This is a genomic window from Dolichospermum sp. FACHB-1250, assembly GCF_014696335.1.
GTDB classification, from domain to species: Bacteria; Cyanobacteriota; Cyanobacteriia; order Cyanobacteriales; family Nostocaceae; genus Dolichospermum; species Dolichospermum planctonicum.
Window position 1 is genome coordinate 57,672 of the sequence record NZ_JACJPZ010000005.1, and the last position, 57,671, is coordinate 115,342.

Annotated in this window: 53 protein-coding genes, 3 pseudogenes and 1 riboswitch (1 of these 57 only partly in view); of the genes and pseudogenes, 38 read left to right on the forward strand and 18 right to left on the reverse strand. The window is 37.2% G+C overall.

The annotated features are described in order from the left end of the window. The 3 genes from glgB to glp all read left to right on the forward strand — a co-directional run. Positions 1–1,055: the 3' end of a 1,4-alpha-glucan branching enzyme gene (gene glgB, locus H6F39_RS02940; RefSeq protein ID WP_190372045.1), read on the forward strand. It extends 1,237 nt beyond the left edge of the window; the window shows 1,055 of its 2,292 coding nt (coding positions 1,238–2,292); the start codon falls outside the window, past its left edge; its stop codon occupies positions 1,053–1,055. A gap of 145 nt (positions 1,056–1,200) precedes the next feature. Beyond that, positions 1,201–2,127 (forward strand): phosphodiester glycosidase family protein, encoded by a 927-nt coding sequence (locus H6F39_RS02945; protein WP_190396186.1) that lies wholly within the window; start codon positions 1,201–1,203, stop codon positions 2,125–2,127. Between the two features lie 22 nt (positions 2,128–2,149). Further along, on the forward strand, positions 2,150–3,376 hold the full coding sequence (glp, locus tag H6F39_RS02950; protein ID WP_190396187.1) for a gephyrin-like molybdotransferase Glp: 1,227 nt from the start codon (positions 2,150–2,152) through the stop codon (positions 3,374–3,376). Positions 3,377–3,412: 36 nt separating this feature from the next. Here glp and H6F39_RS02955 read toward each other — a convergent pair whose 3' ends face one another. The 17 genes from H6F39_RS02955 to H6F39_RS03035 all read right to left on the reverse strand — a co-directional run bounded on the left by H6F39_RS02955 (position 3,413) and on the right by H6F39_RS03035 (position 24,819). Then, on the reverse strand, positions 3,413–4,105 hold the full coding sequence (locus H6F39_RS02955) for a DUF4276 family protein (protein ID WP_190372048.1): 693 nt from the start codon (positions 4,103–4,105) through the stop codon (positions 3,413–3,415). Next, entirely contained in the window at positions 4,102–5,298 is a 1,197-nt protein-coding gene (locus H6F39_RS02960; RefSeq protein ID WP_190396188.1) for an AAA family ATPase, read from the reverse strand. The genes H6F39_RS02955 and H6F39_RS02960 overlap by 4 nt, the downstream gene beginning before the upstream one ends. A 281-nt stretch (positions 5,299–5,579) precedes the next feature. Next, on the reverse strand, positions 5,580–7,424 hold the full coding sequence (ftsH3, locus tag H6F39_RS02965; protein WP_028090468.1) for an ATP-dependent zinc metalloprotease FtsH3: 1,845 nt from the start codon (positions 7,422–7,424) through the stop codon (positions 5,580–5,582). Positions 7,425–7,724: 300 nt separating this feature from the next. Continuing rightward, positions 7,725–8,936, reverse strand: a complete 1,212-nt coding sequence (locus H6F39_RS02970) for an acetate kinase (protein ID WP_190372049.1) — start codon at positions 8,934–8,936, stop codon at positions 7,725–7,727. Positions 8,937–9,179: 243 nt separating this feature from the next. Next, the gene (locus tag H6F39_RS02975) at positions 9,180–9,824 is read right to left on the reverse strand and encodes a universal stress protein (RefSeq protein WP_137908386.1); all 645 of its coding nucleotides are present in this window, start codon (positions 9,822–9,824) and stop codon (positions 9,180–9,182) included. 158 nt (positions 9,825–9,982) lie between these two features. After that, a riboswitch (cyclic di-AMP (ydaO/yuaA leader) is annotated at positions 9,983–10,095 on the reverse strand. Positions 10,096–10,392: 297 nt separating this feature from the next. Continuing rightward, positions 10,393–13,497: a HEAT repeat domain-containing protein gene (locus H6F39_RS02980; protein ID WP_190396189.1), complete on the reverse strand. Its 3,105-nt coding sequence runs from the start codon at positions 13,495–13,497 to the stop codon at positions 10,393–10,395. Positions 13,498–13,702: 205 nt separating this feature from the next. Then, positions 13,703–14,704 carry a transaldolase gene (locus H6F39_RS02985; protein WP_190372051.1) on the reverse strand — a complete coding sequence of 334 codons (1,002 nt, stop codon included), beginning with the start codon at positions 14,702–14,704 and terminating at the stop codon, positions 13,703–13,705. A 132-nt stretch (positions 14,705–14,836) separates the two neighbouring features. Further along, the gene (gene pyk / locus H6F39_RS02990; RefSeq protein ID WP_137908362.1) at positions 14,837–16,267 is read right to left on the reverse strand and encodes a pyruvate kinase; all 1,431 of its coding nucleotides are present in this window, start codon (positions 16,265–16,267) and stop codon (positions 14,837–14,839) included. Between the two features lie 118 nt (positions 16,268–16,385). After that, positions 16,386–17,411 (reverse strand): type I glyceraldehyde-3-phosphate dehydrogenase, encoded by a 1,026-nt coding sequence (gap, locus tag H6F39_RS02995; protein ID WP_137908361.1) that lies wholly within the window; start codon positions 17,409–17,411, stop codon positions 16,386–16,388. A gap of 400 nt (positions 17,412–17,811) precedes the next feature. Then, positions 17,812–18,330: a DUF29 family protein gene (locus H6F39_RS03000; RefSeq protein ID WP_190396190.1), complete on the reverse strand. Its 519-nt coding sequence runs from the start codon at positions 18,328–18,330 to the stop codon at positions 17,812–17,814. 5 nt (positions 18,331–18,335) lie between these two features. After that, a complete protein-coding gene (locus H6F39_RS03005) occupies positions 18,336–18,854 on the reverse strand; it encodes a DUF29 family protein (protein WP_190396191.1) in 519 nt (172 codons plus the stop codon). Positions 18,855–18,859: 5 nt separating this feature from the next. Beyond that, positions 18,860–19,378: a DUF29 family protein gene (locus tag H6F39_RS03010; RefSeq protein ID WP_137908359.1), complete on the reverse strand. Its 519-nt coding sequence runs from the start codon at positions 19,376–19,378 to the stop codon at positions 18,860–18,862. A 68-nt stretch (positions 19,379–19,446) separates the two neighbouring features. Continuing rightward, positions 19,447–19,620, reverse strand: a complete 174-nt coding sequence (locus tag H6F39_RS03015) for a type II toxin-antitoxin system HicB family antitoxin (protein WP_190396192.1) — start codon at positions 19,618–19,620, stop codon at positions 19,447–19,449. Between the two features lie 74 nt (positions 19,621–19,694). Continuing rightward, positions 19,695–20,024: a helix-turn-helix domain-containing protein gene (locus tag H6F39_RS03020; protein WP_190372055.1), complete on the reverse strand. Its 330-nt coding sequence runs from the start codon at positions 20,022–20,024 to the stop codon at positions 19,695–19,697. A gap of 163 nt (positions 20,025–20,187) precedes the next feature. After that, entirely contained in the window at positions 20,188–22,569 is a 2,382-nt protein-coding gene (locus tag H6F39_RS03025; protein ID WP_190372056.1) for a phosphoketolase, read from the reverse strand. Positions 22,570–22,819: 250 nt separating this feature from the next. After that, complete coding sequence (gene dnaN / locus H6F39_RS03030) at positions 22,820–23,971, reverse strand: DNA polymerase III subunit beta (protein ID WP_137908356.1); 1,152 nt, start codon at positions 23,969–23,971, stop codon at positions 22,820–22,822. An 86-nt stretch (positions 23,972–24,057) separates the two neighbouring features. Next, entirely contained in the window at positions 24,058–24,819 is a 762-nt protein-coding gene (locus tag H6F39_RS03035; RefSeq protein WP_137908355.1) for a DUF1995 family protein, read from the reverse strand. A gap of 195 nt (positions 24,820–25,014) precedes the next feature. Between H6F39_RS03035 and H6F39_RS03040 the strand changes: the two genes are divergently transcribed. Next, entirely contained in the window at positions 25,015–26,349 is a 1,335-nt protein-coding gene (locus H6F39_RS03040) for a DEAD/DEAH box helicase (RefSeq protein ID WP_190372057.1), read from the forward strand. A gap of 94 nt (positions 26,350–26,443) precedes the next feature. Here the strand turns inward: H6F39_RS03040 and H6F39_RS03045 are convergent, their stop codons facing one another. Further along, positions 26,444–27,586, reverse strand: coding sequence for a cysteine desulfurase family protein (locus tag H6F39_RS03045; protein WP_190396193.1), 1,143 nt, complete (start codon positions 27,584–27,586; stop codon positions 26,444–26,446). Between the two features lie 141 nt (positions 27,587–27,727). Between H6F39_RS03045 and H6F39_RS03050 the strand changes: the two genes are divergently transcribed. From H6F39_RS03050 to H6F39_RS03215, 34 genes and pseudogenes are all read left to right on the forward strand, one after another. After that, entirely contained in the window at positions 27,728–29,359 is a 1,632-nt protein-coding gene (locus H6F39_RS03050; RefSeq protein WP_190396194.1) for a DUF655 domain-containing protein, read from the forward strand. 798 nt (positions 29,360–30,157) lie between these two features. Further along, positions 30,158–31,393 (forward strand): glycosyltransferase family 4 protein, encoded by a 1,236-nt coding sequence (locus H6F39_RS03060; RefSeq protein WP_370539360.1) that lies wholly within the window; start codon positions 30,158–30,160, stop codon positions 31,391–31,393. Between the two features lie 163 nt (positions 31,394–31,556). Further along, positions 31,557–31,982: a hypothetical protein gene (locus H6F39_RS03065; protein ID WP_190396196.1), complete on the forward strand. Its 426-nt coding sequence runs from the start codon at positions 31,557–31,559 to the stop codon at positions 31,980–31,982. Positions 31,983–32,075: 93 nt separating this feature from the next. Further along, positions 32,076–32,912, forward strand: a complete 837-nt coding sequence (locus H6F39_RS03070) for an ABC transporter permease (RefSeq protein WP_190396197.1) — start codon at positions 32,076–32,078, stop codon at positions 32,910–32,912. 62 nt (positions 32,913–32,974) lie between these two features. Continuing rightward, positions 32,975–33,121: a hypothetical protein gene (locus H6F39_RS03075; protein ID WP_190396198.1), complete on the forward strand. Its 147-nt coding sequence runs from the start codon at positions 32,975–32,977 to the stop codon at positions 33,119–33,121. A 2-nt stretch (positions 33,122–33,123) separates the two neighbouring features. Further along, positions 33,124–33,894, forward strand: a complete 771-nt coding sequence (locus tag H6F39_RS03080; protein WP_137908349.1) for a Uma2 family endonuclease — start codon at positions 33,124–33,126, stop codon at positions 33,892–33,894. A 21-nt stretch (positions 33,895–33,915) separates the two neighbouring features. Then, the gene (locus H6F39_RS03085) at positions 33,916–34,554 is read left to right on the forward strand and encodes a hypothetical protein (RefSeq protein WP_190372061.1); all 639 of its coding nucleotides are present in this window, start codon (positions 33,916–33,918) and stop codon (positions 34,552–34,554) included. 91 nt (positions 34,555–34,645) lie between these two features. Beyond that, the gene (locus H6F39_RS03090; protein WP_137908347.1) at positions 34,646–35,098 is read left to right on the forward strand and encodes a DUF29 domain-containing protein; all 453 of its coding nucleotides are present in this window, start codon (positions 34,646–34,648) and stop codon (positions 35,096–35,098) included. A gap of 25 nt (positions 35,099–35,123) precedes the next feature. Then, positions 35,124–35,591 carry a DUF29 domain-containing protein gene (locus H6F39_RS03095; protein ID WP_137908346.1) on the forward strand — a complete coding sequence of 156 codons (468 nt, stop codon included), beginning with the start codon at positions 35,124–35,126 and terminating at the stop codon, positions 35,589–35,591. A gap of 100 nt (positions 35,592–35,691) precedes the next feature. Further along, complete coding sequence (locus H6F39_RS03100) at positions 35,692–36,303, forward strand: hypothetical protein (RefSeq protein WP_242028600.1); 612 nt, start codon at positions 35,692–35,694, stop codon at positions 36,301–36,303. 82 nt (positions 36,304–36,385) lie between these two features. Continuing rightward, positions 36,386–36,599 (forward strand): annotated as a pseudogene (locus H6F39_RS03105) (ATP-binding cassette domain-containing protein); the annotation flags it as partial. 12 nt (positions 36,600–36,611) lie between these two features. Continuing rightward, positions 36,612–36,926, forward strand: a complete 315-nt coding sequence (locus H6F39_RS03110) for a DUF2281 domain-containing protein (protein ID WP_190396199.1) — start codon at positions 36,612–36,614, stop codon at positions 36,924–36,926. Then, complete coding sequence (locus H6F39_RS03115) at positions 36,907–37,518, forward strand: retropepsin-like aspartic protease (protein WP_137908344.1); 612 nt, start codon at positions 36,907–36,909, stop codon at positions 37,516–37,518. Before H6F39_RS03110 ends, H6F39_RS03115 begins: the two co-directional genes overlap by 20 nt. A gap of 158 nt (positions 37,519–37,676) precedes the next feature. Then, positions 37,677–38,933: an ABC transporter ATP-binding protein gene (locus H6F39_RS03120; RefSeq protein WP_190396200.1), complete on the forward strand. Its 1,257-nt coding sequence runs from the start codon at positions 37,677–37,679 to the stop codon at positions 38,931–38,933. 215 nt (positions 38,934–39,148) lie between these two features. Beyond that, a pseudogene (locus tag H6F39_RS21075) lies at positions 39,149–39,514 on the forward strand (hypothetical protein); the annotation flags it as partial. A 135-nt stretch (positions 39,515–39,649) separates the two neighbouring features. Further along, positions 39,650–39,799 (forward strand): annotated as a pseudogene (locus H6F39_RS21080) (DapH/DapD/GlmU-related protein); the annotation flags it as partial. Between the two features lie 10 nt (positions 39,800–39,809). Further along, on the forward strand, positions 39,810–40,712 hold the full coding sequence (locus tag H6F39_RS03130) for a methyltransferase domain-containing protein (RefSeq protein ID WP_190396202.1): 903 nt from the start codon (positions 39,810–39,812) through the stop codon (positions 40,710–40,712). Between the two features lie 21 nt (positions 40,713–40,733). Further along, positions 40,734–41,585, forward strand: a complete 852-nt coding sequence (locus tag H6F39_RS03135; RefSeq protein ID WP_190396203.1) for a class I SAM-dependent methyltransferase — start codon at positions 40,734–40,736, stop codon at positions 41,583–41,585. Beyond that, entirely contained in the window at positions 41,582–42,514 is a 933-nt protein-coding gene (locus H6F39_RS03140; protein ID WP_190396204.1) for an NAD(P)-dependent oxidoreductase, read from the forward strand. Before H6F39_RS03135 ends, H6F39_RS03140 begins: the two co-directional genes overlap by 4 nt. Further along, positions 42,511–43,707: a glycosyltransferase gene (locus H6F39_RS03145; protein WP_190396205.1), complete on the forward strand. Its 1,197-nt coding sequence runs from the start codon at positions 42,511–42,513 to the stop codon at positions 43,705–43,707. The genes H6F39_RS03140 and H6F39_RS03145 overlap by 4 nt, the downstream gene beginning before the upstream one ends. Positions 43,708–44,358: 651 nt before the next feature. Next, entirely contained in the window at positions 44,359–45,513 is a 1,155-nt protein-coding gene (locus H6F39_RS03150) for a hypothetical protein (RefSeq protein ID WP_190396206.1), read from the forward strand. Between the two features lie 69 nt (positions 45,514–45,582). Then, positions 45,583–46,929, forward strand: coding sequence for a glycosyltransferase family 4 protein (locus H6F39_RS03155; RefSeq protein ID WP_190396207.1), 1,347 nt, complete (start codon positions 45,583–45,585; stop codon positions 46,927–46,929). Beyond that, positions 46,926–47,897 carry a glycosyltransferase family A protein gene (locus tag H6F39_RS03160; protein WP_190396208.1) on the forward strand — a complete coding sequence of 324 codons (972 nt, stop codon included), beginning with the start codon at positions 46,926–46,928 and terminating at the stop codon, positions 47,895–47,897. Before H6F39_RS03155 ends, H6F39_RS03160 begins: the two co-directional genes overlap by 4 nt. A gap of 7 nt (positions 47,898–47,904) precedes the next feature. Further along, positions 47,905–48,864 (forward strand): glycosyltransferase family A protein, encoded by a 960-nt coding sequence (locus tag H6F39_RS03165; protein WP_190396209.1) that lies wholly within the window; start codon positions 47,905–47,907, stop codon positions 48,862–48,864. Positions 48,865–49,113: 249 nt separating this feature from the next. Then, the gene (locus H6F39_RS03170; protein WP_190396210.1) at positions 49,114–50,091 is read left to right on the forward strand and encodes a glycosyltransferase; all 978 of its coding nucleotides are present in this window, start codon (positions 49,114–49,116) and stop codon (positions 50,089–50,091) included. 47 nt (positions 50,092–50,138) lie between these two features. Beyond that, complete coding sequence (locus tag H6F39_RS03175; RefSeq protein WP_190396211.1) at positions 50,139–50,378, forward strand: AbrB/MazE/SpoVT family DNA-binding domain-containing protein; 240 nt, start codon at positions 50,139–50,141, stop codon at positions 50,376–50,378. A 131-nt stretch (positions 50,379–50,509) separates the two neighbouring features. After that, positions 50,510–51,739, forward strand: a complete 1,230-nt coding sequence (locus H6F39_RS03180) for a glycosyltransferase (protein ID WP_190396212.1) — start codon at positions 50,510–50,512, stop codon at positions 51,737–51,739. A gap of 225 nt (positions 51,740–51,964) precedes the next feature. Beyond that, positions 51,965–52,843, forward strand: a complete 879-nt coding sequence (locus H6F39_RS03185) for an Rpn family recombination-promoting nuclease/putative transposase (RefSeq protein ID WP_190372074.1) — start codon at positions 51,965–51,967, stop codon at positions 52,841–52,843. Between the two features lie 183 nt (positions 52,844–53,026). Beyond that, positions 53,027–53,560, forward strand: coding sequence for a glycosyltransferase (locus H6F39_RS03190; RefSeq protein ID WP_190396213.1), 534 nt, complete (start codon positions 53,027–53,029; stop codon positions 53,558–53,560). 178 nt (positions 53,561–53,738) lie between these two features. Beyond that, the gene (locus H6F39_RS03195) at positions 53,739–54,653 is read left to right on the forward strand and encodes a DUF4351 domain-containing protein (RefSeq protein ID WP_190396214.1); all 915 of its coding nucleotides are present in this window, start codon (positions 53,739–53,741) and stop codon (positions 54,651–54,653) included. Positions 54,654–54,706: 53 nt separating this feature from the next. After that, positions 54,707–55,417: an FkbM family methyltransferase gene (locus H6F39_RS03200; RefSeq protein WP_190396215.1), complete on the forward strand. Its 711-nt coding sequence runs from the start codon at positions 54,707–54,709 to the stop codon at positions 55,415–55,417. Between the two features lie 37 nt (positions 55,418–55,454). Continuing rightward, positions 55,455–55,631 (forward strand): hypothetical protein, encoded by a 177-nt coding sequence (locus H6F39_RS03205; RefSeq protein WP_190396216.1) that lies wholly within the window; start codon positions 55,455–55,457, stop codon positions 55,629–55,631. After that, positions 55,628–56,527 (forward strand): acyltransferase, encoded by a 900-nt coding sequence (locus H6F39_RS03210; RefSeq protein WP_190396217.1) that lies wholly within the window; start codon positions 55,628–55,630, stop codon positions 56,525–56,527. Before H6F39_RS03205 ends, H6F39_RS03210 begins: the two co-directional genes overlap by 4 nt. After that, positions 56,524–57,552 carry a glycosyltransferase gene (locus tag H6F39_RS03215; RefSeq protein WP_137909500.1) on the forward strand — a complete coding sequence of 343 codons (1,029 nt, stop codon included), beginning with the start codon at positions 56,524–56,526 and terminating at the stop codon, positions 57,550–57,552. The genes H6F39_RS03210 and H6F39_RS03215 overlap by 4 nt, the downstream gene beginning before the upstream one ends. Positions 57,553–57,671: the final 119 nt, after the last annotated feature.

Sequence of the window (57,671 nt, forward strand, 5' to 3'; positions counted from 1 at the left end):
ATTTCTTGGTGGCCAATGCCCTATTCTGGTTTGATAAATACCACATTGACGGCATTCGCGTTGATGCTGTTGCTTCCATGCTCTACCTTGATTATTGCCGGAAAGCAGGGGAATGGTTGCCCAACGAATACGGTGGTAGAGAAAATTTAGAAGCTGCGGATTTTTTACGTCAAGTTAATCACCTGCTGTTTAGTTATTATCCTGGTGTACTGTCCATTGCAGAAGAATCCACATCTTGGCCAATGGTATCCTGGCCTACCTATACAGGGGGATTGGGTTTTAACTTAAAGTGGAATATGGGCTGGATGCACGATATGCTGGATTACTTCAGTATGGACCCGTGGTTTCGTCAGTTCCATCAAAACAACATTACCTTTAGTATGTGGTATAACCACAGTGAGAATTTCATGTTAGCTCTGTCCCACGATGAAATCGTCCATGGCAAGAGTAATATGATCGGTAAAATGCCGGGTGATCAATGGCAAAAGTTAGCTAATATCCGTTGTTTATTTACTTATATGTTTGCTCACCCTGGTAAGAAAACCATGTTTATGAGCATGGAATTTGCACAATGGAGTGAGTGGAATGTTTGGGCTGATTTAGAGTGGCATTTATTACAGTATGAACCACACCGACAGTTAAAAGATTTTTTCCAGTCTCTTAACTATTTTTACCGTTCTGAACCTGCTTTATACAGTCAAGATTTTGACCAAGCAGGGTTCGAGTGGATTGACTGTACTGATAACAGCCATAGTGTAGTTTCTTTTATCCGTCGTGACAAAAATTCCAGTGATTTTATCATTGTGGTTTGTAATTTTACTCCCCAACCCCATTCCCACTATCGCATAGGTGTTCCAGAACAGGGTTTTTATACCGAGTTGTTCAATAGTGATGCCCGTCAGTATGGCGGTAGTAACATGGGTAACTTAGGTGGTAAGTGGACTGATGATTGGTCTTTGCATAATCGTCCTTATTCCTTAGATTTGTGTTTACCTCCTTTGGGTGTGTTGATGCTCAAGTTGGATAAACAGAATTCAGCACAAGTGATAGGCTAGTTGTTTAGGGTGGGCATTGCTCACCCTATGTGTTTATTAGCGGTTATATTAATGCTTTATCTGATTTAAAAGAAGAATACTTTCACTGTATTTCCAAAAAGCGATCGCTTATGATTAGATAATAACTAAATTATCTAGAGTTAATATGAACACAAATAAATTATTTTTAATATCTATTGCGACAATAACAGCGGCTTTAATATCAGGTTCAGAGGGTGTCATAGCTAATTCAAAAGCGAAAAAGTCTGTTAACTGTCCTGGTAAAAATCCTCAATTTGGTATTGAGTTTTTTCAGACTAATAATAATGGAGAAAGATATAAAAAAGGGATTAATCATGTAATTATTTTTAATCCTCAATCTCCCAAGTTAGATTTTAAAGTCAATGTCGGTTTAGATCATCAGATTTATGCTAAGGATTCTAGGGGAAGATTTCGCAGAGAATATGTACCAAAACAGTTTCGAGAAATTATCACTGATAGTAATTCTAAATTAAATGGTAAATCACCAATTGCAGCCATTAATGCTGACTATATAGATCCAAAAAATCAACCTCAAGGTTTAAATATTTCTCGCGGTGTTGAATATTCAGGAGTATTTAAAAATAGACGTTCTTCCTTTGGAATATCATCAGGAAATCCTCAACAACGTCAAGCCACCATGGGAACTGGAAGAAGAGGAACAAATATTCTCAATTATAATATAGTGGGGGGTAATGGGAGATTTTATAATCAAGGAAAATTCAAAGATATTTGTCAAGCTTTAGGAAAATTTGCTTGTCAAGGTGCTACTAATCGTTCTTTAGTTGCGATTACCAGTAAAGGTTTTGTAATTTTCCTAGTCAATGATGTGAAAGCTAATTCTATTATTCAAGTTTCTGCTAACAATCAAGAATTACTACCCAATCAATTTGATAATGTTTTAACAGGAATTGCTAGAAATAACTGTTTAGGGACAATTCAGGAAGGAATGTTATTTGATGGGGGAATGTCTCCAGGATTGTTTTATAATAATAAAATATATGTCGAGAATTTAGGTCCTATTGGTTCGGTATTTTTAATTTATCAAAAGTAATCAAATAACAGATTTATTTACTATGTTATCAGTCAAAGATGCAGAAACGATTATTTTCAATCATGTCCAACCTTTAAATCAAGAAAATGATCTGGAAGTTGTGGATTTATTGACAGCATTTCACCGAATTTTAGCAACTCCTGTAATTAGTTCTTTAGATTTTCCTCATTGGGACAATTCCGCAATGGATGGTTTTGCTGTACGTTATGAAGATGTGAAACATTCCACTTCTGAAAATCCCACAATTTTGGAAATTGTCGAAGAGATTCCCGCAGGATATCAACCTCAAAATACTATTAAACCAGGACAAGCAGCCAGAATTTTCACTGGTGCAATAATCCCAAAAGGTGCAGATACTGTAATTATGCAGGAAAAAACTAATTTACAGGAGAATCAAGTTTTTATTTTTGCTAGACCTCAACCCCAAGAATTTGTCAGAAAACAAGGAGACTTTTATCAAGCAGGAACAGAACTTTTACCAGCGGGAATTACCCTCAATGCAGCGGAAATTGCGATTTTAGCCGCAGCACAATTACCAAAAATCAGTGTTTTCCGTCGTCCACGGGTGGCGATTTTTTCTAGCGGTGATGAGTTAGTAACACCAAAACAAACTCTAAAACCCGGACAAATAGTAGATTCTAATCAATATGCTTTAGCAGCTTTAGTACGTAATTTGGGTGCAGAAGTGTTAACATTAGGAATTATTAAGGATAATCCTAGCGCGTTGACAGAGACTATCAATTATGCAATTAATAATAGTGATATAGTTATTTCTTCTGGTGGAGTTTCCGTAGGTGATTATGATTATATTGCTAATATATTAACATCTTTAGGAGCAGAAATTCATTTTTGTGCTGTGCAAATGCGTCCAGGAAAACCTTTAACATTTGCTACATTTCCTAATTCTCTTTATTTTGGTTTACCAGGAAATCCTGTTTCGGCTTTAGTCACATTTTGGAGATTTGTAGAACCGACAATTAAAAAACTTTCAGGAATTAATCAGGGTTGGGAAAGTAAATTTATCAAAGTGAAATCTCATTGCGAATTAAAATCTAACGGAAAAATGGAAACTTATATTTGGGGTAATTTAAAATTAAATGATGGTATTTATGAGTTTCAGCAAACAAGTGGTAATTTAAATTCGGGGAACTTAATTAATTTAGCTCAAACTAATGCTTTAGCCATTTTACCAGTAAGAAAAACCTTAGTTACTCCAGGAGAAGAAGTTTTAGTTTTGCAAATAGGATAAAAGGAAATCAACTCTCCGCACCACTAAGCATACTGCCTAAGAGATCATGAATTTGTCAATATACCCAATAAATTCTCCCAGACTAGGAACATTATTAGCAAGGTGGATATATAGAAACTCGTAATCTAAATTAGATGCAAGTCTATTGAGTTGTTTTTCACTCTTGTTATAACCTTTACCTACATAGTTATAAATCTGTTTTATATCATCAGCAGGATGAGGTCTTTGTTCCATATCATCACTCTTAGGATTAAAACCAAAAATTTCTTGAATTTTATCTGGTGTTAAACTGGTATCTATTTTGATAAAATGATTATATTCTGCTAAAAACCATGCTTCTACTTCCATAACAGCAAGCACTATATTTATAGGAATTGATCCTTTTGGTAAAGAATAATTTAAACCTCTTTGCAGTTTAGATGTTTCAGCTATAGGTATTGGATAAACATCTCTTAGTCCTATTATTCTCTCATATCCTTCTATAGATAAAGAATTATATAGTTCTCTCATATCTGACACAACAGTTTCATCATTGCATGAATTATAAATTAAAACATAAAATTTTGTTGCAGAAGTAACAGTATCTTTCATTATTACTTGAGCCGAGTTACTATTTTCTCTATATTTAATTTCTCTAGAAATATGTAATTGGCCAGCAATTTCTTTTAGCAACTTTTGGACAAAAATTTGTTCCGTTTTACCCTCCACAAAAATAGCTAATTTTTTCACTGTTCTATATTCTCCTCATTACCAAACCCCTCTATATAGAATTGAGTTGCAAAAAAGTCAAAATTGTTTAATCCAGTAAATTTAAAATCATCAAATATTTCTTTTGAATTATGTATGTTATGAAGTTTAGCTAATCCTGGTTGTCTCTCAATTACTGACCAACATTCCAAAGGAACACCATTCATAATAAATCTATCATTAGTGGTCATAATTAACTGAACTAAACCAGTTTTTGCTTTATTAACCAGTAATTTAATCATTGCTGATGACCTTTCAAAATCTAGTCCTTCCCCAATATCATCTATTAAGATACAACTAGGCTTTTTAGCTAATAGTGAGTAGTTTATTTGAATAATTAAAGATAATACTCTAAACATCCCTTGAGATATTATTGATTGTTCAGTTTCATCTTTTAAATCACTTTCTTGAACATAAAGATATTGCAGTTTTACCTCTGGTAAATAGGATTTATCTTCTTGAAAAATCGAAGTTGATGGCGTTTTTGTACCAATTTCATCTATTCTGTAACCAACAAATAACATATCTGATTTGATAGATTCAATAAAACTTTCTCCTAACTCTTTTTCTCCTAATTTGAATATGCGAATTACATGATTTTTATTGTTGAAGTCTATATTTTTTTTGATTATCGCAACGCTTTCGGTATTAATTGCATCAAGACTACTTCTGCCTAAATCTGTTCCAAATTCGTAATACCTCAATAAATTTGCCCAAGTGTAAACTTCTTCAAAAAAAGGATGCTGGATAGAATCTCTTCGATGGAAAGCTGCGACTTCATTAGTAGGTGTTTGAAAATCAATTTCTTTTTCTAATTGTTTAGCCCAAATTTTGCCTTCACCTGATTTATCTCTCATGAGATAAAATTTAGATCCAATAGTGTAACTTTCTTCAATTACTAGACTATTCTCAACTTTCAATATGTAGACTTTTTTATTGTCTCCGTTATGAGAATCAAAAGTTAGTTTCCACTCTCTTAACCTACCATCAAGTCTACTGAGCTTTTCTTCACCAGATAGAAAATCTGATAAAAATTTAATACTTCTAAGCATTCTCGATTTGCCAGAAGCATTTTTGCCAACAATCAAGTTTACATTACCTAATTGACAACCATTTAAACACCACTCACTTGGCAAATCTTTATCTTGACAATATTCTATAAAGTCTAATTTCATATAGTTTTACTGATTACGTTGAATTAAGGTAACAAAAACGGCTGTTAGGTACTTATTATGCTATGGGAATAATATTTGATTTATGAAAAGATACTTAGGGTGCGTCAGATATTACAAATCTGTTGATTGAGAGAATTTATGCAGTATGACGCACCCTACAATACCTAATTTTTTTCAAGAATCAAATATGAGTTCTATAGATTAGCAATTCGCAAAAGAGAACAAGAAAAAGAGTAATTCCAGAAAAACCAGAATTACCCTTTTAAAAAGTTTAGGAAAAATTACGCAAAAGCAGCCATTTTCACATCGTTATTACCAAGAATTGCTTGTAATTCCTCAGCGTCTACGGTTTCCTTTTCAATTAGCATTTGAGCAATTTCATCTAAAACCTTGCGGTTATCGAGTAAAACTTCCTTAGCTCGACTGTAAGCAGTATCTACTAACTTCCGCACTTCTTCATCAATAGCAGCAGCAGTTTCTTCCGAGAAATCGCGCTCAGACATAATATCTCGACCCAGGAACATATTTCCTTGTTGACGACCAAGGGCTACTGGACCCAAGCGATCGCTCATGCCAAAGCGAGTTATCATTTGTTTAGCTACTCTGGCCACTTGCTGTAAATCATTAGAAGCACCTGTCGTCACTTCCTCCTCACCAAAGATAATTTCTTCAGCGAGACGACCACCTAAAGCCACGGCCATTTGATTTTCCAGATACGCACGGCTATATAAACCAGTGTCCATGCGGTCTTCACTAGGAGTAAACCAAGTCAAACCACCAGCACGACCACGAGGGATAATGCTAATCTTTTGGACAGGGTCATAGTCAGGCATTAAAGCACCGACTAAGGCGTGACCTGCTTCATGGTATGCTACTAAGGTTTTGCGCTTTTCGCTCATTACCCGGTCTTTCTTTTCAGGACCTGCTAATACGCGGTCAATAGCATCATTAATTTCATCCATCGAAATTTCAGTTAAATTCCGACGAGCGGCTAAAATTGCGGCTTCATTGAGTAAATTAGATAAATCAGCACCAGTAAAGCCAGGAGTCCGACGGGCGATTTTATCCAAGTCTACATCTTTAGATAAAGTTTTACCACGGGCATGAACTCTCAATATTTCGCTTCTTCCCGCGTAGTCAGGACGGTCTACGACTACTTGACGGTCAAAACGACCGGGACGTAATAAAGCTGCGTCTAATACGTCAGGACGGTTGGTAGCAGCAATAATAATAATGCCAGTGTTACCTTCAAAACCATCCATTTCCGTTAGTAACTGGTTGAGGGTTTGTTCCCGTTCGTCATTACCACCACCTAAACCAGCGCCCCGTTGACGACCTACCGCGTCAATTTCATCAATAAAGACGATACAAGGAGCATTAGTTTTCGCTTGTTCAAATAAATCACGGACACGGGAAGCACCCACACCCACAAACATTTCCACAAATTCCGAACCGGAAATTGAGAAGAAAGGAACACCAGCTTCTCCAGCTACAGCCCGCGCGAGGAGGGTTTTACCAGTACCAGGAGGTCCAACTAAAAGTACACCTTTGGGGATTTTCGCACCAATGGCGGTAAAGCGATCAGCATTCTTTAAAAAGTCTACAACTTCGTTTAGTTCTAATTTGGCTTGGTCAATACCCGCCACGTCTCCAAAGGTAACTTGAGTTTGGGGTTCCATTTGCACTCTGGCTTTAGATTTACCAAAGTTCATGGCCTGGCTACCAGGACCGCCTTGAGCGCGACGGAGGAGGAAAAATAGACCAACTAGCAGCAACACAGGGAAGAATAAGCTGCTGAGAGCCTTAAACCAAAATCCCTCGTCTGCTTGAGGTAGTACGGAAATATCAACACCTTTAGCTGTGAGGGTATTGATTAAATCAGGGTCATTAACTAAAGTAACGATCTTTTTCTTTTCGTCATATTTGGGTGTTACCAGGGCTGTAGAGCGGTCGGAACTCAAACTAACTCTCTCAACCCTACCCCGTTCAACTTCTTGGATAAACTGACTGTAGCGCCATGTCTCTCTGTTTTGAGGTTGTTTGTCAAAAAATGCTGTTCCTAGCGCAATGACAACTATAAAAAGGAGCGCGTACAGCCCCGTATTTCTCCATTTTTTATTATTCACCGATGTTGTTTCTCCTGTACTTGTTTGCTGCTTATACGTAGCTTCTCTAAGGAAGAGGACATTATGATAATTATGTTAACTTATCTTAAGATATCTCAAAATAGTCCTTTTGTCATGCTACAAATGATCTTCTATCCTCCACAAGTCTAAAATTTCAGAATAGTGGGACTTCTATTGTAATCATTCTCCACCAGACAAAGAAAGGCCAATCACCACTGACCACTAACCCATCAATTTTTTTCTGGTAATCTAATTCTGTTTGTACCGTCTGGCTTAGTGCCATTGTCATATTATTGCAGCTTATTGCAGCAATTTGTAACATTGTTGCGCTATTGCCCAATCTTCTTGAGTTTCTATAACTAAAACTCGCACCGTTGAGTCAAATGTAGCAATATCAATATCAATAGGTTGTTGTTGATTTTTCTCTAAATCAATTTTCAGTCCCAAAAATCCCCAGGGTTCACAAGCAGCTAAACGTATTTCTGCGGATTTTTCTCCTACTCCAGCAGTAAAAACTAATACATCTAGTCCTGCTAAACTAGCCAGCATCGCGCCGATACCAGACCGGAGGCGATGTACGTACATATCCCAAGCCAATTGGGCGCGTTTATTACCTTGTTCTTTGGCGGCTATCACATCCCTTAAATCACTTGATATTCCAGAAATACCTCGTAATCCTGAAAGTTTATTTAACATATTATCTAATTCTTCACTGGAGTAATTATACTGTTGCCATAAATAAATTAAAATACCTGGATCAATTGAACCACTGCGGCTACCCATCATTAAACCATCTAGGGGGGTAAATCCCATGGTTGTATCAATACTGCAACCATTTTTGATGGCAGCTAAAGAACAACCATTACCTAAATGACAAGTAATTATCCGCAGAGATGGTAAATCTTGACCAATAATTTCCGCAGCCCGATTAGCACAATACTGATGACTAATGCCATGAAAGCCGTAACGGCGAATACCTTTTTCTGCGAAATTATATGGGATTGGATAGATGGCGGCTGCATCTGGTAAGGTGCTATGAAATCCAGTATCAAAAACTGCCACTTGAGGAATATTCCCCAAACTTTTTTCCATAGCTTCAATACCTGCCAAAGCGGCTGGATTGTGTGCTGGTGCTAGATTACATAAACGAGCGATCGCCTGTTTGACATCTTCAGTAATTATTACAGATTCTTTGTACTCTTGACCACCATGTACTACCCGATGTCCTACCACATCAATCACTGATAAATCATCAATTACCTGAGTTGCACCATGTATGAGAGTAGACAACAAATAAGCAAATTGTACCTGCGGGGAATCACTGACAATAGTTTCTTGTAGAGTTGCACCGATAGCCGTTTTAACTGTAATTTCCGCCTGATTTTTGTCTTGAGTCCAGTTGATTTTCCCTTCCCAGAGGGGTTGGGGTGCTAGAGGAGGAATTGTGGTTGTCATGTCATACAGACAACTCTTTTGGCTGCTAGAACCGGCATTGAGGACAAGTATTTTCATAAATTCAGATTTACGCCCTGTACTGATTTACCGCGACAAATTTAAGTTAGGAATTGATAAAAAAGCCACTTAAAGTATAAGTGACTTTTTCATAATTTCAATTTAATTCCCAGTCATTAAAAAAAGAGATTAAGTAAGTGAACGGAAAAAAACCGACATAAGTAACGAAAAGTAAAGTTGCCCAAAACCTGTTCCCTGTTCCCTGTTCCCTTGTCATAACGAAAATTTTTAACGCCAACCTACTTATTTATCAAGACAATGGGGAATACCTAACACTGCACAAGGGAAATTTTTACCTAATGTTTCAATCATGGGATGATCCGTAGATTTGCAGCCTAAAAACAGAATATCAGCGGTTTCTAATTGGACAACTTTTTTAAGTTCTTTAGCAACATTACCAAAGCGCAGATGAGAACTAAATGAACCTTGCCATTCTTCAGCGAGAGTTTTTGCTTGCCAAATAATTCTATCTGCTTCCTGGAGAGAAGTTCTAGATTCTCTTGCTAACTGCGGTAAAATTGCTGTTCCTTTTGAGCGATTTAATCCCAATGCAACTGACTTTGATATATTCCCCAATTGATATTCTAATTGAGCTTGATTTTCAGGAACTTTGAAGATATCAAGAGACTGATGATTCAAGTTTTCTTCTACTACATAAACAGCTTGAACTGTAACTTGATAGTTAGTAGCTAAAGTCGTTTGGTGGGCAATCCAAAAAGCAATATCTAAGGCTGTATGACTTTGAGGAGAACCATTATAAGCAACAATTAGATTAGCTGATTTCGCCTTTGAACCTTTTTTAGAACATGATTTTTGAGTTCCTGGCAGTAAAACCATTTGTTCAATTAGGTCATCACGACCGATAGCACTTTGTAAACGTGCCAATATTGGTTTAATTTTCACAGTTTTAACTTCTCTCCCTTGAAACAATTGACCAATGAGAAGCGGGGATGACAATTTTAAATTTTAGATTTATCTGTAATCTAAAATCTAGAATTTATTAAGGAAGACCCAATCATAACTGGTATTACAGCCAAGATTTTGGGAGTTCCTTCCATTGCTGACGGAGTTAGCTGACGGGCTAAGACTGGAAGGTGTCTCTCATAAGATTAGCCCCAAATACTTGGTTCCTCCGCTCCAAATTCAGTTTTGATGAATTTGAATTAAGCTACCCACTAAAAATATAGTGACAGTATTACACTAGGTTGAGATAAAGTCAAGTTTAAGAATATTGAGTATACGCTTGTATTCAAGAGCTTGATTTATAATTTTTTCCAATTTTCCCCATATTTAATGATTTAAACTATTTTGATCTAGCCAAAATTCACAAGTTATAATTTAGCCATAATTGGTGATTAAACGTCAGTATTCAGCCACAGAAACTAAATCCCCGACTTCTATCATTAATTAGTTATTGACATCATCAAAAAAGAAGTCGGGGATCTTACTTTTTAGTTCATTTCTTTTCTATGCTCCTCAAAGCTTGAGTAGCATAGTAGCGAACCTGTTGATCATTATCCAGCAAAGCTACTATCAAAGCAGGAACAGCCGCATTTGCTTCCTTTCCTATGTTCCCTAAAGCAAAAGCAGCAGCGGAGCGAACGTCTTTATCATGATCCTTCAAAGTTGCTATCAAAGCAGGAACAGCTTCCTTTCCTATGCTCCCCAAAGCATAAGCAGCAATGGAGCGAACGTTTTGATCATTATCATTATCCTTTAAAGCTACTATCAAAGCAGGAATGGCCGCTTTCGCTTCCTTTCCTATGTTCCCTAAAGCAGAAGCAGCACTGGAGCGAACGTTTTGATCATCATCCTTTAAAGCTGCTATCAAAGCAGGAACAGCTTCCTTTCCTATGCTCCCCAAAGCATAAGCAGCAATGGAGCGAACGTTTTGATCATTATCATCATCCTTTAAAGCTGCTATCAAAGCAGGAACAGCTTCCTTTCCTATGTTCCTTAAAGCAGAAGCAGCAATGGAGCGAACGTTTTGATCATAATCCTTTAAAGCTGCTATCAAAGCAGGAACAGCTTCCTTTCCTATTCTCTCCAAAGCAGAAGCAGCACCATAGCGAACCTTAGGATAGCGAAAGTCTTTATCATCATTATCCTTTAAAGCTACTATCAAAGCAGGAACGGCCGCTTTCGCTTCCTTTCCTATTCCCCCCAAAGCATAAGCAGCACTGAGGCGAACCTCTTGATCATGATCCTGCAAAGCTACTATCAAAGCAGGAACAGCCGCTTTTGCTTCCTTTCCTATTCCCCCCAAAGCTTTAGTAGCATAGTAGCGAACCCATTTATCATGATCCTTTAAAGCTACTATCAAAGCAGGAACAGCCGCTTTCGCTTCCTTTCCTATTCCCCCCAAAGCATAAGCAGCACTGAGGCGAACCCACTCATTATTATCCCCGAACATCCCCCTCAAAACAAGAGTAGATATCCGTCGTTTCGCTTTCTTTCCTATTCCCCCCGAAGCATGAGCAGCACTGGAGCGAATGTCTTGATTATTATCCTTTAAGGCTATTATCAAAGCAGGAACAGCCGCTTTTGCTTCCTTTCCTATTCCCCCCAAAGCATAAGCAGCACTGGAGCGAACCTCTTGATCATTATCCTTTAAAGCTATTATCAAAGCAGGAACAGCCGCTTTCGCTTCTTCTCTTATCCCCGACAAAGCATGAGCAGCACTGGAGCGAACCTCTTGATCATTATCCTTTAAGGCTATTATCAAAGCAGGAACAGCCGCTTTTGCTTCCTTTCCTATTCCCCTTAAAGCATAAGCAGCACTGGAGCGAACCTCTTGATCATTATCCTTTAAAGCTATTATCAAAGCAGGAACAGCCGCTTTCGCTTCTTCTCTTATGCTCCCCAAAGCAGACGCAGCGCCAGAGCGAACGTTTTGATCTTTATCCTTCAAAGCTGCTATCAAAACAGGAACAGCCTCTTTTCCTATCCTCCCCAAAGCAGACGCAGCGCCAGAGCGAACCATTGCATCATTATTATCCTTCAAAGCTGCTATCAAAGCAGGAACAGCTTCCTTTCCTATGCTCCCTAAAGCAAAAGCAGCAGCAGAGCGAACGTTTTGATCATCATCCTTTAAAGCTACTATCAAAGCAGGAACAGCCGCTTTCGCTTCTTCTCTTATGCTCCCCAAAGCAGATGCAGCGCCAGAGCGAACGTTTTGATCATCATCCTTTAAAGCTACTATCAAAGCAGGAACAGCCGCTTTCGCTTCCTTTCCTATCCTCCCCAAAGCAGACGCAGCGCCAGAGCGAACCATTGCATCATTATTATCCTTCAAAGCTGCTATCAAAGCAGGAACAGCTTCCTTTCCTATGCTCCCTAAAGCAAAAGCAGCAGCAGAGCGAACGTTTTGATCATCATCCTTTAAAGCTACTATCAAAGCAGGAACAGCCGCTTTCGCTTCTTCTCTTATGCTCCCCAAAGCAGATGCAGCGCCAGAGCGAACGTTTTGATCTTTATCCTTCAAAGCTGCTATCAAAGCAGGAACAGCTTCCTTTCCTATGCTCCCCAAAGCATTAGCAGCACTGGATTGAACGTCTTGATCATCATCCTTTAAAGCTACTATCAAAGCAGGAACAGCTTCCTTTCCTATGCTCCCCAAAGCAGAAGCAGCAATGGAGCGAACGTTTTGATCTTTATCCTTTAAAGCTGCTATCAAAACAGGAACAGCTTCCTTTCCTATGCTTCCCAAAGCAGTTATGTTCCCCAAAGTATATCTCCCCAAAGCGGAAGCAGTAATGGAGCGAACGTTTTGATCTTTATCCTTTAAAGCTGCTATCAAAGCAGGAACAGCTTCGCCTCCTATTCTCTCCAAAGCAGAAGCAGCAAGGTAGCGAACTATTTCATCATTATCCTTCAAAGCTGCTATCAAAGCAGGAACAGCTTCCTTTCCTATTCTCTCGAAAGCAGAAGCAGCAATGGAGCGAACGCGAACGTTTTGATCTTTATCCTTTAAAGCTGCTATCAAAGCAGGAACAGCTTCCTTTCCTATGCTCCCCAAAGCAGAAGCAGCACGATAGCGAACGTTTTGATCTTTATCCTTTAAAGCTGCTATCAAAGCAGGAACAGCTTCCTTTCCTATGCTCCGCAAAGCAGAAGCAGCACGATAGCGAACGTTTTGATCTTTATCCTTTAAAGCTGCTATCAAAGCAGAAACAGCTTCCTTTCCTATTCTCTCCAAAGCGGAAGCAGCACTGGAGCGAACGTTTTGATCTTTATCCTTTAAAGCTGCTATCAAAGCAGGAACAGCTTCCTTTCCTATTCTTTCCAAAGCAGAAGCAGCACTGGAGCGAACGTCTTGATCATCATCCTTTAAAGCTGCTATCAAAGCAGGAACAGCTTCCTTTCCTATTCTCTCCAAAGCAGAAGCAGCAAGGTAGCGAAAGGTTGAATCTTTACCCTTTAACCGTTGGATATAGGCAGAAATTTCTATTTCTGTGCGGATTTGCACCCATACTTTATTCAACACTTCTGTGGATAACCATAAGCAAGAAAAAGAAACAGCACTTACAGTTAATAATCTCTTCAACGCTCTCTTATTCATTATTCCCCCTCACTGTAGCAATTTTTTACTCAGATGGTTTTTTCATTGTACCGATTTTGAATGGCAATTTATACCATCTAGTAGCCCGTTTGGGGGAAAATTTCTTGCTCAAGGGGGATTTATTCGACCATCATCAAAAACTAAAAACAGATGTAGAGACGTTCCATGGAACATCTCTACAGGAGTTTCAAAGCACCGACATTGATTAAGCGGTGACTTTCTGACTTTCCAAACGAGTCAATCTTTCAGCTAATAGTTGTTCCAAGGAAATCAAAGCCTTGGTAAAACCATCAATACCTTCTGCTAGTTTATCAGAAGCCATGCGATCGCCATTGTGCATTTGCTCAAAAGTCGCTTGATCAATGGAAATTTTCTCAATTGATAAATCCGCTACCTTTGCCGGATCAAGTTTCCTGGGTAATTCCCCTACAGTATTTTGCAATTCTGCCAACAAACCGGGAGAAATAGTTAACAAATCGCAACCAGCCAATTCAGTAATCTCGCCCATATTACGGAAACTAGCACCCATCACCTCAGTTTGATAACCAAACTTCTTAAAGTAGTTATAAATGGTGGTGACAGATAATACACCTGGATCTTCCGCTGGCGGGTAGCTATCCCGGCCTGTATCCTTCTTATACCAGTCAAGAATCCGACCAACGAAAGGAGAAATCAACGTTACACCAGCTTCCGCACAGGCGATCGCTTGATGCAGACCAAACAGTAAAGTTAAGTTACAGTGAATACCTTCTTTTTCCAAAATTTCCGCAGCTTTTATACCTTCCCAAGTAGCTGCAATCTTAATCAAAACCCGCTCTTTGGCAACACCAGCGGCTTGATACTGACCAATCAAATTCCGGGCTTTTGCTACAGTTGCATCTGTATCATAAGATAACCGCGCATCTACCTCTGTAGACACACGACCGGGGATAATTTGCAAAATCTTTAATCCAAAGGATACCGCCAAACGGTCAAAAGCCAGAGATACCACCTGTGCTTGACTAGCACCTACACCAGCATCTTTTTTAGCTTTAAGCAGCGTTTGGTCAACTATATCCTGATATTCCGGCATTTGCGCCGCAGCAGTAATCAGTGAGGGATTGGTAGTAGCATCTTGAGGTGTAAACTTTTCAATCGCTTGAATGTCTCCGGTATCCGCTACCACAACGGTTACTGCCCGTAGTGCTTCTAGTAAGTTCTTAGGCATAACATACTCCAATGTCAGTGGTCAGTAGTCAGTGGTCAGTGGTCAGTGGTCAAGGAACAAGGAACAGGAAACAGAGAATTAGGGAATTAGGATTTCCCAATTAGGAATTATCAACTACCCATTTTAGAGGTGTCAAGGCATAATTGGCTGTCCAATAGAATGCACTTTAATTAAATTGGTTGTTCCAGGTGTACCAATGGGGACACCAGAGGTAATCACAACCTTATCTCCCTCCTTAACTAAACCACTATTGACAACTGTGTCTACCACATTAATAAACATTTCTTCCGCATTGCGAACAGGTTGAATGAGTAGGGGTTCTACACCCCAGGATAAAGCCAATTGACGGTAGGCGGTACAATCAGAGGTAAGGGCAATAATTGGTGTGCTGGGACGGTATTTAGAAACCAGTTTGGCTGTACTTCCCGACGTGGTATTACACAAAATTGCTTTAGCACCAGTTTCATAAGCAATGCGACATACCGCTTGAGACACTGATTCTGTCACTGTCAAACTACCGGCTTTCGGTACCCAAGAATGTCTATTTCCCTCTTGTAATGCTGTTTCTGTTTGTAGTGCAATATTGTGCATCGTTTGCACTGCTGCAATAGGATATTCACCCATGGCTGTCTCTCCAGATAACATAACCGCATCTGTGCCATCTAAAATAGAATTAGCAACATCTGTAGCTTCAGCGCGAGTAGGATCTGGCGCACTAATCATTGATTCTAGCATTTGCGTAGCTGTAATTACCGGTTTACCAGCTTGATTACAACGACGCGCAATTTCTTTTTGAATTAGCGGAACTTGATAAATAGGTACTTCTACCCCTAAATCACCACGAGCAATCATAATTCCGTCAGCAACTTCTAGAATAGCATCTAACTGTTCTACTGCTTCTGCTCTCTCAATTTTAGCAATTAGACGAATTTTTGAACCAGCACCCTCAATCATTCTCCGTGCAGGTTCGAGGTCTTGAGGAGAGCGTACAAAAGAAACCGCCACCCAGTCTACACCTAATTGTATCCCAAAGCGCAAATCCATTAAATCTTTTTCGGTAATCGAACTTAGAGGTAAAGGAGTTGCGGGTAAATTTACACCTTTATGAGAAGAAACCAAACCGCCAATATTAACATGAGCGCGAATTTTATCAGCGTCACGACTAGTAACGGTTAATTTTACTCGACCATCATTAATTAAAATTGGTTCACCACATCGCATCATAGCGAATAAAGTTGGTAGCGGTAAGGGTAACTCATCAACACTTTCACCCTTTTCTTGTAAAAGAAATGTCACTTCACTACCAGGCTCTAACATTAACCCTTCTGGTGGTAATTTTCCTAAACGAATTTTTGGACCACACAAATCTTGCATTATAGCAATAGGTTTGTTTAAGTCATTACCAATACGCCGTAAATTTTGAAAAACCTGAGCGTGAGCATCATAAGCACCATGAGAAAAATTTAACCGCGCCATATTCATTCCCGCTCTGACTATAGCTTCTAATTTTTCAGGTGAAGATGTAGCAGGTCCGATAGTACAAACAATTTTAGTGCGACGCATAATTGTGTAAGGAATAATGGTAAAGTAGCACACCCCATTAAGCCCTTATTTACAACAATTAACTATGGATAGGCAAACAATGCTAATTGATTGTCAACAATTAACAATGAATAATTATCTAAATTAATTGTTCTTTTTTCGCCATTGATAAGATTAAATCAACAACACGGTTAGAATAACCCCATTCGTTATCATACCAAGACACAACCTTAAAAAAATTAGAATTAAGTTCAATTCCCGCTCCTGCATCAAAAATGCTAGAATGACAATTACCCTGAAAGTCTGTAGATACTACTTCTTCATCTGTGTAACCTAACACACCAATTAAATTACCTTCCGCAGCTTTTTTCATTGCTAGACAAATTTCTTTGTAAGAAGTAGCTTTAGTAGTTTTAAAAGTTAAATCAACTACAGAAACATCAGGAGTAGGAACTCTAAAAGCCATACCAGTTAATTTACCCTTTAATTCTGGTAATACCAAAGCCACCGCTTTAGCAGCCCCCGTAGCCGAAGGAATAATATTTTGAGACGCACCTCGTCCACCACGCCAATCTTTACGACTAGGACCATCTACTGTAGGTTGAGTTGCCGTCATAGCGTGAACCGTAGTCATTAAACCTTCAGCTAAACCAAAATTATCATTAATGACCTTAGCAATAGGGGCTAAACAATTTGTAGTACAACTAGCATTAGAGACAATTAAATCTTTAACGGGGTCAAACAAGTGATGATTTACACCCATCACCATAGTTTTTACTTTTTCCGGTTCTTTTGTTGGTGCAGAAATTACAACCCGTTTTGCACCAGCTTTAAGATGATTTTCAGCCCCAGCATAATCAGTAAAAAGTCCCGTAGATTCAACAACATAATCTACACCAAACTTACCCCAAGGTAGTTCCGCAGGATTTCGCATAGATACACAAGGGATAAAATGACCGTCAATAATAATACCGTCTTCTTTAGCTTCAATCTGACTTTTTAATCTACCGTGAGTAGAATCATACTTAAGAAGATACGCAAGATTATCGGGAGGAACTAAATCATTAATTCCTACAAACTCAATATGAGGATTATTCAAACCAGCGCGTAGCACAAGTCTACCAATACGACCAAATCCATTAATACCAACTTTTAACTTAGTCAAAATTAAACCTCCCGTATTAGGAACTTCAGCAATAACTGGCCGGGTTAATTCTAGTCCGACTTAGTTAATTCTTACAGTTACAAAAGGCATAAAGTTGATTTAACTGGCATATTTTAAGGTTTAATTATTAGTCATTGGTTATTTGCATGATCCGATACATTATTGAAATATCTGTATATTTGTTATGACTTACCGAAAATATTTCTAAAACCCTCTGATCTTCGTTTTTTTCGTTCCTTCGTGGTTAATTCCTTCCTGAATTGTGAGTAAGTCTTACAGCAAGTTTAGCTTGAGTGAGGTACGTATTATGCGGGCAAGATGCCCGCACCACAAGAGTTTTATCACTAATATTTGTACTTTATAATAGCGGTAACTGCTGTATGTATATTAAATTAATATTTCACATTTTCCCTAACTTCCAATTTTCACCACCAGGTAACTGAATTAAAAGTTCAGCAATAGCTTTTGGTAAATCTTTAACAGAATATACATAAATCAATTCCAAAAATTTCCTAGCGATAGAAATTACCTCTGCTCTATTGACCATTTCCGCTAATTGAAATTCATTATACATCCCACCGAAAACATCTAAACTAGCATCAGCTATAGCTAATTCAACTGCATCTTCTAACCAACTATCCCATTCATCTTGATTGATATAATAGGATTTTTGATTTTCTTTGAGATTAATATCTTGAATTTCTATTAATGAATTGCGAATAGAAGCAACCCAAGAATTTGTTAATCTTTTCTCAATTTGATTTTTAATCAAATGAATTAACAACACTTTTAAAAAAGACTTAATTTGTCGTAATATGGCTTTTTTACTCATCCCCTCTAATTCATCAACAATAGCTAAAGCATCGGTATAACGTTGTTCTAAAATACTATTTCTGAGGTCTATTAATTCCTGGGTCATATTGATTACCTTTTCCCTAACTTCCAATCTTCACCACCGGGTAAATTACCTAAATAATCATCAATAATATCTGGTAATTCTCTAATTTGATAATTATAGGTAAGGTTAATTAACTCAGTTGCAGTTAATATTAATTGTGGTTTATTTAACATTTGGGAAATTTGTTGTCTTGGCAATTTTCCATTCATTATTTCTAAACTAGCATCAGCTATAGCTAATTCAACTGCATCTTCTAACCAACTATCCCATTCATCTTGATTGATATAATAGGATTTTTGATTTTCTTTGAGATTAATATCTTGAATTTCTATTAATGAATTACGAATAGAAGCAACCCAAGAATTTGTTAATCTTTTCTCAATTTGATTTTTAATCAAATGAATTAACAACACTTTTAAAAAAGACTTAATTTGTCGTAATATGGCTTTTTTACTCATCCCCTCTAATTCATCAACAATAGCCAAAGCATCACTATAACGTTGTTCTAAAATACTATTTCTGAGGTCTATTAATTCCTGGGTCATATTGATTACCTTTTCCCTAACTTCCAATCTTCACCACCGGGTAAATTACCTAAATAATCATCAATAATATCTGGTAATTCTCTAATTTGATAATTATAGGTAAAGTTAATTAACTCAGTTGCAGTTAATATTAGTTGTGGTTTATTTAACATTTGGGAAAGTTGCTGACGCTTGAATTTTCCACTCATGACTTCTAAACTAGCGTCAGCTATTGCTAATTCAATTTCATCCTCTAACCAACTATCCCATTCATTTTGATTGATATAATAGGATTTTTTATTTTCTTTGAGATTTATTTTTTTAATTTCTATCAATGAATTGCGAATAGAAGCAACCCAAGAATTAGTTAATCGGTCTTCTATTTTGTTTTTAATCAAATGAATTAACAAAATTCTCAAAAATGCTTGAATATTCCGTAAAATGGCTTGTTTACTCATCCCCTCTAATTCATCAACAATAGCCAAAGCATCGCTGTAACGTTGTTCTAAAATACTATTTCTGAGGTCTATTAATTCCTGTGTCATATTTGATTTACCTCAACTTGGAAATTTACTAATCTCAATAAAGAAAAATTAAGAGTTTTGTAACATTTTTAAATATTATTATGGTCAAATTCGTGATATAAGTCCAATAAATTCTCCTGGAGTTGTTCTAAGGAATTTCCTTGAGTCCAATAATCAGGAGATTCTTCTAAGTAAGCGATAAACATATCCTCGTCTTGCCAATAAATATATTTTTTTATATTTTTTTTAGTGATTGTTTCCATGATCATCTCAACCTATAACTAAAGGCTTGATCTAATTATATCAGATTTTTTCAAAAATTAAACATCAACTAGCATTAAGCAATTTTTTGATAGACAACATTAATTTTGGGTTGAGATTTATCTGGCTGTTGATTTGTTACCATTATTTCTACATTTTGACCTAATTTAATTAAATAACTTAATAAATTTTCAATTGTAAAATCTTTGAGAATACCGTTAGTTAAATTATTTATTTGTTCAAGTTCTAATCCTAAAATTTGTGCGGCTTGTTGAGGTGTGATTTGTTGTTGTTCTAAAATATCAGCAATAACAGAAGCTAATTTAACTTTGGCTAGTTTTTCTTCTGCATTAGCAAATCCTAAATCTTGAAATATGTTGCCAAAACTGATTGTATAATCTAACATAATCTTGATCTCATGATTGTCTAGTTTGTGAAATTTGGATTGCTGTTTGTAATCATAGCGGTATGCACTTGCATGATATACAGTCATAGCCCCCTCCTTGCTTGCGGGGAGGGGGTTGGGGGTGGGGTTTTTGTATCTCACTCAACCCAGAATGACTCAATTATTAATATGGCCAAGTCCAATCACGGATTTCTGGCATATCTTCACCGTGTTTCTGGATATAATGCTGATGTGAAATCAACTTATCTTGCAATTTTTGCTTAACATAAGCTGCTTGATAACCTAACTTTGGTACACGGTCAATGACATCCATAACTAAGTGGAATCTATCTAGATCATTCATGACCACCATATCAAAAGGTGTGGTTGTTGTTCCCTCTTCTTTATAACCACGGACATGAATATTTTGATGATTTGTATGCCGATAAGTGAGACGATGAATTAGCCAAGGATAACCATGAAATGCAAAGATAACTGGTTTGTCAGTTGTGAAAATTGTATCAAAGTCTTTATTACTTAAACCGTGAGGATGTTCGCTTTTTGGTTGTAGTGTCATTAAATCAACAACATTCACAACTCGCACTTTTAAATCTGGGAAATTTTGACGTAAAATATCCACTGCTGCTAAGGTTTCCAAGGTGGGAATATCCCCAGCACAAGCCATAACTACATCTGGTTCACTGTTTTGGTCATTACTAGCCCATTCCCAAATTCCTAAACCTTTAGTAGTGTGTTTAATAGCTGAATCTATATCTAAATATTGTAATGCGGGTTGTTTACCTGCTACAATGACATTGACATAGTTACGACTTTTTAAACAATGGTCGGTTACTGATAGCAAGGTGTTCGCATCTGGGGGAAGATAAACACGAATGATCTCGGATTTTTTATTAATTACATGATCAATAAAACCCGGATCTTGGTGAGAAAAACCGTTATGATCTTGCCGCCAAACATGAGAAGTGAGAAGATAATTTAAAGATGCAATTGGTCTTCTCCAGGTAATGTGACGGGTTGTTTTCAACCATTTAGCGTGTTGGTTGAACATTGAATCAATGATGTGAATAAAGGCTTCATAGCAGGAGAAGAAACCATGACGACCTGTTAACAAATATCCCTCTAACCACCCTTGACAGTTGGTTTCGCTGAGGATTTCCATAACTCGACCGTCGGGAGCTAAATGGTCATCTTCGGGGAGAGTTTCCGCATCCCAAGCGCGATTTGTCACTTCAAATAAAGGGTCTAGACGATTTGATGCCGTTTCGTCAGGACCAAAAACGCGGAAGTTACGGCTCTCGTCGTTTAGTTTCATGATGTCGCGGAGAAACTTACCAGTAACTTTTGTTGCTTCAGCGTTAATTGTTCCTGGTTTAGGTACTTCTACGGCATAGTTGGTAAAATCAGGCATTTTCAAATCACGCAGCAAAATTCCGCCATTTGCGTGGGGATTGTCTCCCATGCGACGCTGACCTTGGGGAGCTAATTCTGCGAGTTCGGGAATCAGTTGACCATTGGTATCAAATAGTTCTTCTGGTTTGTAGCTTTTGAGCCAATCTTCTAATAGTTGCAGATGTTCCGGTTTACCAGCTATATCACTAAAAGGGACTTGGTGCGATCGCCAATAACCTTCTGTTTTCTTCCCGTCTACTTCCTTGGGACCTGTCCAACCTTTAGGAGTGCGGAGGATAATCATTGGCCATTGTGGTCTTTGTTGAACCCCATGTACTCGCGCTTCTAGTTGAATACCCTGGATTTCAGGAATGATTGTATCTAACACCGCCGCCATTTGTTTGTGAACTTCCGTAGGATCTGCACCTTCGACAAAGTATGGTTTATAACCATAGCCGATAAATAGACTTTCTAACTCTGCATCAGGTATCCGTGCTAATACTGTAGGGTTGGCAATTTTATAACCATTCAAATGCAGAATTGGTAACACCGCACCATCAGTAACAGGGTTAATAAATTTGTTAGAATGCCAACTAGTAGCTAAAGGTCCAGTTTCCGCTTCTCCGTCACCCACAACCGCAGCTACAATTAAATCAGGGTTGTCAAATACTGCACCATAAGCGTGAACTAAAGCATAGCCTAATTCTCCCCCTTCGTGGATAGAACCGGGGGTTTCAGGAGCGACATGACTAGGAATACCACCAGGAAAGGAAAATTGCTTAAATAATTTTTGCATTCCTTCAGCATCTTGAGAGATATTAGGGTAATATTCGCTATATGTTCCTTCTAGGTATGTATTGGCGACAAGTCCCGGTCCACCATGTCCTGGTCCAGCGATATAAATGGCGTTGAGGTCGTATTTTTTTATAACTCGGTTCAAATGGGCATAAATCAAATTTAGTCCTGGAGTAGTTCCCCAATGTCCCAATAGTCGGGGTTTGACGTGTTCTTGTTTGAGGGTTTCTTTCAGTAAGGGATTATCAAGCAGGTATATTTGTCCAACAGAAAGGTAGTTAGCGGCACGCCAATATGCATTAATTTTGCTGATTTCTGTGTCTGTCAACGGCTGAGGTGAGGTTGTGGTTATTAATGTCATTATCAACTCCAAAAAGGTATTTGCACCGAACAGGGTTATTGTAACTATAATTGTTTCTTCAGCACAAGCTAAGTATTTTTTGGGACTAATAGACTGATAATTATCATATAATGACAATGGCACCATGGATTATTTTTAGTACCAAGGTGAAAAAAGCAATAAAATTTTTCTCGTCAAGAGTAGATATTATCAAGGGGAATTAGAAAAAAGTTAGGGAACGGATAAACATACGTTCTCTAACAAATAAAATCTAATTTCTCAGTTGTACGGGCATAGCTAAATAAGTCATTTTTAAACCACCCAAGGGAGTGAAAATAACTGGAGTTAAACTTTGATTTAGGTGCATTTGAATTTCTGAAGATGGTAGTTCTTTCAAGCCTTCCATGAGATATTTAACATTAAAAGCAATGTCTATATTTTCTCCCGAAATTTGCGCCGGTATTGATTCTGTTCCACTACCTACATCTTGCGCTTCACAAGATAAAGTAATTTCTTGATTAGCATTATCAATGCTAACTTTGACAATATTATTTTTCTGGTCTGCTAACACAGCAATTCGTTCTAAAGTGCTGATAAATTGCTTTCTTTCTAATGTTACTTGTCGTTCAAATTGTCGGGGGATTAATTGCCGATAAGCGGGGTATTGTCCTTCTAATGTCCGGCTTGTTAAACGTTGAAATGCCCAAGCAAATACAACTTGACCGTGATCAAGATATACATCTACTGTTTCTTCAGATGCGGAATTATGCCCTAACATCCTTTGTAGTTCCCGTAATGCTTTCGCTGGTACTGTCACTTCTACTTGTTCGCTACCCTCAACAGAACGCTCATTTGTGGTTTCTAGGACTGCTAAACGGTGTCCATCGGTAGCCGCAAATTCTAATGTATCCTGTTTTAATGTTAAATGTACACCTGTGAGAACTTGCTTAGTTTCATCTGAACTAGTAGCAAATAAAGAACCTTTTAAGCCTTCAATAAGTGCCGCAGTGGTAAGGGTAATTGCTTCAGCGTTTTCAATTACGGGTAATTCGGGAAATTCTTCCGCACCCATAGCCCGCACTTGATAACGTCCACTTCTGGGTTTTAGTGTTACAAGTATACCTTCTCCACTGCTGTCCCCTGATTGATCATCAAGGGTGATTTCCCCTTCTGGTAAACGAGAGGTGATATCTACAAGTAGTTTGGCCGGGAGAGCAATTTCCCCACTTTCTAATACCTCAGCACTAAAACTAGTACGAATACCTAAACTCAAATCAAAGGCTGTTAAACTAACTTGATTAGTTTGGGCATCGGCCTGTAATAATATATTAGCAAGTACCGGGTGGGTTGGTCGAGATGGAACTGCACGGCTGACAAGGGAAAGATTACTACTGAGATCACTTTGGGAACAAATTAATTTCATCTTTAAATTCAATAATGGAGGAATTGGTTGTTGTAATTGGTAATGGGTAATTAGGTATTCACCAATTTTCCCATCACTACGTGATTCTAATTGCTTAAAGCTTTAATGAACCGCTGTAAACTCTTAAATAGACTGGGTTTTTTAGTAGGTGTCCCGTCGCTGGTGTTTTCCTTTTGTCCCCCCATAAGAATCGCGTCTAATTCGTCACCAGATGGTTTTTTAGGGAGTTCCGCAACTTTTTGATATTCTCCCTCTGTTTCTAACCATACTTCCCATTGTCCAGGATAGCAACGAAATAGGGCAGATTGATCATCTACAGCACGGATATAGTAAGAAGATTCAATGGTACTAATAAAGCGACGACGGGTTTCCCTGGCTGTGTAACCAATACCGACGATACTAGAATCTTCCAACCGGGGAGTTAACATAATTACGGGGCGTTCCCCTATAATTTCACACAGCTTTTCTAATTGTGGTACTTCTACCGATGTTGGGGCAATAAACAGGAAAATTTCATCTTCTGGCTGAATTTTCGCTGCTAAGGAAGCAGCCCTACCTGTACCGATATCTAAAATTTTCTCGCGTACAAGATTAATGCCTAAGTTAGACTCTGCTGATGTCCAGTCACGACGAGCTAAAGCAGCCGCACCCGCGTCAGCAAAGAAGACTTTTAGACCGGATTCATATTCAGTAAATAAAGGGAGAAACTGTTCTGCAACTGTCATGAATTTGAGTTCTGGAAATAATAACTCAACTTGAATCCGCATTATACCATCAGCTACAGCTGATTTTACCGCTTCACAGGACTGAGCGATCGCATCTTCTAGGGTTTTAGGTAGTTCAGCCATAGTTTACAAAGTCTTACAAAGTCGCTGGGTGAATATTTAATTCTCTCACTATAGTTATTGAATTCTGCTATCATAGGGGATTATGGCATTTGCCCCTAGTCTTGGTGCTTGCTGCCCATTGAGTATTTTAAACCATTCGTCCGCCTAAGACTGAAGCCGTGACCGGCGACAGGCCGATGTTATTTCTGGAGTTATATGTCTTTTTCTGATCTCGGCTTGTCCCCTGAAATTGTCCGTGCTGTCACTGAGCGAGGATATAATCAGCCTACACCAATTCAAAAACAGGCTATCCCTGTAGTATTATCCGGTGGTGATATTTTAGCTGGAGCGCAAACGGGTACTGGTAAAACCGCCAGCTTTACTCTACCGCTGCTACATAAGTTATCTACTCACAAGGTTCAAAACAATACTAACGGATTTTCAACAATTCGGGCATTAATTCTTACCCCTACGCGAGAACTTGCAGCACAAGTACAAGAAAGCGTCCGCGACTATGGTAAATACTTAAATCTCAATTCCATGGTCATGTTTGGGGGAGTCAGTATTGGTCCCCAAAAACAGAAATTGAGAACCCGTGTAGATATTTTAGTATCAACCCCCGGACGACTACTAGATCATGTTCAACAGGGAACTGTGAATTTATCTCGTGTGGAAGTGTTGGTATTAGATGAAGCGGACCGAATGCTAGATATGGGTTTTATTAATGATATCCGGCGCATTCTCTCGCTTTTACCCAAACAGCGGCAAAATTTGTTATTTTTTGCCACATTCTCTGATAAAATTAAAACTCTCGCAGCGGGGTTACTAAATAACCCGACAATGATTGAAGTAGCACGTCGGAATGTCACCGCAGCCACAGTATCACAGAAAGTTTATCATGTAGACCGGGAGCGGAAACGACAATTACTTTCCCATTTAATTCGAGAAAATAAATGGTATCAGGTATTAGTGTTTAGCCGCACTAAATATGGTGCTGATAGGTTAGTGAAGCAGTTGGGTGAAGACCGCATTCAAGCACTGGCTATTCACGGTAATAAGAGTCAAGGAGCGCGAACCCACGCCCTAGGTAAGTTCAAAGCAGGGACATTACAGGTATTAGTAGCAACGGATATTGCCGCCCGTGGTCTTGATATTAGCGAATTACCTTATGTCATTAACTATGATTTACCGAATGTACCAGAAGATTATGTACATCGCATTGGAAGGACTGGACGCGCTGGAGCAGAAGGTGAAGCGATTTCCCTCGTCTGTGTTGATGAACATCATTTATTAGCGGATATTGAGGAACTAATTCAGCAGCGTTTACCGAAAGAAGTCGTCGCTGGTTTTGCTGTCAACCCGGAAATTAAAGCTGAACCCATTCCTAACGGACGTAAAGCCCCTGCTGGTGGTACTTCGCGCAGTCCTCGTTCTGTTTCCCAAAAATCCCCTCAACAGCCTTCGTCACGGACAACAGCAGGAGGTAAAAAGTCTGGTTCTGGTTCTGGTTCTGGTTCTTCAGCACCGCGTCGTTCTGGTAAGGGTAGGTAATAACTGACTTGACTGCATTGCTGAATATTATGAATGTATATCACGCAAAGAATAACATTTTGAGCAATAGAGTTTTGACTTTTCCTGGTTATTCTTAATTCAACCTCTGTAAAACCTGTTTTAAAACCATTGCTGTCCAGTCAATATCCGCTGCTGTTGTTTGTTTTCCTAAAGTTAATCTAATTCCTCCCAAAGCCGCTTTTTCAGAATATCCCATTGCTAATAAAATCGGACTGGGGCTTAATTTTCCGCTATGACAAGCAGCACCAGCACTAATACCAATACCTGCTAAATTTAACTGACGTACCAAAGTTTTTCCGCTGATTTTTTCCCCGTCCGCAGTTGCTAAATAAAAACTAAGATGGTGGGGTAATCGGTTAGTTCTGTCTCCTGTGGGTATTAAACTGGGAATATCTGCTAAAATAGCAAATAAGCGATCGCGTAATTCCATTAATCTCACCCTTTCCGTCTCTAATTCCCGTGCTGCTAACTCCGCAGCTACCCCAAACCCAGCAATAGCTGGGGTTGCTTGCGTCCCTGAACGCAGTCCGGCCTCCTGTCCACCCCCAACCAACAACGGTTTTAATTTCACCCCCGGACGTACATATAAAGCCCCTGCTCCCAAACAACCATATAATTTATGACTAGATATACTTAGTAAATCTATTGGTAAATCCTGTACATCTATCGGTAAACGTCCAGCAACTTGCACCGCGTCAGTGTGAAATAAAGCACCGTGTATTTCAGTTATTTTACTTAATTCAGCAATAGGTTGGACTGTTCCTACCTCACTTTGTCCATAAATCACAGATACCAATACTGTATTATCTCGCAATACTGCTTTTAGCTCTTCGGGGTTGACTCTTCCTTGATGATTTACACCCAAACGGGTAATTTCCCAACCCCAATTTTCTAAGATTTTCGCCGGTTCAGAAATAGCCGAATGTTCTACACTGGAAATAATTATATGCTGGGGAACATGATAACACCCCGCCACCCCCATCATCGCTAAATTGTCCGCTTCCGTTCCCCCAGAAGTAAAAATAATCCCTTGAGGAACAGCGTTAATTAACCCCGCAACTTGCATTCTCGCTGTTTCTAAAACCAAGGCGCCACGGTTGCCCCATTCATGTAAACTAGAAGGATTACCCCACTGTTGAGTTAAGATTGTCTGGATCATAGCGATCGCTTCTGGACGAGTGGGAGTAGTTGCACTATAGTCTAGATATACTTGCATAAAAATTAATCATTGAGTGGGAGTAATAATTTACTCATTGTCTTTTTTAGGTAAAAGTTTCGCACCAAGTCGCCAATTGTGATTTAATTATTATATTAAAATCGTATTCAAATCCCTGTAATTTACTTTAATTAGATTGCTGTGTCTATTTTCCCACAAATCCGCTATTTTTCCTGTATATTTTTGTTGCTATTCACCCTGACTATTTGTGAACGAGTTAAATCAGGAAATCAGCTTTTAGCACCATTACCACAAGATCCTTTAATTCAAGTTTACTTCAATAATTCTCAATCCTCCGAATATCGGGAAATCTATCGTCAAAAAACTCGCTTAGGGGACGATTTAGAAAAGCAAATTGTGGATACTATTTCTCAAGCTAAATCTACTATTGATATAGCTGTACAACAGTTGCGTTTACCAAAAGTTGCCCAGATATTAGCACAAAAACAAAAAGACGGCGTAAAAATTAGGTTGATTTTAGAAAGTAATTATTCTCGTCCTTGGAGTAGTTTCACTTCCGCAGAAATAGCCAAATTAGGAAAAAGAGAAAAAGAACAATATCAAGATTTTCAGAAATTTGTTGATCTCAATCAAGATCATCAAATCACATCAGAAGAAATTAGTCAACGAGATGCTTTAGTAATTATTAAAAATGCCCAAATTCCTGCAATAGATGATACTGCGGATGGTTCAAAAGGTAGTAATTTAATGCACCATAAATTTGTGGTTGTTGATCATCGTTTTGTGATTATTACTTCTGCAAATTTTACCCTGAGTGATACCTCTGGAGATTTTACAAATCCTAGTAGTTTAGGAAATAATAATAATTTACTCAAAATTGATAGTCCTGAATTAGCAACTTTACTCACCCAGGAGTTTAATATTATGTGGGGTGACGGTATAGGAGGAAAACTAGATAGTAAATTCGGACTTCAAAAACCTCCCCGTCAACCCAAAACAATCATCGTAGGTAATAGCAAAATCACAGTTAATTTTTCCCCAATTTCTCCCACTCAACCCTGGAATATTAGCAGTAATGGTTTAATTAATCAAACTTTATCCGCAAGTAGAAAAACCATTGATTTAGCATTATTCGTATTTTCTGATCAACAACTTGCTAATACCCTCGAAAACCTGCATGATCAAAAAGTCCAAATTCGGGCTTTAATTGAACCAGAATTTGCTTATCGTCCCTACAGTGAAGCTTTAGATATGATGGGATTTTCTTTAAGTGATAACTGTCAAGATGAAGTAGATAATCATCCTTGGAAAAATCCGATTTCTACCGTGGGAGTTCCCATTTTACCCCAAGGTGATTTATTACATCATAAATTTGCAGTTATTGACCATCAAACTGTAATTACAGGTTCACATAATTGGTCTGAAGCTGCTAATCATGGCAATGATGAAATATTAATTGTCATTGAAAATCCTACGGTAGCAAATCATTTTCAGCGCGAATTTAATCGGCTCTATGGTAAAATAAAAACAGGTTTACCAGCAAATATCCAATCTAAAATAGACGCAGAAGTTAAACAATGTCCCCAAATACAAAAACCATCATCTTCGACAATTTCCACTCCGACTAAAATTAACCTCAATACCGCAACTCAAGCAGAATTAGAAACTCTTCCCGGAGTTGGTAAAAAGTTAGCCCAAAAAATAATTATAGCCCGACAACAACAAAAATTTACTTCTTTCAAAGATGTTGGCAAAATACCAGGAATTAGTGATAAAACCTTAGCCAAATGGGAGGGAATCATCATTTGGTAAATATTTTTTTAACAAATCGCAGACAATAAAGAGGTCGGAGAAAAGCGGATTTTTATCTCTTATTTATTACGGGGTTTATTTTGTCTTAAAAGGTAGTACATTATACTGAATAATCAAAGTATCCAAAAAATATTAACTTTTTTTAAGTTAACTTGCATTGTTTTCGTGATAGTGTTAGGTGTATACATAAGGTTAATTAACGTAATTTACAATCACCTATGTAAAAATAAAAATCAGCTCGAATAAAGCAAATATACAGTTTATATCAGCAAAAACCAAGCGGTGATAGGGATAGAAGATTTGAATGTATCTGGAATATTAACAAATGGTAAGTTAGCTAAAGCTATAGCTGATATGGGTTTTTATGAGTTCCGTCGGCTGTTAGCTTTTTTGTATCGGAGTTCGGGAACAAAAACGTAAAATAAGCTTCAAGCTTCAAGTACCTTTACAGAACTTTGGTTAACGGTAGAATAAAAAAGTTAAACCCTATAACCTTTTTTACTGTAAGTTTTTTGACTGTAAATTTTGTAGGAGTTTGGGTGTAGTTTTTAAATAAAAGCAGTGTTGTATATGCCAAAAACTTTGACAAAGATTCTCAATTTAACAATCACTAGACCGGGAAAATATTTATGTGTATAAATAATATAGTTATGTTATAGTTATGTGTATCATCAGGTTTTATATGGTAAAGTGTTTATGGTAGCAAATAACTTAATCAGTAAGATGCCATTAAGATCTTCCTTTAATAGATTGAATCAAGTTCATGGGTCTCAATTATCTGAATTGGGGAGTAATTGGATGAGTGTATCTGTGATCACAGAGTTTTTCCCGCCCGACTATGCGGCCACAGGACAGTTGATTGAGGAATTAGTGAATGAGCTAGAGAAACAAGGAGTAACCATTAGAGTATTCACAGGACAACCGGGGTACGCGTTTACTACATCTGAAGCACCAGCATCAGAACAAAGAGGTAATGTTCTCGTGCGTAGATCCCGGTCTACCCAGATGTGGAGTGGCAGAATTCGTGGTAAAGCTGTGGGAGGAGTTTTATTTACACTGCGGGCTTTTCTGCATATTCTCAGGAACTCCCACAAATCAGATGTTTTCTTATTAACTTCAGCACCTCCATTCTTACCAGTAGCAGGATATTTTAGTCATTTATTATGGAAATTTCCTTATGTATGTTTAATTTATGACCTATATCCAGATATTGCGATCGCTCTGAGAGTGGTTGCCAAAAATCACTGGTTAGTAAAATTTTGGCGAGCAATCAACCGCAAGGTTTGGCAAAGTTCTCAAGGCATTATTGTCCTAAGTCCTGCTATGAAAGAGCGAGTGATAGCCATCTGTCCAGAAGTAGCTGACAAAGTTTCGGTGATTCACAGTTGGGGAGATCCCAAACTCATTGTCCCCATAGCCAAAGAAAACAACTGGTTTGCCAAAAAACATAATTTAGTCAACAAATTTACAGTTCTTTATTCTGGTAATATGGGCAGGTGTCATGATCTAGACACCATTTTAGCAACTGCTCAACAACTGCAAAACCAGCCTATTCAGTTTGTTTGTATAGGTGGTGGCCCCAAAAGGGAAAGCTTTATTCAAGACGTAGCTCGTTTAGGACTAAAAAACTTTCTCTTTCTCCCCTATCAAGAAAAGAGCGTATTACCATATTCCCTGACAGCTTGTGACTTGTCATTAGTCAGTGTAGAAGAGGGTTTAGAAAGTTTAGTTGCTCCCAGCAAACTCTACCCAGCTTTAGCAGCCGGAAGACCCATAGCAGTTGTTTGTCCAAAAACTTGCTACTTGCCAGAGCTAATAGCAGATGGTAAATTTGGTATTGCCATTGAGAACGGAGATAGTAATGCTTTATCTGAATTTATTCTCCAATTAAGTAGCCATCCCCAAATTGCAGAAAAAATGGGTCAGTCCGCCCGCGAATATTTGCAATCAAATTTTACGCCAGAAATTATAGCCAAACAATACATCAACGTGCTAAACTATTCTAGGGATGGAAATTGCTCCCACAGCAATTAACCTGATTTTCCAAGAGTATATATAACTACAATCTAACCGCTCTAAAAAAATTAAATATCTGAGACTAGAATCAGGAGTTGGGCTTCGATGGTCATGTTGATCTCAGTCCCTCCCATGCAACCTTCTTGCGATCTATTTTTTAGTTACTGATCAGGGGGCCAAAGTGCAGAAAAGGTGTGACAAAAATCGGAAGCGTTCTCAACGGAGAGCTATTCGTTGTCCTATACATAATTGTTATATAGATAGTGTTAGCCAAAAATACGGGCTATTTGCCGAAAAACCCGGACAACTACAGGCGCGGGGTATAGCCCGACGAGAAGCGATGATTTTAGTGGCGGCTAAAACCACAGTTTCCTTAGAAGGTGAGTGGTTAGAGGCTTTCTGGTGTCAAGAGTGCCAGGAAACAAGATGGTATCATGTACACAAACTTAAATCCAAATATGAGTTATGTCTTGCTTCAGCGGAAATGTGGCAACAAGCCACAGGTGTGATTGATCCCCATCGTAATCCCTCCGTGGGAGAGTTTACCTACAGGCAATCCCGCACACTTAATGGTAACAGTGTGAAAGATTTTTCAAATATGAATTGATATGAAAAAAGCACTCATTTGTGGAGGATCTGGACAAGATGGAGCTTATCTGGCTCAAGTGATGGTAAAAGCGAGGTTAGCTAAGTCAAAATCATGAAACAAACAACTTCTCAGCCAGAACTAATCATAGAAGCAGGGCGCACAGAAAAGCAATATTGGCAAGACTTATGGCGATATAGGGAATTATTTTATTTCCTAGCTTGGCGAGATATATTAGTTAGATATAAACAAACAGCCATTGGTATTGCATGGGCATTAATTCGTCCTTTTTTGACAATGGTAGTATTTACAGTAGTATTTGGACAATTGGCAAAATTACCCTCAGAAGGTGCGCCCTATCCAATTCTTGTATTTTCTGCTATGTTACCTTGGCAATTCTTTTCCAACTCACTCTCAGAGTGTAGTAATAGTTTAATTACAAATTCTAACTTACTATCTAAAGTCTATTTTCCTAGATTAGTAGTTCCTACAAGTGCGGTAGTAGTGAGCTTTGTAGACTTTATGATTTCTGGAATGATTTTATTGGCTTTAATGGCATGGTATAACTTTGTTCCTAGTTGGCGGATTTTAACTTTACCATTGTTTATTGCTGTTGCCTTTGCTGCTTCCATGGGGGCAGGTTTGTGGTTAGCTTCCTTAAATGTCCAATATCGAGATTTTCGGTTTATTGTGCCATTTATTGTCCAATTTGGTTTATATATTTCACCAGTAGGATTTAGTAGTAGCATTGTTCCTGAGCATTGGCGGTTTATATATTCCTTGAATCCAATGGTAGGAGTAATTGATGGTTTCCGCTGGGCAATTTTGGGTGGGAACTCCCAGTTGTATTTGCCAGGTTTTATTCTCTCCATGGGATTAGTGTTTTTATTATTAGTAAGTGGGATTTGGTATTTCCGCAAGATGGAACGGACATTCGCCGATGTGATTTAAGATCAAATTCTCAAGTAGATAGATATACTATTCAAATCAAAAAATATAACCTGAAAGATTTTATGATTGGAGATCATATTTGTTATTATTCTGATTTAACAAAAATGCGTGATCATTATCCTCACTGGGATATGACAATTTCCTTAGAAGAGACAATTAAGCAGATAGTTGAATCTTGGCAACAGCGATTAAATACAGGAGATAATTAACAATGTATCAAAGTGATGTGTATAGCAAACCTAGCTATGAGCCATTACCTCCTCAACAAACACTGCCAACGATGTATGATTTACCTAGCGAAGATCCAGAGGAGCCAGGGTTGCCAGACGAATTTCACCTTTTACAACCAGAATTATTGCGTAGTACCTTTCGTCCACCTTCTTATGCAGAAGATAATGTATTTACAGCCAGCGACCTAAACTTATACTATGATATTAAGCATACACAATGGTATAAAAGACCAGATTGGTTTGCAGTATTAGGAGTATCTCGTTTTTCTGAACAAACAGAACTGAGATTAAGTTATGTTACCTGGTGTGAAGGAACATATCCCTTTGTAGTAGTAGAACTAATATCACCAGGAACAGAAAACGAAGACTTAGGTAAAAACTTAGGTAAAAACTTACGGGAAATTAATCAACCTCCCAATAAATGGACAGTATATGAGCAAATTCTGAGAATCCCCTATTATTTTGTCTACAACCGCTATACCAACGAGTTCCACTGCTTTGGGTTAGTAATGAACCGTTATCAACCGCTATCTATTAATGGACTAGGGGTATGGTTAGAAGAAGCAGAATTAGGTCTAGGATTATGGGAAGGAGAATATCAAGGATTAACCAGACAGTGGTTACGTTGGTATGATCAAGATAATAACTGGTTGCCTACACCAGAAGAAAGAGAAAAACAACGGGCAGATTTAGCTGAAGCAGAATTAGCTAAACTAAGACAGTTAATAGCAGAACAAGGAATTAATTTATAAGCAAAATTAAGGTTATAAGAAATGGCTTATAGTGACTTTACTCTAGAAAGAATCACTAAAATCTTTGGCATTAATATTGAAGAAAGAACAAATGTTTTCCCTGCTTTCGACGAGTTAACAGTTGATGCTTTTTTTATCAAATACTTACAAAATAATATTCCCTTAGCTCAAGCAATTAGTACAGAAAAAGCCAAATCAGAAATGATTATTGCACCTGTTTTAATTGAAGTAAGAAGATTATTAGATAATAAAATTAGTTTATTCTCAGGAATTGATTTTAATGTTAATATTGAGCAAGGTTTAAATGGATTTTGCGATTTCTTAATCGGTCTATCATCTCAACAGTTATATGTAACATCTCCTGTGATTGCTTTGGTGGAGGCAAAAAATGATAATCTTAAACAAGGATTCGCTCAATGTATTGCTGAAATGATTGCTGCTGCTCAATTAAATCAATCGGAGGGAAATAATATTGAAAATATTTATGGTTGTGTTACGAATGGTAATCAATGGGTATTCTTACAATTAACTGGTAATCTAGTGATAGTTGATTTAGATGAGTATTATATCAATCAACCAGAAAAAATTATTAGTGTATTTGTGAGTCTAATTAAGTCAGAGTTAGAGTTGAATCTCAAACAAATCAGTAGAATTAGCTAAAATAGTTACTAGCAGAACAAGAAATTAATTTATAGAGATTCCTGTTAACGATCAATATTTAAATTGTAGCTGATGTAGCTGAGTAAGTAAAATGCAACCCACACAAGCAAATTACCAGATTTATGAACAAGATTATCCTGAATGGTTAGGGATTACCCTTAACCAACTACAAAATCGGGATTTAGAAAATATTGACTGGGAACATTTAATTGAGGAAATTGCTGCATTGGGAAACGAACAAAGGCTTAAAGTAGAAAGTTATTTATTGAGACTTTTAATTCATCTACTATTGTATAATTATTGGAGTTCAGAAAAACATTGGTCAGGGAGAGGTTGGGAAAAAGAAATTGATAACTTTAGGCTGGAATTAGATTTATTATTGGAGTCTAAAGTTCTTTATAACCATTGTACAAAAATCCTAGACAAGATATACATCAAAGCTAGAAACAATGCCATTCGTAAATCTGAACTATCTCCAGAAATATTCCCTGAAAATTGTCCTTATTCCTTAACAGAAATTCTCAATCCTGAATGGTTGCCATGATCACAAGTAATCTAAATAATCAATTATGTTAGATTCTCAACAAGAGTTAAATACCTTATACCATCAAGATTTATATCAATGGATAGAAACTACTATTCATAAAATTCAGCATCAGAATTTAGACCAATTAGATTGGGAAAACTTAATCCTAGAGTTAGAAGATTTGGGCAACTCTCAAAAGTATGAATTAGAAAGCCGATTGCTAGTATTATTTGAGCATTTATTAAAATTAGCATATTGGCAAGAAGAAAGAGAATATAATAGTCGCGGATGGAAGGGTACAATTATAGAACAACGAAAACAAATTCAGAAACTTTTAAAAAGAAATCCTAGTCTTAAACCTTTCTGGTTAGAGATATTTTCAGAAACATATCTAGATGCTAGAGACATTACTATAGTCAAAACTGGATTGGATGCTGAGGTTTTTCCTAGAGAAGTATTTTGTACTCCTGAGCAAGCTATAGATGAAAATTGGCAACCAAATATCGTATAATTATACTGATGTATGTGTAGTTGGTAAAACCAGGGTAAATGCTTGTATCAAGCAATTCTATAATCTAAGAAAACAATGATAATTAAATTATCAGCAAAAAATGATGATACCTAAAATCAAAATCTTACAAGAGGATCAATCTTATACTTTTAGTTCCTACTTTGATTTACCCTATGAAACCGATGATATTTTAAGAGAATTTGATTATTCATTGATTAAAACAGAGTTATCTTTACCACAAACAGATCAACCTATAGATGAACTGTTACTCGTCAAAGAAAAGATGAGAAAAATTTTACCTTTGATTAGTTTAAGTAGTGAAACTGCTAGACGAGAAACTTTAGTAGCTCCCATTTTAATAGAAATTATTGCTATCTGTAACTGTCAGCTAAAAATTGAATATCCGTTAAGAGTGAGCGATCGCTTAAAAGGAAGTTTAGATTATTTATTACAGTCTAGACATGATTTATTAGTGATTGAAGCAAAAAAAGATGATTTAACAAAAGGTTTTACTCAACTCGCAGTAGAATTAATTGCTTTATCTCAAGTTACGGAGCAAAATATATTTTATGGTGCTGTAACTATTGGTACTTTGTGGCAATTTGGTAAATTAGATCAAATTGAAAAAACTATCTATCAAGATCTAAACCTTTTTAAAATTCCTGATGACTTGCTGGATTTAGGTAAAGTTTTATTAGGTATTTTAGCATAATAACATTATGGATAAATTTATCATCATTTATCCTAATATGAGAATCTATAACTCATCGAGTTAATATTTTTCAAATTGATAGTTAAAGGATGTGTCATTGGATATTAAACAAGGGGATAGAATAGGAATTATTGGCCGTAATAGCGCAGGGAAATCTAATTTTAAAAAAAATTAAGTTGCATTGCATGACAGAACCAACCTGTGGTAAAATATTTATAAAAGGTCGAGTTGCTAGTTTATTGAAGGTAAGAATATGTCTTGATTCTGAATTGACCGTTAGAGATAACATTGAACTAAAATAATTTAGGATGGTAGTTCTGTTTACACAAACAGAAGAAATTACTGAAAATATAATTCAAAAAATCCAAAATTTACCCCTAAAAAATCAACAACAAATATTGGATTACATTGAATTTATTGCCAACAAATATCAACCAGAAAAAGTTAATCTAACTCAAAAAAACCAAAAACGAATTGCTGGACTTCAAGGAGGAAAAATTTGGATGAGTGATGATTTTAACAAACCTTTAGCTGATGAAATTTGGGCATCAGATACAGTTATTCATGAATTTCAATTGTCTCCTGACTTTCCTATAGCTAAATATGAACGAAAAATACAATAGTGCCAAAGAATGGCGTAAAGCAAATTACCGAAAACTAAAACAATATCGTGGAGAATGGATTATTTACACTAAGGATGGTGTAATAGCTCATCACCAAGATTATAGAATCATGACACAGCAAATTGACCTTCAGAACTTAAAATCTTCTGACTACATCACTGAACGGATCTACGAGAACGAATTTGTTGAGCCAGTGAAGTTTTTCCCAGTGCGTTTTAGAACAGTCAAAAAACATGATTGGCAGCCAAAATACGAAGTCTGTCTAACTTTTCAAAATTCTAAACTCCTGGAAATGCTTGTAGATTCTGGTTCGGATATTAGCCTAATTACATTTTATTTAGGCACAGACTTAGGATATGCCCTCTCTCAAGGAGAAGTTCTGAGTAATGGAGAAGGAGTAGGGGGGAGTGTACAATATGTACTCCGACAAGTTGAAATGCAGATTGATGATTATACCTTTTCTGCGCCTGTGGCCTGGTTACAAAATGAGGATTGCCAGGAAGTTTTATTAGGTAGGGAAGTTGTGTTTGATTTATTTGATATTGAATTTAAACAAGCTGAGGAGAAAATCCTATTCAAATATAGGGGATAACTACTGGCAACTTATAAAATAAGTGTGTTATAAGTGAGCTAATAATATACTATAGGTGGGTAATTTGGCTACTTCTATAATTAAATGCTAAATTTAGCTTAATCTTGAGATATATAAGCCGTCAAATCAATAATTTTCAAATTGATAAATTAATACTTATGTCTGATACAGTTATTCGCGTTGAAAATCTAGGCAAAAAATATATTATTGGACATCAGCAGCAGGAACGTTATACTTCTTTGCGAGATGTGATTACTAATAAAGTTAAGTCTATTGGTAGTTTAATCAATCCTCAAGCTAAGAATGAAAATCCTGCTTTTGAGGAGTTTTGGGCTTTAAAGGATGTTTCATTTGATATTAAACAAGGTGATAGAGTTGGGATTATTGGGCGTAATGGGGCGGGAAAATCAACACTATTGAAGATTTTAAGCCGAATTACAGAACCGACAAAAGGGAGTATTAAAATTAAGGGTAGGGTTGCCAGTTTATTGGAAGTAGGAACAGGTTTTCATCCAGAGTTGACAGGGAGAGAGAATATATTTCTCAATGGTGCTATTCTGGGTATGGGTAAGGAGGAGATTAAACGGAAGTTTGATGAGATTGTGGCGTTTGCTGAGGTGGAGAAGTTTCTGGATACGCCAGTGAAGCGGTATTCTTCGGGGATGTATGTGCGGTTGGCGTTTGCGGTGGCGGCGCATTTAGAACCGGAGATTTTGATTGTGGATGAAGTTTTGGCGGTGGGGGATGCACAGTTTCAGAAGAAGTGTTTGGGCAAAATGGAGGATGTGGGGAAGGAAGGAAGAACGGTTATATTTGTTAGCCATCAGATGGCTACTGTTACCACACTATGTCAACGTGCAATATGGTTAATAAATGGTAAAGTACATCAAGAAGGAAATGCTGATTGGATAACTAGTAAATATTTAATTCATGGTTCTGAATTATCAGGAGATGTAACTATAGAAACTCATAATCAAGATCCCCGTTTTCACTTTAAGCGAATTACATTGTTAAACTTAGACGATAAATGTACTTCTGTATTTGATGTTAAAGAACCAATTAAAATTCGTTTAGAGTATTTTGTATTTAAATTTGTTAAGGGATTAGAGTTAACTATTAGAATTTACAACTCTGGAGGTATACCAATTTTTAGTGTAAATCGCTCTTCATCGTTAGAGGGTGAAATTAAAGAAGGTTCTTATATGGCTGAAATTTGCTTACCAGCTAAATTTCTTGTGTCTGATACTTATGCAATTGATGTGGGCGCACATATTCCTAAAGCTGAGGTTTTATCACATTATCAATCTTTAATTAGTTTTGAAATAGAAGAAACAGGAAGCGATATGGCCTTGTATAAGGGTGCAGGAGTTGTGATGGTAGATTTAAATTGGCTGGAAAAGCAGCCTGTCCATTAGATATACTATTTATTCATTGCTAAAAACTTTCATTCTAACAATATCACAGCAGATAACTTTGTTATGAGATACAGTCTAATATTCTTGATTTTTGATTTCTACTTTATATCTGAAAATAAAGTGCATCTCATTACATAGGAAATTGCTATAAATTCATAAAATACTTGTTACGACAGGATAAATTCAGTATTTAAGTACATCATAAAGGTATTTGCATGAAACCCTTTGTTAAAGAGTTATCTCCTCCTATTCTATGGCAAAATTTAAAAAATAAAATACGTTATAAAATATACAAGAAGTTGACTGCAATTATTAATTATGGAGAAGTCTTAGAAAGAGAAAATAGTTTCAGGCAATTTGCATCTTTAGATTTTAACGTAACTCTACTACCTTGTGCAAAAGTTGAAAATTTTTCTGGTGATCCTAGTTTAATTGTTATTAAAGCAAATTCAACAATTAGAGGTCAGTTATTAGTTTTTCCCCATCAAGGTCGAATATCAATTGGTCAAGACTGTTACCTTGGAGAAGGATCTAGAATTTGGTCTGCCGATTCAATTATCATAGGAAATCGGGTTTATATTTCACATAATGTCAATATTCACGACACAAATTCACACTCCACTGATCCAGAATTGAGATATCAACATTATATTCATATAATGTCTCATGGACATCCAGTATCAAATGATTTTGATATTGTATCCCAACCAATTTATATAGAAGATGATTCATGGATAGGATTTAACTCTACAGTTCTTAAAGGTGTAAAAATTGGTAGAGGTGCTATCATAGCTGCTGGTAGTGTCGTTACTAAAGATGTACCTCCATTTGTAATAGTTGCTGGCAATCCAGCTAAAATTATTAAGGAATTAAATTATGAATATCAAGCATCAAATAAAGAAAGTCTATAATCAATTTTCAGAAAAACGCTCTTCTGATAATCGTCAGAAACGAATAGATTTATATATCAAAAATGGTCGAAAACCTTGGTCAACTGGATACTCAGAATTCAAGGAAGATTTTATAAAACAATCCATTAACGAAGAAGGTTTAATAGAAACATTTAGAAAAAATCTAGCACTCCCAGAAGGTTATGGTAAGTTTTTAGATGAAAGAGTAGTGGAATATCCTTGGTTAATTTCTCGTATTGCCGCTAGTCAAGGAAAACTTCTAGATGCAGGTTCAACTCTAAATTATGACTTCATTCTAGGTCATCCACATTTTAATAGAAAAGAAATCTCCATTATGACACTAGAGCCAGAAGCCAATTGTTTTTGGAAAAATAGAATCTCATATCAATTTGGAGATTTGCGTGATATTCCTTACAAAAATGATTGTTTTGATGAAGTAGTATCCATATCAACAATTGAACACATTGGTATGGATAATTCAATTTATTCATCTAAAGATGAATTTAAACAACATAACAATCTAGATTTACTGAAAGCTGTATCTGAAATAAAGCGAGTAACAAAATCAGGAGGAAGAGTTTACATTACAGTTCCTTACGGACGATATACAGATTTTGGCTGGTATCAGCAATTTAACGCTGATTTGATTGATAAAATAATTGATGTTTTTGCTCCTATCAAATTGATAGAAACCTATTACTGTTATGAATCAGGAGGTTGGAAAATAAGTGATAAGCAGTATTGTGAAAAATTTGAAGGTTTTAATATTCATGATACGAAATACTTTAATCCTAATAGTACAAAGGATTATGATCCTGATTATGCTGCCTGTAGTCGAGGGATCGCGGCTTTGGAATTGTGGAAATAGATTATAATAATAGGCTTAATAATGAACTCAACTTTTAAATATTCTTGGGAAGAAGCAGTTAAATCCTTAAGAAATCAGCCTGAGCAAAAAGAACTAGTTCAATATTGCTATTATGATGACCCACTGGAATCTGCGGCTGAACGCTTTGCTCAAAGTGAAGAATGGTTTGCTGTAACTCAACTATTGAAACAAAAAATCCCTGGTCAAGTTTTAGATATAGGAGCAGGAAGAGGAATTTCTAGTTATGCCTTTGCAAAAGCTGGATGTTCTGTCACGTCCTTAGAACCAGATTCTAGTGACTTAGTAGGTGCTGGAACTATTCGCAATTTATTTAAAAATACAGGTTTGCCTATTCAAATTGTACAAGAATGGGGAGAAACATTACCATTTACTAATAATACATTTGATATTGTTTATGGTAGAGCAGTATTACATCATGCCAAGGATTTAAAACAACTGTGTCAAGAAGCAGCAAGAGTTTTGAAACCTGGTGGTTATTTTATTGCTACTCGTGAACATATTATTTCTCGAAAAGATGACCTACAAAAATTTTTAGATTCCCATCCTCTGCATCATCTTTATGGTGGAGAAAATGCTTATCTTTTAGAAGAATATACAGATGCCATTCGTTCATCAGGATTGCAAATAATTCGCTCTTTTAATCCTTTAGAAAGCGTCATCAATTATTTTCCGATGAGCAAATCTCAGTATCAAAACCAGGTAAAAAACTCTTTATCTCGGCGGTTTGGAGAAACATTAGCTAATAAATTGGCTATGTTGGAAAAAGTACAAGCATTGTATAGCTGGTATATTTCTAGAAAATTAAATACTCCTGGTCGTTTATATTCATTTTTAGCCGTCAAGCCATCATGAATAGCAACAAAATTGCTTTAATTACAGGGGTTACTGGTTTTCTTGGTCGCTATATTGCCCGTTATTTTTCAGAACAAGGATGGTCAGTTATCGGTATTGGTACATCTCCACCTGAAAATGCACCATTAGCTAACTTAACCAAATACCATTGCCTGAGATTACCTGATTCGGCTTTACATAGCATTTTACAAGATCATCCTCCCTCAATTTGTATTCATTGTGCGGGACGTGCTTCTGTTCCCTTATCCGTCTCTGAACCTGTCTCAGACTTTTATACAAATTCAGTAATTACCTTTGAACTGCTTAATGCAATACGTCTCCATTCTCCTAAATGCAAATTTATCTTTCTTTCCAGTGCAGCAGTATATGGTAATCCCCAATGTTTACCTGTAACTGAAACACAAACAGTTAATCCTATCTCACCCTACGGTTTTCATAAACTAATGTGTGAACAAATGTGTCTCGAATTTACAAAGGTTTATGGGTTACAAACAGCTAGTGTGAGAATATTTTCTGCTTATGGTCCTGGTTTACGTCGTCAAGTGGTCTGGGACATTTGCCAAAAAGCAATAACTCAAGGTTCTTTGTTATTACAAGGTACAGGAGAAGAAAGCCGTGATTTTATCCATGCTTTAGACATTGCCAAAGCATTAAGCATTATTCTAGAATCTGCACCAATGGCAGGAGAAGTATATAATCTAGGTACAGGCAGAGAGGTAAAAATTTCTGAACTGGCAACAATGGTGTTAAATTCATTAGAGCAAAATTTTACACCAGAATTTAATGGAGTTGTACCTCCTGGTAATCCTCTTAATTGGCAAGCTGATATTTCTCAATTAAAATCTATTGGCTTTACTCCTACAGTTGAACTAGAACGGGGAGTTAAAACTTTTGTAAACTGGTGTCGTGCTGAATTGGTAGGTGTATGAAAAAATTATTTAAAATTGGTTTGATAATGCAAGGTGGTACTGGTTGGATAGGTGGTACCGAATATATAAAAAATATTATATTGGCACTATCAAGTCTTCCAAATGAAGAACGGGAAACTTTTGAAATTTGCTTATTATATAATCAAGATATTGCCCCTGATATTCAAAATCAATTAAAGCCTTATTTAAATGCCGCCTACAAGCTAGAGAATGAATTAGAACAGATAAATTTTGTTGGTCGCTTGAAATGGAAAATAAGAAGAGTTTTATTTAAGCAAACAGATCCTCGTTTTTCAGATTTCTTAAATAAGAACAAATTCAATTTCATCTATCCTTATCTAATACCTAAAAACGAAAAATTATTATATCAAGGATGCCCTTGGATATATGATTTTCAACATAAATATTTACCTGATTTATTCACAAAATCAGATGTAGAAGGACGTGACAGAGGATTCGCCCAAATAGCTGATTTGAGTTCAAGAGTAGTATTGAGTAGTAAGACAGCAGCAGCCGATTTTCAAAAGTTCTTTCCAGATTCCAAATGTCAAACAGAAGTTTTACAGTTTAGAACCTCTTTACCTAGTAATTGGTATGAATTAAATACTGTAGCAATACAGCAAAAATACAATTTACCAGAACGATTCTTTTTAATTAGTAATCAGTTCTGGCAGCACAAAAATCATTTAATTGTATTAGAATCTTTAAAAATCCTACAAAAAAGTTCTATTTATCCGGTAATTGTATGCACAGGGCATATTTATGATCATCGCAAACCAGATTATATAGATATAATTCTGCAAGCTATTCATACTTATGGACTAGCAAATCAGGTTTACCTACTAGGTTTAATTCCTAGAATTGATCAAATTCAACTGATGCGTCATTCCCTAGCCGTAATTCAGCCTTCGTTATTTGAAGGTTGGAGTACGGTTGTAGAAGATGCTCGTTGTCTTGGTAAGAAAATGATTTTATCTGATTTTCCAGTTCACTTAGAGCAAGATCCACCAGGAAGTGTATTTTTTGAGCGAAACTCTCCACAGCAACTAGCTGATTTAATTGGGGAATGGTGGGAAAAACTACCTGCTGGAGTAAATTTAGAAGAGGAAAGTTTAGCTCAACAGAGAAATAAAGAAGATGTGAAAAAATTCGGATACCGTTTTTTGGAAATTGCTAGAAATAGTCAGAAGTGAAAATGAGTGAAAATTGGCGAGCGAACTGCTTGCAGCAGCGTTTCGCTATCGCCCTTAAAGAATATACTTTAGAACTACAAGCAATAAGATATATAAAACTATACCAACAGGTCAGGCGATCGCTTCGGTTGCAGTAGGCATCGCAACTGGGTATATAATGTGATTATAGCATCTATATCAACCAGTACAGGCGAACTGCTTGCAGCAGCGCTTCGCTATCGCTCAAAGACTTGAAAACCATCCTCGAATATTCATTTAGTCTATCAAATACCCTTTTGTCGTCTAGGGTGGCGGCAATTGAGATATACTTTGTTGATATTGAAAGCGATCGCTAATTTATGAAATCTCAAATTGGTCGTTGTTTATTATAAGATAAACAATTAAGGGGAAAAAATGAGCGAAAATTGTTGAGCGAACTGCTTGCAGCAGCGTTTCGCTATCGCCCTTAAAGAATATAGTTGAGAACTACAAGCAAAACGGTATATTGAACTATATCAACAGGTATTGGCATAAAATGTGTCTACGAGCGATCGCAGTTAAAAAAATATGGTTCTACCGCTCCCTTTATGGAGAAAATTGATATATTTACCTTTGAATAGTATCCTGTTTCTCAACTCACATAAGGCGTAATTTGCTAAAAACTAATATCCCATGAATAATAATCACATTCTTTTCATTGGTGGATTTCCACCCAAGCAAGGTGTAGGCAGTCCAATAATTATTGATCGTCATTTAAAAAGACTGTCAAACACACATGAGATTTCTATAGTTGCACCAGAACAAACATTTATTAACATTGATTTTCCTGAAGCTTGGCGGCTAATCCGTATGCCAAAGAGAAGATGGTGGTGGTTGCCCTATCGTTACACAGTACCTCTGTTACAGAAAGTTAGATTTTGGTATTGGAGAACAGAATGTGAGAAAATTTTACGACATGAACGACCATCAGTAATCTTGACAGTATTACAGGATAAATACTCAGTCTTTTCTGCTTATTTGTCAAAGTCTTGGCAAATTCCATTAATTACTATTCTGCATGATCAAGAAGAACTATGGGCTAAATCCGATCAAGAATATAATTGGATTAAAGAAAATTGGAAATTTGTTATTAATCAATCAACCAAAGTATTACCTGTATCAATAGAATTATCTGGAGTGTATTGTACTAACAATCCTAGCAAAGTTTTTAAATTAATGCCAATTCCTGAAGGTGGTTTTAAAGACTTCATTAAATGGAAAGATGAATTTAAAATCTCGCCAACTATAGCTTACGCAGGTAGTATATATCCGAGCCAAATTTCTTGCTTTAAAAAAATTGCTACGGTTATATCTAAGATCAATGGAAAATTTTTATTAGTCACAGATGCAAAGAAATCAGAGGTGTTAGAACTATTAAACAGCCATTCTAATATTGAACATCAAGAACCTTTTCCAGAAAATATAGATGTTATAAATTATCTAGCCAACAATGCTAGCTGTATAATAGTTTCATATCCTTTAGATTTGCATATACATCCTTGGGCTATTACCTGTTTCCCAAGCAAGCTTGTTGAATTTTGTCATTTAGGACTACCTATCTTGATTATTGCCCCAACCACCACATCTCTAGGTAAATGGAGCCTAGAACATAATTGGCTAAGCTATCTTAGCAATATGGATGACGACAAATTATTACTAACTTTATCTAATATGACAGAAAAGCAGAAATGGCTACAAATGGCAAGCCAGTCTATTACTGTTGCACAAAGTGAGTTTAATCCTGAATATATCCAAGCACAGTTTGAATCTGCGATTTCTATTGGATAAGTATTGATTAAGTTCGCTTTCTTGAAAATTTCGTGGGTTCTAAAAAATTGCAAAGTGCTATAAATATTAATGAAATTACTTTTTGTTGTTCCTGAATATCCCCCACATTATGGAGGAGGAATTGCTTCTTTTTATCAAAACTTACTGCCTAATCTTGCTCAAGCACAACATAAAATTACGGTTTTAGTGGGCAGTGCTTTTACATCAACACTGCCAGATTATCAACAAGACGGTATTCAAGTTAAGTTTTTAGATACAGACCTAGTTAATACTTGTCTAAAAAAATTTGATCGCTACAGGGCAATTCCCGAACTACAGAGACATCTTGCAGCAGTATGGGCGGCGTGGGAGCAAGTCAAGGGCGGTGACGGCTATGATTTAGTTGAAGTAACTGATTGGGGAATGCTATTTGCACCTTGGATTATATCCCCCAATAGTCCGCCTACTGTCGTCCAACTTCATGCCAGTATCGGGCAGATAGATTTTTATGACCCGCAGATCGATAGTCAATTGCAAGGAAATTTTGTGAGATTGCTAGAAGCAGGATTATTATCGTGTGCCGATGAGTTGCAAACGTATAGTCAATCAAACGCAAAAGCTTGGCAGCAGCTAACAAACCGCGATGTTCGTCATATTCCACCATCTCTAACACTTCATATAGCGCGAACGACCCAAAATTATCATCAATCTGATTCGATCAATGGTCTAGTAGTAGGACGGATTCAATATTGGAAAGGCGTAACAGTTCTTTGCGAAGCCTTGAGATTGTTGGGAGATCGAGCGCCAAATATTGACTGGATTGGACGCGATACGGTTTATCGCGATTCAAAAAGCTTGATGTCCAACCATTTAGTTCAAAACTACGGAGATATTTGGCGGAATAAAATCCTGCCACTTGGCACATTTTCACCAGAAATAACTCGCCAATATCAAGCACAAGCAAAGTTTATTCTTGTGCCTTCTACTTGGGATGTCTTTAACTATACTTGTGTAGAAGGAATGGCTCAGGGAAAAGTTGTACTTTGTTCGGAAGGGGCAGGAGCCGCAGGTTTAATTCGTAATGGAATAAATGGCTTAACTTTTAAGGCAAACGATCCGCAGAGTTTAGCTACTTGTATAGAAACTGTAATGAGTTGGAGTGCAAGTAAATTAGACGAAGTTGGTTCAATGGCAAAGGAAACTATAAATGAAGAGCTTGCTCCTGAATTAATTGCCCAAAAACGAATAGAAGCCTACAAGGATTTGATCAACCGAGGAAAATATCCCGTTAAACCTAATCAATGGTTAGTTGATGCCGTTTCACCACAAAAAAAACTAGATAAACCACTAGCTTTTTTAGATCGATTGCCTTTACGTGAGTTAATAGACTATACAATTAATCGCAGTCTTAAAAAATTCTTGAAAACAATGTCATGAGTTATCCTTCATTAGCACTGTGTATTCCCGCTTACAATGCTGCCAAGTATTTACCTCGTTTACTTGAATCTGCCATGTCGCAACAAATCCCATTTGATGAGATTTGGGTTTATGACGATTGTAGTACTGATGAGACTGGGCAAGTTGCTGCTAAGTATGGAGCTAAAGTAGTTAGAGGCGATATTAACCGTGGATGTTCTTACGGCAAGAATGCATTAGCAGAAAAAACAAGTTGTGAATGGATACATTTCCATGATGCAGACGATCTACTAATGCCAAACTTTACAACAATTGCCCATCAGTGGATGGAACGACTGGATGCTCCTGATACGGTTTTATTTGCCTTTGAATACCGAGATGGAGAGACAAATACACTTTATAGTATCGGAAAGTTTGACGATGAGGCTTTACAACGAGATCCTATTGCTTACACAATACTTCATCAAATTAACCCTTTCTGCGGACTGTATCGACGGGTAAAATTTTTAGAGGTTGAGGGCTACGATCTCGATCCTAATGTGCTTTATAATGAGGATGTTGCTTTTCATGTGAGGGCGGCTCGACGAGGTATGACATTTAGAGCCGAACCAACTGTCTCTATTATTAATTACCAATATTCAAACTCCATGTCTCAAGCTAACTTGAGCAAATGTATTACTGCCCATATTTGTGTGCTTGAAAAAGCAGCTTTAGAATCGCATTCGCAATACCATCAATTAATTGCAGAAAAGCTCTGGACTGCGGCGGGGGTTGCGGGTTCTTATCTCGCTTGGGATGTTGCCGATAAAGCCGCAAATCTTGCAGTCAAGTTAGGTGGAAGAAAAGGTGCGGCTAATAATAGCTATTGGTTTAGAACATTTGCTTTAATTAATCCACCTCTAGCTTTACGTGTTCGCGAGTTACTAATACGCTTTTTGCGCCCACAACTAAGACAGGAAAGTAAATATCAGCCTAACCGCAAAAATTAGAATTACGATGAACTCATCTTTAGTTTCTATTTTAATTCCAGCTTACAACGCTGCACCATACATAGCAGAAACATTGGATTCGGCTCTGGCACAGACTTGGCAGAATATAGAAATTGTAGTTGTTGATGATGGCTCAACAGATAATACTTTAGCGATCGCCAAAACCTACGAATCAAAGAGAGTCAAGGTAATTAGTCAAGAAAATAAAGGTGCTAGTACAGCTAGGAATAGAGCTTTAAAAGCAGCCCAAGGAGACTTTATTCAATATTTAGATGCTGATGATTTGCTTGCACCGGATAAAATTGAGCGTCAAATTAAGCTTATCGAACAAGGATATGAAGAGTATATTATTGCGGGGGAATGGGGACGATTTTACACTTCTCCGCTAGAAGCGAACTTTATAAAAGAAAAAGTTTGGCAGGACATGACTCCTGTAAAATGGCTAGTTTGCTCTTGGGAAGGTGGTGGTATGATGCATCCTGCGGCTTGGCTTGTACCTCGAAATATTTCTGACTCTGCTGGTGTGTGGAATGAGAACGTATCATTGAATGATGATGGTGAATACTTTTGTCGCGTTATTCTCGCTAGTCAAGGCGTTAAGTTTTGTACAGGTACTAAATCTTACTATCGGTCAGGTATTTTTGGCAATTTAAGCGGTTCAAAATCTCGGAAGGCATGGGAATCTGCTTTTTTATCAGCAGAGTTATGTACAAATAATTTATTATCTGTTGAAAATAACGATCGGACTCGTTATGCTTGTGCTTGTTATTGGCAACGTTTTGTTTTTATGGCATACCCACAAGCTCAAGATCTCATCCAAAATGCTGAAAAAAATGTTCGTTCTTTAGGAGGGTGTGACTTAAAACCGGAAGGAGGAATTATGTTTAAAGTTTTGCGTGAGGTTTTGGGGTGGAAAATAGCAATGCAGTTGCAAAAGCGAAAAAGACTGAGGACAAAAAATGGTTAAATGGTTAACCGATATTTCTTCAGTTAGAACAAATAGAACTAGCATAAGAATTGCTAAACTATAAGTAGGTTGACGGAAAACATTCAAGTCATTGAGGATAGATGATCACAGAGCCTTTGGTTACGAAAAATCTAATAAGTATTTAATTAATTTTGCAGTAGATGAACTCTTGAATCCAATTCATCTTTTCTACGAAGAACCAGATCCCGATCGCTGGTTTCTCTTTGATCGTTATCCCCGCCAAATTCTATGAATCCAATTCATCTTTTCTACGAAGAACCAGATCCCGATCGCTGGTTTCTCTTTGATCGTTATCCCCGCCAAATTCTACGCCGTTTAGTGCGAGGTAAACCGAGACCGGGAGGACAAACGAGGGTTTTTTTAAACCTTTGTGCCGGTTTAGATAAACTTAGTATTTCTTATAGAGTTAATGACTACCGCTACATTCAGAAGCATCCAGAGGAAGTTGCCTGTATTATTGGCAAACCCCAAGTTCTAGACAAAATTCAGTGGAAAAACCCGATTTTATTTGGTGCAGCCGTTTTTTCTCACCCTGACGACGACCCGAATTTATTTGATCGCTTACCCATTCGCAAAATACTAGTTCCAGGGGAATGGATGCGGCAAATGTGTGAACCTTACTATGGCGATCGCGTGATTACTTGGCCAGTTGGTATTGCTACCGATGAATGGATACCTGCATCTAGCAAGGATAAAGATATTGACTTCTTAATATATGATAAGGTGCGATGGGATCATGAACATTATGAACAAGAATTGATTAACCCTATCCATTCTTGTTTGCAATCTCAAGGTTTTACTGTGGCCACTATTCGCTATGGTTTCTACAAAGAAGAAGAATTTCGATCTCTTCTTGACCGATGTAAAGCTATGATTTTCCTTTGTGAACATGAAACCCAAGGAATTGCTTACCAGCAGGCTCTTTCCTGCGGTGTGCCTATTTTGGCATGGGATCGGGGTGGTTTCTGGCAAGATCCTGCTTACTTTCCTCATCAAGTTAAGTTTGAACCTGTTAGTTCAGTTCCATACTGGGGCGATCGCTGTGGTGTAAAGTTCAAAAATATGAGTGAGTTTCCCGCTAAGTTAGCTGAACTTGAGGATAAGCTGAATTCTGAATACTTTGCTGCTCGTGATTATATTTTAGAAAATCTCACTTTGGAAAAATGCGCTCAAAATTATCTTGATATTTTATTTAGTCAGCAATAAACTTGCATAGGATATACTATGTGTATCTTCAAGCTAAGATGCTAACTATGAAATCGCAAATTGGTCGCTGGGGTAATTCTTTAGCCTTGAGAATCCCAAAATATATTGCAGATGAGTTGGCTTTATCGATCAATGATGAAGTTTACTGCCGTATTGAGAAAGGGCAGCTTATAGTAAAGCTTGTTCAAAAGTTCCCAAAATACACACTCTCACAACTCCTTAGTCAAGAGTTAGAGCCTGAATCTGAGATTGACTGGGGCAAACCAATGGGTCATGAAGAATGGTAGATTACATTCCCTGTCATGGGGATTTTATGCTGCAATTATACAACGCCAAATTTCTGAACGTAACCTTATGATTACAACTCCAATTCGTCCAATCAGTAGTTAGTTGCAAATGTCCTCACAGGAATAACCAGATGGCAAAAATCCTGATTCTAATTGGCGCTCATCTATGCACGGCTCCTCGTCCTCAAAAAGAAGCTGAAACATTGGCAAATGCTGGACATGATGTCACTATCGGTGGTTTTTGGTTTGATCCAGATTTAGTAGAACGCGATCGCCTATTGATGAGTCATAAAAAATGGCAATTTCTGCCGATTATTGACTTTCAACCCCATCGAAAAATTAACAATTGGTCAGTTCGATGGCGATCGCGCATTGCCAAAGAAAAATTTCAGCGATTGGGAATTTTCTCACCCGAACTATTAGGTTATGGGGTAAAAGAAATGCTAAAAACAGCCCAGAACTTCAAAGCTGATTTAACTATTGTCCATGCGGAGGCAGGTCTCTGGGTCGGTAGTCAATTACTAGATGAAGGATTGAGGGTTGGGGTGGACTTTGAGGATTGGTTTTCTGAAGACCTTTTACCAGAGGCTCGTGCTAATCGTCCTATTGAGAAACTAAAATCTTTAGAAAGTAGGCTAATTAATGAATGTAGCTATTGTATTACCACTTCTCATGTTATGGCTAAAGCCTTAGCTCAAGCCTACCAGTCTCAAGTTCCCACAGTAATTTACAATACATTTCCTTGGCATGAGCGATCGCAGCTAGATGGCAAAATAGGCGATCGCCAAAACTTAGACTTACCATCAATTCATTGGTTTTCCCAAACTATTGGACAAGGTAGAGGTTTGGAAATTCTTTTTCAAGCATTGCCACATATTAATCAACCAATTGAAATCCATTTGCGCGGTAACTACCCTGAAAGTTCTCGTCAATGGTTAGAGCCACAAATTCCTCAAGAATGGCGCGATCGGCTATTTATCCATGCCACCGTTCCCAATCATGAATTACTGTCTCGAATATCTGAACACGATATTGGCTTGGCTTTAGAAATTCCTTACTGCCTTAATAAGCAGTTCACTACGAGCAATAAGATATTTCAATATTTACAGGCAGGACTAGCAGTAATAGCCACTAACACAGAAGGTCAAAGCGAGATATTAAATGAGTATCCTGAAGCTGGTCAAATAATTGCTAGTCATGATGCGATCGCCTTAGCATCAGCCATAAATAACTTGGTTAATGATCCTCAAAAATTAGCTGCCACTAAAAAAACTGCTTTGTTAGCTGCTGAAGATCAATTAAACTGGGAGAACCAAGAGAGTATAATATTAAGATTAGCCACACAAGCAATTAGTAGATAAAAAACAGAATTTGGTTGTGTCTCTATGTTTATTAAAGTTTTTTAAATAAAAAATCAGACAATCCCTGGTTTTTCCATTAGCGAGGAATGCGACCTGCTTGCAGCAGTATAGAACTATACCAATAATTCCGGCGATCGCTGCCCTTGGAGTAAGCATTGCCACTGAGTATATAATGTAATTGAAGTCCAAAATCAACTCAACTCTTAATACTTAAATTATAAAAACTTGAAAACAGATAGTCTATTTTACCGATTATTCCAAACATTTCCGCCACTACTGTTTGATCTGCTGAAATTTACCCCTGTTAACAGTAATTACAAATTCAAGTCAGTAGAAATAAAACAAACAGCCTTTCGTCTGGACGGAGTATTTTCACCACCGGAAAACGACGACAATTCCCCTCTATTTTTTGTAGAAGTCCAATTTCAAACAGATAAACTATTTTATCACCGCTTTTTTAGCGAAATATTCCTTTACCTGCGTCAATTTGACCCCCCCAACCCCTGGCAAGGAGTAGTTATTTATCCCAATCGTCAAACAGAAACAGGAAAAACCTGCCACTATGACTTTTTATTGGCAAGTTCCAGAGTCCACCGTATATACTTAGATGAATTAGAACCTCCAGCAAATGCCCCCATTAGTCTGAAGTTGTTAAAACTGATTGTTACTCCTGCGGATAAAAGTGCAGTTTTAGCAGAAGAAATTGCCAAGGAAACCTATGGAGAAATAACTCAAAGACCATTGCAATTACAACTGATTGATTTGCTAGAGACTATCATGGTTTATAAACTGCCTATTTTAAGTAGAGAGGAAATACAGCAGATGATAGGAATAACAGACATAGACCTCAAACAAACCCGTTTTTATCAGGATGTCTTTGCTGAAGGACAACAGGAAGGAAAACAAGAAGGAAAGCAAGAAGGAAAACAAGAAGAGGGAGTGAGTATAGTTCTGCGTCTTCTAAAACGGCAATTTGGTTCTTTAGATTCCGCCATTGAAACTCGAATTCAGGGTTTGAAACTAAGTGTAATTGAAATGTTGGTTGATCAATTACTTGATTTTACGGATATTTCTGAGTTAAAAACCTGGTTAGAAGACCACTAAATTTTCGCCTTTAATCTATCCCCTAAGGCCAACTTATAATCGCCTGAGATATACTTTGTTGATATCGCTTGAAAGCGATCGCTAATTTATGAAATCTCAAATTAGTTGTTGGGGAAATTCTCAGTCGTTGAAAATCCCTATATATCATAATCATAGATACTGAATTCAAACAATTTGGTCAAAATGGCAAAAATCCTGATTCTAATTGGCGCTCATCTATGCACGGCTCCTCGTCCTCAAAAAGAAGCTGAAACATTGGCAAATGCTGGACATGATGTCACTATCGGTGGTTTTTGGTTTGATCCAGATTTAGTAGAACGCGATCGGCTATTTATCCATGCCACCGTTCCCAATCATGAATTACTGTCTCGAATATCTGAACACAATATTGGCTTGGCTTTAGAGGTAAATAATATACCTAGTAGAAATCTCAGGATTACTAATAAGATATTTCAATATTTACAAGCAGGACTAGCAGTAATAGCCACTAACACAGAAGGTCAAAGCGAGATATTAAATGAGTATCCTGAAGCTGGTCAAATAATTGCTAGTCATGATGCGATCGCCTTAGCATCAGCCATAAATAACTTGGTTAATGATCCTCAAAAATTAGCTGCCACTAAAAAAACTGCTTTGTTAGCTGCTGAAGATCAATTAAACTGGGAGAACCAAGAGAGTATAATATTAAGATTAGCCGCAAAAGCAATTAGTAGATAAAAAACAGAATTTGGTTGTGTCTCTATGTTTATTAAAGTTTTTTAAATAAAAAATCAGACAATCCCTGGTTTTTCCATTAGCGAGGAATGCGACCTGCTTGCAGCAGCGCTTCGCTATCGCCACAACAAGCTTGACACATTAAAACCTCAATTTTTATTATTTTACCCACATAAAACCAGTGGTAAAAAAAGCAGATATAGGCAGTAAAAGATTAATCAGTCTGGCACCTAATACATGGGTACAGTGGATTACCCAACGTTCCCATCTGGAAGTACAAGACATCCTCAACACAGAATTTCAGTGGATAGAGAGAGAAAGTGACGTTTTACTCAAAGTGTACAGCCCAGAAATAGGAGAATTTTTACTACTTAACGAACTACAACTGCGTTACAACCAGAGAATGCCCCGGCGACTGCGAGCTTACACAGCCCTAGCAGAAGAGCGTTACAACTTAAAAGTATACCCAGTTCTCATTAACATCCTCCCCCAAAGCACTAAACAAATAATCCCCAATCGCTATGAATCAGAGATATTAGGGATAAAGGCTTATCAAGATTATCAAGTTATCAACCTGTGGGAAGTAGATGTTAACCTAGTGTTTGAGCAAAAAATATCTACCCTATTGCCCTTTGTGCCAATTCTCCAGGGTGGGAACAGTGAAAATAACCTCCGTCTTGCAGTAAGAGAACTGCGGAAAGATGAACAGCTAAAAGACCTAGAGCCGTTATTATCATTCTTTGCTAGTTTTGTTTTAGATATTCCCTTAATTCAACAAATCATGAGGTGGGATATGACAGTGTTAAAAGAATCACCGTGGTATGAAGAAATTCTGAAGGAAGGATTACAGCAAGGAGAACAACAAGGATTGCAACAAGGATTGCAACAAGGATTGCAACAAGGATTGCAACAAGGATTACAACAAGGGGAGTCCGCCCTTGTCTTGCGTCAACTGACTAAGAGGTTTGGGGAAATAGAATTTTCTATCACACAGAAAATCCAGAAGTTACCAACTTCTAAGTTAGAAATTTTGGGAGAAAGTTTATTAGATTTTTCTCAGTTACAAGACCTGATAGACTGGTTAGAAGTTCATTAAACTGTGATCTGCCCGTGAAATTGCTCTGTCACTAAAATTTGGTATATTTTTTTATGTTTTTCAAGCAAAAAATCAAAGCATATCTGACAAGAAAGCTAGGAGTCCCAGAAATACCTCTGGCTATTGAGAGACTGGCTAATTCAAACTTCAATCCCACTCAAATCTTTGATGTTGGTGCGTATAAAGGAGATTTTGCTGATTTATGTCTTAAGTATTTTCCAGAATCCAAAGTAGCTTGTTTTGAAGTCTTGGAACATAGAGTAGACCAATTAAACCTATTAGCATCTCAAAATTCTTCTGTACAAGTATTCTCAACATTACTAGGTTCAGAAATTCAAGCCAAAGTACAGTTTAATCAAGCCGAAACAGCTTCTTCGGTACTAGTTGAACAAATTCCCCAAAACTTTCCAGTTAGATCTTATCCGATGACAACTGTAGACGAAATAGTTCACAAGCATTTTGGTGGAATAAGTCCTGAATTTTTGAAACTAGATGTACAGGGATATGAGTTGGAAGTACTCAAAGGCGCAGAAAAATCATTGCCAGGAATACAGGTTATTTTGGCAGAAGTTAATCTGCTTGATATCCATCAAAATGTACCTTTGCTCTCGGAATTGATTAGGTGGCTCGATAAAAAAGATTGGGTTGCTTACGATATTTGTGGGTTAACGCGCCGTCCGCTCGATCAAGCTCTTTGGCAAGCTGATTTTATTTTTGTTCCTCGTAACAGTACATTGAGGACAGATAAACGCTGGGGTGCTTGAGAAGTGGATTCATTTCTGTTACAAGGAATTAAATTTTATGCCCTCATGGAATCCTCAATATAAAACCTTAGACCACTGGCGGGGCGTTGCAGCTTTATGGGTGATGATTTTTCATGGTTTTGGAACTGTGTACAATAAACCTCTTCACCCATTGGTTGAGCTAGTAAAATCAGTAGCAGCACCGGGTTGGTTAGGAGTACACCTTTTTTTGTGATTAGTGGCTATTGTATCGCCGCTAATGTCTATAAATTAATCCTTAAGCAAGGTAGCAGTTGGGATTTTTTGAAAAATAGATTCTGGCGGTTAATGCCCACTTATTGGCTGGCATTTATAGTCACTTTAATACTAAATTTAGTATCTTCTCCATTTAACAAAACTAACTTGTGGGAATCTTTCCCTTTATCTCTCCAGTCTTGGGTAGGTAATTTATTTTTAATCGAGCCTTATCTTGATGTTCCGTTCTATGTTGTAGTTTACTGGTCACTTGTAATTGAATTAGGTTTTTATTTAATAACTGCTGGTCTGTTAGCAATTAGAAATAAGATAAATCAAAACTTAGCTTTATTCATAGCCCTCAGCTTAGGATTAGTTTCTGTTTTTATTTCTACTGATCCCCGATTAGGCTTATTTAGAAATTATGGTGAGTTTCTTTGTGGATCGCTTGTATTTATTGCTCTTTTAACAAATGCTTCAAGTCGAATTTATCAACGTAATTTATGTTTAATGCTTATCCCAGTTTTGGGTTGTTTGGGTCAATATATGAATGTTGTACATAATCAGCAAAATCAACTATTATTTAGTAGTATTTTTGCGATGATTATTTATTTTCTCTACAAATTAGATAAATATATTGATTCTTTGGATTTCATGAAATGGCTCAAGTTTATAGGCATAATATCGTATTCCCTCTATTTGCTCCATGTTCCATTTGGGGGAAGAGTAATTAATCTAGGTTCAAGATTTGTGCCGATTGAAAGTCCAATGATGCTAATGTTGCAAATGCTTGGTTGGTTAGTAGCAATTAGTGTAAGTTTCATATTTTATCAATTAATTGAAAAGCCTTTAAATGACTGGAGACATCAAATAACAGCCAATAAACCAGTGTTATGAAAATATTACTCACCGCTGATCCTGAATTACCAGTACCGCCAAAACTCTATGGTGGTATTGAACGGATTGTTGATTTATTAGTTGCAGGGCTGCAAAATCGCGGTCATGAAGTGGCTCTTGTCGCTCATCCTGAATCAACATCATCTGTATCTAAATTGTTTCCTTGGGGAGGAATGCGATCGCAAAACAAGCTCGACACATTACAAAATATGATCACCCTATGGTCAGCAGTCAAGTCATTTAAACCTGATGTTGTCCATAGTTTTTCGCGCATTTTCTATATGCTGCCAATTCTGCGATCGCCTTTACCCAAAATTATGTCTTATCAGCGCCGGCCAAGCGATCGCACTGTCAAACTAGCCGCGCAAATTGCGGGTAAATCTCTCACTTTTACAGGTTGCAGTGATAGTATTTGCAAAATCGGGCGCAATGCAGGCGGAACTTGGCAAACAATTTATAACTGTGTTGAACCGGAGAAATACACATTTCAAGGAAAGGTAGATGCGGATGCACCCTTAGTTTTTTTAAGCCGGATTGAGCGGATTAAAGGTGCGCATACAGCAATTGCGATCGCCAAAAAATGCGATAAAAAACTCATCATTGCAGGTAACTATAGCCAAACCGGTGAGGAGGGAAAGTATTGGCGAAAAGAAATAGAGCCACAGCTAGGAAAAAATAGAATTGAATACATAGGAACAGTCAATGATGAGCAGAAAAATAATTTATTAGGTCAAGCCTCAGCTATGCTTGTTCCCATAGAATGGGATGAGCCTTTTGGCATTGTCTTTGCTGAAGCTTTAGCCTGTGGTACTCCCGTAATCTCTTGTCCAAGAGGCTCATTGCCGGAAATTGTGCGAGAAGGAGTTGATGGTTATTTGATCACTTCCATTGATGACGCAGTTAATAAAGTGCATCAGTTAGATCAGATTGATCGTCATGATTGTCGTCAACGAGCGATAGAATACTTTTCATCTGATGTAATTGTTGAGCAATATCAACAACTTTACATGAGCAAATTCTTGTGAATTTGAGGTTTAAGACAAAATCATATATGTTTTAAGTCTGCACATTGACTAATAATTTGCTCATAGTTAAGTAGGATTGTAAATTTTCTGCGTGTCGTTAAAATTTTGTTTAGTAGTTG

Coding starts and splice junctions, on each gene's coding strand:
- H6F39_RS03095 (WP_137908346.1), top strand. CDS start 35,124: ATGTTAGATTCTCAACAAGAGTTAAATACCTTATACCATCAAGATTTA.
- H6F39_RS03135 (WP_190396203.1), top strand. CDS start 40,734: ATGAACTCAACTTTTAAATATTCTTGGGAAGAAGCAGTTAAATCCTTA.
- H6F39_RS03045 (WP_190396193.1), bottom strand. CDS start 27,586: ATGCAAGTATATCTAGACTATAGTGCAACTACTCCCACTCGTCCAGAA.
- H6F39_RS03205 (WP_190396216.1), top strand. CDS start 55,455: ATGCCCTCATGGAATCCTCAATATAAAACCTTAGACCACTGGCGGGGC.
- H6F39_RS03150 (WP_190396206.1), top strand. CDS start 44,359: ATGAATAATAATCACATTCTTTTCATTGGTGGATTTCCACCCAAGCAA.
- H6F39_RS03000 (WP_190396190.1), bottom strand. CDS start 18,330: ATGACCCAGGAATTAATAGACCTCAGAAATAGTATTTTAGAACAACGT.
- H6F39_RS03155 (WP_190396207.1), top strand. CDS start 45,583: ATGAAATTACTTTTTGTTGTTCCTGAATATCCCCCACATTATGGAGGA.
- H6F39_RS03190 (WP_190396213.1), top strand. CDS start 53,027: ATGGCAAAAATCCTGATTCTAATTGGCGCTCATCTATGCACGGCTCCT.
- H6F39_RS03085 (WP_190372061.1), top strand. CDS start 33,916: ATGGCTTATAGTGACTTTACTCTAGAAAGAATCACTAAAATCTTTGGC.
- H6F39_RS03025 (WP_190372056.1), bottom strand. CDS start 22,569: ATGACATTAATAACCACAACCTCACCTCAGCCGTTGACAGACACAGAA.
- H6F39_RS03160 (WP_190396208.1), top strand. CDS start 46,926: ATGAGTTATCCTTCATTAGCACTGTGTATTCCCGCTTACAATGCTGCC.
- H6F39_RS03090 (WP_137908347.1), top strand. CDS start 34,646: ATGCAACCCACACAAGCAAATTACCAGATTTATGAACAAGATTATCCT.
- H6F39_RS02945 (WP_190396186.1), top strand. CDS start 1,201: ATGAACACAAATAAATTATTTTTAATATCTATTGCGACAATAACAGCG.
- H6F39_RS02970 (WP_190372049.1), bottom strand. CDS start 8,936: ATGAAAATACTTGTCCTCAATGCCGGTTCTAGCAGCCAAAAGAGTTGT.
- H6F39_RS03070 (WP_190396197.1), top strand. CDS start 32,076: ATGAAACAAACAACTTCTCAGCCAGAACTAATCATAGAAGCAGGGCGC.
- H6F39_RS02985 (WP_190372051.1), bottom strand. CDS start 14,704: ATGCCTAAGAACTTACTAGAAGCACTACGGGCAGTAACCGTTGTGGTA.
- H6F39_RS03005 (WP_190396191.1), bottom strand. CDS start 18,854: ATGACCCAGGAATTAATAGACCTCAGAAATAGTATTTTAGAACAACGT.
- H6F39_RS03180 (WP_190396212.1), top strand. CDS start 50,510: ATGGCAAAAATCCTGATTCTAATTGGCGCTCATCTATGCACGGCTCCT.
- H6F39_RS03060 (WP_370539360.1), top strand. CDS start 30,158: ATGAGTGTATCTGTGATCACAGAGTTTTTCCCGCCCGACTATGCGGCC.
- H6F39_RS03140 (WP_190396204.1), top strand. CDS start 41,582: ATGAATAGCAACAAAATTGCTTTAATTACAGGGGTTACTGGTTTTCTT.
- H6F39_RS03075 (WP_190396198.1), top strand. CDS start 32,975: ATGATTGGAGATCATATTTGTTATTATTCTGATTTAACAAAAATGCGT.
- H6F39_RS03035 (WP_137908355.1), bottom strand. CDS start 24,819: ATGGCTGAACTACCTAAAACCCTAGAAGATGCGATCGCTCAGTCCTGT.
- dnaN (WP_137908356.1), bottom strand. CDS start 23,971: ATGAAATTAATTTGTTCCCAAAGTGATCTCAGTAGTAATCTTTCCCTT.
- glp (WP_190396187.1), top strand. CDS start 2,150: ATGTTATCAGTCAAAGATGCAGAAACGATTATTTTCAATCATGTCCAA.
- H6F39_RS02980 (WP_190396189.1), bottom strand. CDS start 13,497: ATGAATAAGAGAGCGTTGAAGAGATTATTAACTGTAAGTGCTGTTTCT.
- H6F39_RS03130 (WP_190396202.1), top strand. CDS start 39,810: ATGAATATCAAGCATCAAATAAAGAAAGTCTATAATCAATTTTCAGAA.
- H6F39_RS03200 (WP_190396215.1), top strand. CDS start 54,707: ATGTTTTTCAAGCAAAAAATCAAAGCATATCTGACAAGAAAGCTAGGA.
- H6F39_RS03165 (WP_190396209.1), top strand. CDS start 47,905: ATGAACTCATCTTTAGTTTCTATTTTAATTCCAGCTTACAACGCTGCA.
- H6F39_RS03040 (WP_190372057.1), top strand. CDS start 25,015: ATGTCTTTTTCTGATCTCGGCTTGTCCCCTGAAATTGTCCGTGCTGTC.
- H6F39_RS03020 (WP_190372055.1), bottom strand. CDS start 20,024: ATGTTAGATTATACAATCAGTTTTGGCAACATATTTCAAGATTTAGGA.
- H6F39_RS03080 (WP_137908349.1), top strand. CDS start 33,124: ATGTATCAAAGTGATGTGTATAGCAAACCTAGCTATGAGCCATTACCT.
- H6F39_RS03215 (WP_137909500.1), top strand. CDS start 56,524: ATGAAAATATTACTCACCGCTGATCCTGAATTACCAGTACCGCCAAAA.
- H6F39_RS03010 (WP_137908359.1), bottom strand. CDS start 19,378: ATGACACAGGAATTAATAGACCTCAGAAATAGTATTTTAGAACAACGT.
- H6F39_RS03145 (WP_190396205.1), top strand. CDS start 42,511: ATGAAAAAATTATTTAAAATTGGTTTGATAATGCAAGGTGGTACTGGT.
- H6F39_RS03015 (WP_190396192.1), bottom strand. CDS start 19,620: ATGGAAACAATCACTAAAAAAAATATAAAAAAATATATTTATTGGCAA.
- H6F39_RS03100 (WP_242028600.1), top strand. CDS start 35,692: ATGATGATACCTAAAATCAAAATCTTACAAGAGGATCAATCTTATACT.
- H6F39_RS03110 (WP_190396199.1), top strand. CDS start 36,612: ATGGTAGTTCTGTTTACACAAACAGAAGAAATTACTGAAAATATAATT.
- H6F39_RS03115 (WP_137908344.1), top strand. CDS start 36,907: ATGAACGAAAAATACAATAGTGCCAAAGAATGGCGTAAAGCAAATTAC.
- H6F39_RS03170 (WP_190396210.1), top strand. CDS start 49,114: ATGAATCCAATTCATCTTTTCTACGAAGAACCAGATCCCGATCGCTGG.
- H6F39_RS02960 (WP_190396188.1), bottom strand. CDS start 5,298: ATGAAATTAGACTTTATAGAATATTGTCAAGATAAAGATTTGCCAAGT.
- H6F39_RS03175 (WP_190396211.1), top strand. CDS start 50,139: ATGAAATCGCAAATTGGTCGCTGGGGTAATTCTTTAGCCTTGAGAATC.
- pyk (WP_137908362.1), bottom strand. CDS start 16,267: ATGCGTCGCACTAAAATTGTTTGTACTATCGGACCTGCTACATCTTCA.
- H6F39_RS03120 (WP_190396200.1), top strand. CDS start 37,677: ATGTCTGATACAGTTATTCGCGTTGAAAATCTAGGCAAAAAATATATT.